43 protein-coding genes are annotated in these 57,671 nt (G+C 53.1%); 17 read left to right on the plus strand and 26 right to left on the minus strand.

Annotated features, from left to right (window positions below; all coding sequences use genetic code 11):
- The 8 genes from Dpoa2040_RS10790 to Dpoa2040_RS10825 form a co-directional block, all read right to left on the minus strand.
- Positions 1 to 626 (minus strand): filamentous hemagglutinin N-terminal domain-containing protein (locus tag Dpoa2040_RS10790; protein WP_168641240.1); only part of this gene is annotated, 626 nt, incomplete at its 3' end.
- Positions 627 to 723: 97 nt separating this feature from the next.
- Positions 724 to 2,400 carry a ShlB/FhaC/HecB family hemolysin secretion/activation protein gene (locus Dpoa2040_RS10795; RefSeq protein WP_168641277.1) on the minus strand — a complete coding sequence of 559 codons (1,677 nt, stop codon included), beginning with the start codon at positions 2,398 to 2,400 and terminating at the stop codon, positions 724 to 726.
- A 485-nt stretch (positions 2,401 to 2,885) separates the two neighbouring features.
- On the minus strand, positions 2,886 to 4,196 hold the full coding sequence (locus tag Dpoa2040_RS10800; protein ID WP_168641241.1) for a lytic murein transglycosylase: 1,311 nt from the start codon (positions 4,194 to 4,196) through the stop codon (positions 2,886 to 2,888).
- Between the two features lie 225 nt (positions 4,197 to 4,421).
- Positions 4,422 to 4,853, minus strand: coding sequence for an HrpE/YscL family type III secretion apparatus protein (locus Dpoa2040_RS10805; RefSeq protein ID WP_168641242.1), 432 nt, complete (start codon positions 4,851 to 4,853; stop codon positions 4,422 to 4,424).
- Positions 4,854 to 5,229: 376 nt separating this feature from the next.
- Complete coding sequence (locus Dpoa2040_RS10810) at positions 5,230 to 6,213, minus strand: sigma 54-interacting transcriptional regulator (RefSeq protein WP_168641243.1); 984 nt, start codon at positions 6,211 to 6,213, stop codon at positions 5,230 to 5,232.
- Positions 6,214 to 6,607: 394 nt separating this feature from the next.
- On the minus strand, positions 6,608 to 7,249 hold the full coding sequence (locus Dpoa2040_RS10815) for a response regulator transcription factor (RefSeq protein WP_042870775.1): 642 nt from the start codon (positions 7,247 to 7,249) through the stop codon (positions 6,608 to 6,610).
- Positions 7,250 to 7,281: 32 nt separating this feature from the next.
- A complete protein-coding gene (locus tag Dpoa2040_RS10820) occupies positions 7,282 to 8,745 on the minus strand; it encodes a PAS domain S-box protein (protein ID WP_168641244.1) in 1,464 nt (487 codons plus the stop codon).
- Positions 8,746 to 9,002: 257 nt separating this feature from the next.
- Positions 9,003 to 9,557, minus strand: coding sequence for an RNA polymerase sigma factor (locus tag Dpoa2040_RS10825; RefSeq protein WP_042870779.1), 555 nt, complete (start codon positions 9,555 to 9,557; stop codon positions 9,003 to 9,005).
- Positions 9,558 to 9,878: 321 nt separating this feature from the next.
- Here Dpoa2040_RS10825 and Dpoa2040_RS10830 point away from each other — a divergent pair, with 321 nt between their 5' ends.
- The 4 genes from Dpoa2040_RS10830 to Dpoa2040_RS10845 all read left to right on the plus strand — a co-directional run bounded on the left by Dpoa2040_RS10830 (position 9,879) and on the right by Dpoa2040_RS10845 (position 16,366).
- On the plus strand, positions 9,879 to 10,148 hold the full coding sequence (locus Dpoa2040_RS10830; protein ID WP_168641245.1) for a hypothetical protein: 270 nt from the start codon (positions 9,879 to 9,881) through the stop codon (positions 10,146 to 10,148).
- Positions 10,149 to 10,151: 3 nt separating this feature from the next.
- Positions 10,152 to 12,260, plus strand: coding sequence for an FHIPEP family type III secretion protein (locus Dpoa2040_RS10835; RefSeq protein ID WP_168641246.1), 2,109 nt, complete (start codon positions 10,152 to 10,154; stop codon positions 12,258 to 12,260).
- Positions 12,261 to 12,551: 291 nt separating this feature from the next.
- Positions 12,552 to 13,787, plus strand: a complete 1,236-nt coding sequence (gene sbmA, locus Dpoa2040_RS10840) for a peptide antibiotic transporter SbmA (protein WP_168641247.1) — start codon at positions 12,552 to 12,554, stop codon at positions 13,785 to 13,787.
- Between the two features lie 593 nt (positions 13,788 to 14,380).
- Positions 14,381 to 16,366 carry a methyl-accepting chemotaxis protein gene (locus tag Dpoa2040_RS10845; RefSeq protein ID WP_168641248.1) on the plus strand — a complete coding sequence of 662 codons (1,986 nt, stop codon included), beginning with the start codon at positions 14,381 to 14,383 and terminating at the stop codon, positions 16,364 to 16,366.
- A gap of 164 nt (positions 16,367 to 16,530) precedes the next feature.
- Here Dpoa2040_RS10845 and Dpoa2040_RS10850 read toward each other — a convergent pair whose 3' ends face one another.
- From Dpoa2040_RS10850 to Dpoa2040_RS10870, 5 genes are all read right to left on the minus strand, one after another.
- Complete coding sequence (locus tag Dpoa2040_RS10850) at positions 16,531 to 17,349, minus strand: ABC transporter permease (protein WP_168641278.1); 819 nt, start codon at positions 17,347 to 17,349, stop codon at positions 16,531 to 16,533.
- A 33-nt stretch (positions 17,350 to 17,382) separates the two neighbouring features.
- Positions 17,383 to 18,654: an ABC transporter permease gene (locus Dpoa2040_RS10855; RefSeq protein WP_168641249.1), complete on the minus strand. Its 1,272-nt coding sequence runs from the start codon at positions 18,652 to 18,654 to the stop codon at positions 17,383 to 17,385.
- Positions 18,655 to 18,690: 36 nt separating this feature from the next.
- On the minus strand, positions 18,691 to 19,722 hold the full coding sequence (locus tag Dpoa2040_RS10860; protein ID WP_168641250.1) for an ABC transporter substrate-binding protein: 1,032 nt from the start codon (positions 19,720 to 19,722) through the stop codon (positions 18,691 to 18,693).
- Positions 19,723 to 20,039: 317 nt separating this feature from the next.
- Positions 20,040 to 21,500 (minus strand): NAD-dependent succinate-semialdehyde dehydrogenase, encoded by a 1,461-nt coding sequence (locus Dpoa2040_RS10865; protein ID WP_168641251.1) that lies wholly within the window; start codon positions 21,498 to 21,500, stop codon positions 20,040 to 20,042.
- A 21-nt stretch (positions 21,501 to 21,521) separates the two neighbouring features.
- Positions 21,522 to 22,787 carry a 4-aminobutyrate--2-oxoglutarate transaminase gene (locus Dpoa2040_RS10870; RefSeq protein WP_168641252.1) on the minus strand — a complete coding sequence of 422 codons (1,266 nt, stop codon included), beginning with the start codon at positions 22,785 to 22,787 and terminating at the stop codon, positions 21,522 to 21,524.
- Positions 22,788 to 22,913: 126 nt separating this feature from the next.
- Here Dpoa2040_RS10870 and Dpoa2040_RS10875 point away from each other — a divergent pair, with 126 nt between their 5' ends.
- The 3 genes from Dpoa2040_RS10875 to pptA all read left to right on the plus strand — a co-directional run bounded on the left by Dpoa2040_RS10875 (position 22,914) and on the right by pptA (position 26,282).
- Complete coding sequence (locus Dpoa2040_RS10875; protein WP_168641253.1) at positions 22,914 to 24,401, plus strand: PLP-dependent aminotransferase family protein; 1,488 nt, start codon at positions 22,914 to 22,916, stop codon at positions 24,399 to 24,401.
- Between the two features lie 380 nt (positions 24,402 to 24,781).
- Positions 24,782 to 25,885, plus strand: a complete 1,104-nt coding sequence (locus tag Dpoa2040_RS10880) for an ABC transporter ATP-binding protein (RefSeq protein WP_168641254.1) — start codon at positions 24,782 to 24,784, stop codon at positions 25,883 to 25,885.
- Between the two features lie 166 nt (positions 25,886 to 26,051).
- Positions 26,052 to 26,282 carry a tautomerase PptA gene (gene pptA, locus Dpoa2040_RS10885; RefSeq protein WP_168641255.1) on the plus strand — a complete coding sequence of 77 codons (231 nt, stop codon included), beginning with the start codon at positions 26,052 to 26,054 and terminating at the stop codon, positions 26,280 to 26,282.
- A 291-nt stretch (positions 26,283 to 26,573) separates the two neighbouring features.
- On the opposite strand, the gene Dpoa2040_RS10890 is transcribed toward pptA, so the two are convergent.
- The 8 genes from Dpoa2040_RS10890 to Dpoa2040_RS10925 all read right to left on the minus strand — a co-directional run bounded on the left by Dpoa2040_RS10890 (position 26,574) and on the right by Dpoa2040_RS10925 (position 37,537).
- A complete protein-coding gene (locus Dpoa2040_RS10890) occupies positions 26,574 to 26,951 on the minus strand; it encodes a type II toxin-antitoxin system death-on-curing family toxin (protein ID WP_168641256.1) in 378 nt (125 codons plus the stop codon).
- Positions 26,948 to 27,169, minus strand: a complete 222-nt coding sequence (locus Dpoa2040_RS10895) for a type II toxin-antitoxin system Phd/YefM family antitoxin (protein ID WP_168641257.1) — start codon at positions 27,167 to 27,169, stop codon at positions 26,948 to 26,950. The genes Dpoa2040_RS10890 and Dpoa2040_RS10895 overlap by 4 nt, the downstream gene beginning before the upstream one ends.
- 142 nt (positions 27,170 to 27,311) lie before the next feature.
- Positions 27,312 to 28,460, minus strand: a complete 1,149-nt coding sequence (yiaY, locus tag Dpoa2040_RS10900) for an L-threonine dehydrogenase (protein ID WP_168641258.1) — start codon at positions 28,458 to 28,460, stop codon at positions 27,312 to 27,314.
- A gap of 368 nt (positions 28,461 to 28,828) precedes the next feature.
- On the minus strand, positions 28,829 to 29,506 hold the full coding sequence (narI, locus tag Dpoa2040_RS10905; protein ID WP_168641259.1) for a respiratory nitrate reductase subunit gamma: 678 nt from the start codon (positions 29,504 to 29,506) through the stop codon (positions 28,829 to 28,831).
- Positions 29,506 to 30,225 (minus strand): nitrate reductase molybdenum cofactor assembly chaperone, encoded by a 720-nt coding sequence (narJ, locus tag Dpoa2040_RS10910; RefSeq protein WP_042870837.1) that lies wholly within the window; start codon positions 30,223 to 30,225, stop codon positions 29,506 to 29,508. The genes narI and narJ overlap by 1 nt, the downstream gene beginning before the upstream one ends.
- Positions 30,222 to 31,781: a nitrate reductase subunit beta gene (narH, locus tag Dpoa2040_RS10915; RefSeq protein ID WP_168641260.1), complete on the minus strand. Its 1,560-nt coding sequence runs from the start codon at positions 31,779 to 31,781 to the stop codon at positions 30,222 to 30,224. The genes narJ and narH overlap by 4 nt, the downstream gene beginning before the upstream one ends.
- Complete coding sequence (locus tag Dpoa2040_RS10920; RefSeq protein WP_168641261.1) at positions 31,781 to 35,551, minus strand: nitrate reductase subunit alpha; 3,771 nt, start codon at positions 35,549 to 35,551, stop codon at positions 31,781 to 31,783. The genes narH and Dpoa2040_RS10920 overlap by 1 nt, the downstream gene beginning before the upstream one ends.
- Positions 35,552 to 36,145: 594 nt before the next feature.
- Positions 36,146 to 37,537, minus strand: a complete 1,392-nt coding sequence (locus tag Dpoa2040_RS10925; RefSeq protein WP_146411246.1) for a NarK family nitrate/nitrite MFS transporter — start codon at positions 37,535 to 37,537, stop codon at positions 36,146 to 36,148.
- A gap of 449 nt (positions 37,538 to 37,986) precedes the next feature.
- On the opposite strand from Dpoa2040_RS10925, the gene narX reads away from it, so the two are divergent.
- The 4 genes from narX (at position 37,987) to Dpoa2040_RS10945 (ending at position 43,281) form a co-directional block, all read left to right on the plus strand.
- Positions 37,987 to 39,798, plus strand: coding sequence for a nitrate/nitrite two-component system sensor histidine kinase NarX (gene narX, locus Dpoa2040_RS10930; protein ID WP_168641262.1), 1,812 nt, complete (start codon positions 37,987 to 37,989; stop codon positions 39,796 to 39,798).
- The gene (gene narL / locus Dpoa2040_RS10935; protein ID WP_042870845.1) at positions 39,791 to 40,438 is read left to right on the plus strand and encodes a two-component system response regulator NarL; all 648 of its coding nucleotides are present in this window, start codon (positions 39,791 to 39,793) and stop codon (positions 40,436 to 40,438) included. Before narX ends, narL begins: the two co-directional genes overlap by 8 nt.
- A gap of 266 nt (positions 40,439 to 40,704) precedes the next feature.
- A complete protein-coding gene (locus Dpoa2040_RS10940; protein ID WP_168641263.1) occupies positions 40,705 to 41,973 on the plus strand; it encodes an acyltransferase in 1,269 nt (422 codons plus the stop codon).
- Between the two features lie 252 nt (positions 41,974 to 42,225).
- On the plus strand, positions 42,226 to 43,281 hold the full coding sequence (locus Dpoa2040_RS10945; RefSeq protein WP_042870849.1) for a DUF481 domain-containing protein: 1,056 nt from the start codon (positions 42,226 to 42,228) through the stop codon (positions 43,279 to 43,281).
- A gap of 136 nt (positions 43,282 to 43,417) precedes the next feature.
- Here Dpoa2040_RS10945 and prc read toward each other — a convergent pair whose 3' ends face one another.
- The 3 genes from prc to Dpoa2040_RS10960 all read right to left on the minus strand — a co-directional run bounded on the left by prc (position 43,418) and on the right by Dpoa2040_RS10960 (position 46,781).
- Positions 43,418 to 45,439: a carboxy terminal-processing peptidase gene (gene prc, locus Dpoa2040_RS10950; protein WP_042870851.1), complete on the minus strand. Its 2,022-nt coding sequence runs from the start codon at positions 45,437 to 45,439 to the stop codon at positions 43,418 to 43,420.
- Positions 45,440 to 45,458: 19 nt separating this feature from the next.
- Positions 45,459 to 46,190: an RNA chaperone ProQ gene (gene proQ / locus Dpoa2040_RS10955; RefSeq protein ID WP_042870853.1), complete on the minus strand. Its 732-nt coding sequence runs from the start codon at positions 46,188 to 46,190 to the stop codon at positions 45,459 to 45,461.
- 84 nt (positions 46,191 to 46,274) lie between these two features.
- On the minus strand, positions 46,275 to 46,781 hold the full coding sequence (locus Dpoa2040_RS10960) for a GAF domain-containing protein (protein WP_042873931.1): 507 nt from the start codon (positions 46,779 to 46,781) through the stop codon (positions 46,275 to 46,277).
- Positions 46,782 to 47,091: 310 nt separating this feature from the next.
- Between Dpoa2040_RS10960 and yebS the strand changes: the two genes are divergently transcribed.
- The 4 genes from yebS (at position 47,092) to Dpoa2040_RS10980 (ending at position 52,826) form a co-directional block, all read left to right on the plus strand.
- Positions 47,092 to 48,327 carry a membrane integrity lipid transport subunit YebS gene (gene yebS, locus Dpoa2040_RS10965; RefSeq protein WP_168641264.1) on the plus strand — a complete coding sequence of 412 codons (1,236 nt, stop codon included), beginning with the start codon at positions 47,092 to 47,094 and terminating at the stop codon, positions 48,325 to 48,327.
- Positions 48,328 to 48,344: 17 nt separating this feature from the next.
- Entirely contained in the window at positions 48,345 to 50,975 is a 2,631-nt protein-coding gene (locus Dpoa2040_RS10970; RefSeq protein WP_168641265.1) for a PqiB family protein, read from the plus strand.
- A 111-nt stretch (positions 50,976 to 51,086) separates the two neighbouring features.
- Complete coding sequence (gene rsmF, locus Dpoa2040_RS10975) at positions 51,087 to 52,535, plus strand: 16S rRNA (cytosine(1407)-C(5))-methyltransferase RsmF (RefSeq protein WP_168641266.1); 1,449 nt, start codon at positions 51,087 to 51,089, stop codon at positions 52,533 to 52,535.
- A 99-nt stretch (positions 52,536 to 52,634) separates the two neighbouring features.
- On the plus strand, positions 52,635 to 52,826 hold the full coding sequence (locus tag Dpoa2040_RS10980) for a YebW family protein (RefSeq protein WP_042870862.1): 192 nt from the start codon (positions 52,635 to 52,637) through the stop codon (positions 52,824 to 52,826).
- A gap of 188 nt (positions 52,827 to 53,014) precedes the next feature.
- Here Dpoa2040_RS10980 and Dpoa2040_RS10985 read toward each other — a convergent pair whose 3' ends face one another.
- Together Dpoa2040_RS10985 and Dpoa2040_RS10990 are read right to left on the minus strand one after the other, a co-directional pair.
- The gene (locus Dpoa2040_RS10985; protein WP_168641267.1) at positions 53,015 to 55,009 is read right to left on the minus strand and encodes a methyl-accepting chemotaxis protein; all 1,995 of its coding nucleotides are present in this window, start codon (positions 55,007 to 55,009) and stop codon (positions 53,015 to 53,017) included.
- A gap of 630 nt (positions 55,010 to 55,639) precedes the next feature.
- On the minus strand, positions 55,640 to 56,452 hold the full coding sequence (locus Dpoa2040_RS10990; protein ID WP_168641268.1) for a helix-turn-helix domain-containing protein: 813 nt from the start codon (positions 56,450 to 56,452) through the stop codon (positions 55,640 to 55,642).
- Positions 56,453 to 56,606: 154 nt separating this feature from the next.
- Between Dpoa2040_RS10990 and Dpoa2040_RS10995 the strand changes: the two genes are divergently transcribed.
- Both Dpoa2040_RS10995 and Dpoa2040_RS11000 read left to right on the plus strand, forming a co-directional pair.
- Positions 56,607 to 57,071, plus strand: coding sequence for a hypothetical protein (locus Dpoa2040_RS10995; RefSeq protein WP_168641269.1), 465 nt, complete (start codon positions 56,607 to 56,609; stop codon positions 57,069 to 57,071).
- A gap of 2 nt (positions 57,072 to 57,073) precedes the next feature.
- Positions 57,074 to 57,586: a hypothetical protein gene (locus Dpoa2040_RS11000; protein WP_050569452.1), complete on the plus strand. Its 513-nt coding sequence runs from the start codon at positions 57,074 to 57,076 to the stop codon at positions 57,584 to 57,586.
- The last annotated feature ends 85 nt before the right edge of the window (positions 57,587 to 57,671 follow it).

Raw genomic sequence — 57,671 nt, forward strand, 5'->3', positions numbered from 1 at the left:
GCACTCAGCCCCGCCTGCAGGCTCGCCGTGCGCGCTATCAGCGCAATGTAGTCGCTCCCGCTCGCGTCCAGCCCCGCCCCGTCTATCAGTATGTCCCCGCCGCGCACGTCCAGACCGCTCAGCACCCCGGCTGCGTCATACTGCGGGGTGCCGGTGGTCAGCGTGATACGCGGCGTGTTGAGAAAGCCGCAGCCGCTACAGGTGATGCCGTATGGGTTCGCTACCATCACGCTCGCCGCCTGACCCGCCACCTCCAGGTAGCCCGCCAGCCGGCTGCGGTTCGGCGAGACCACCTCGTTGATAATCGCCGAGGCGGCACGTCCGTTCAGGTTGGGGTTGTTCTGGAGCAGACCGCCCAGCTGGCTCGGATTGAGCTGCGCCGTGCCGTTGTTGAGAATGAGTCCGCGGTTGTCCACGTTGAAGTCGTGATAGCGGTTGTGAGACAGGCCGGCGGCATCCGGCGTAGCGATGTTCACCACCGGCACGCCGTTGCCCGCTGCCTCCAGCGTCGTGTTCCCTGACGCCACCGTCACCCCTGCCGCCCATGCCGGCAGCAGCGGTTGCAGCCCCGTCAGCCACACCAGACACCACACCATGACTCGCTGCGACGACTTCACCGCTTTCATCCCTGAACTCCTGAAAATTTGCTGTATGAAAAACCCAATGCGTTTAATGCATTGAAACTAATCAATAAGTGAAAATAGTGGTTATACGTTGCGCATGTTAAAACGACAGTCCCACCCGATAACCCACCACCATGGTGTCGGGTTGCAACCATGACGGGTAGGAGATCGGCCATCCTACCGTCACCTGTTGGCTCAGCCAGCGGTTGGCAACGGTCGCGCCGACGGCGCCCCCCCATAATGAGGCCGCCGTCGCGTCATCCTGTTTATGGTTATAGAGGTGACCACCATCAACAGCCGCCATGAAGGTGACGTTGCCCAACACCGGTAACTGCCATACCTGCCAGTTCAGTTCGTTACGCCAATAGGCACCCCGATTGCCGGAGGTGTATTGTTCGCGGAATCCGCGCACGGAAGATTCCCCGCCCAGCGTCAGTTGTTCGCTGCCGTAAAGCGCACGGGCCGAGTATTGGCCGTATACACTGCCAAGATAAGTGACGTTGTCACTTATGGGGCGATAATAACTGGCCGACAGCGTCCATTTATTGAACTCTGCCAGCGGTTCATCCGCACTGTTGTCCGCATCCGTTTCCGCCCCAAACCAACGAACCCCTCTGCTATAGGCAGGGTTGAAGGTCATCAGTCCGCCCCACAATTTCTGGCTGTGATTGACGCCAAGCGACACGTTGCTCAGCTTGCGGCTGCTGGATGGTAAAAACGCGCCATTGAGGTAGTTATTGCCGGTGCGCTGGCTGAGCGTACCGGCAATAGCGGTTTTCATCGTACCGTTGCGGAACACCACGCGAGACAACGATAGCCGATGGGTATCGCTGTTACCGGTAGAACGCCAGGGAAAATCGCGGTTGATGAAGGTATTGCGATAACGACTTTGGGAATAACTGTAACCCAGATTCCAGTAACCATAGGGTATGGAGAAACCTGCTTGCAGGCTTTCAGCATCGTGGCTGGTGGCAAAACGGCTGCTGTGACCACCGCTGATAAACCACTGGTCGGCAAAGCCGAACAGGTTATCTAATGTCAGGCTGCCATTGAGTTGCTCTTCACCGGTGCTTTTTTGGCCGCTGTTATCAAAGGTAAGGCCGACGCTAAACGGCAGGTGAGCTTCGCGGGTCAGGTTAACCACCGAATATCCCGGCTTGCTGCCCGGCAGGATCTCAATCGTGACCTGTTGAGACGGCATACGGTTCATCTGCTCCATACCTTGTTCGATATCGCGCAGATTCAGGATCTCCCCTTCCCGTGCCGGAAACGCGGTACGGGTCATGCGTTCGGTGTGGTTATTGATGGTGATCGTTTCCAACCGACCTTCGAGGATCTCCAGTTGCAACACGCCGCCGGATAGATCCTGTTCGCTCAAAAATGCCCGACTGGTGATATAGCCACGCTGGATATACCAGTTGCTGACGTCATGCACCAGTTGGTTGATCTGTTCGAGATTATTACAACGATTAAGGTAACCCGCGGTCAGCGCCGCCTGGTCACGTGGGCGTAATAGCGTGCTGTGATTAAAGTGAATCTCGTGCAGGGTAAAGCAGGGACCGTGCGGCGCGTTATCCGCTTTTAATGGCGTCTGCACGATATCGTTTAATTGCTGCAACGCTTCTCGCTGCTGGCGAGATTGCTCAATCACTTCCGATTGGCGTTGCTGAATGTCATTTCGTTCCGCCGGACTCAACGACGCAGAAAACGCAGAGGTGGTATAACCGATGAGGGAAAAACAAGCGATCAGGCCAATTTTCCTGCTGCTGACAGGCATCATGCACATCCATGTAATAGAAACAAAAGGTAAAAAAATCGGCGGAATAATAATGTGAAATCATTTCAAAAACAATACAAAAACTTACAATTCAGCTGACATAACCTCCTAATAAAATAACGATTAATTCATTGATTTAAAAATAAAAAAGTTAATCACATAAAAATAAAACCTAAAAATAACTAATAACACAGAGTGATATAATGAAATAAAATGTAACCAAGGAGAAATCACATCCTCATCGAATTTAACGGTTGTTTACTTTTTAAATCCTCCCGTGTGAGATATCTGCGCCACGCTTCATTTTACATAGCTGACTTTTCGGGCAATCCCCCAGACGGAGAAAAATATGGAAACATGCAGAGCATGGGGAATTCAGGTGAATGCCGCCGCGAAAGCGGCATGGTAGAGCGCATCAGATATCGTGCGTCGAACTGCTGGTAAAAACGGCGCACGATATTGTGACCACAGGCTAAATGCCGGCGTTAACGACAACGCAGCCTGTCAAGCAAGGCATGATCGGGATACCCATCCGCCGGTAGCCCTTGCTGCTGCTGGTAAGCACGAATCGCCCGCGTCGTCTCTGGGCCAATGTTGCCGTCGATTGTTCCCTGATAAAGCTGCTTTTCCTGTAACAGGATTTGCAGCGCCTCGCGTTCTTTGCGTGTTAACGGCGTTTCCTGACGCGGCCAGGGCTTGAGCACCGGCGTATCGCGTTGATAGTTATCCGACAGCAAGCCAACGGTCAACGCATAAGACATATAGTTGTTATAACGCAGGATGGCGCGGTAATTGCCGGTTACCAGAAACGCCGGGCCATTCTTCCCGACCGGCAGCAGTATTGAGGCATTTTCAGCAGACAGCGATGCCAGATCTCTGGGCACTGCGGCTTTTACCCCCAGCGCCTGCCAGTCAGCGATGGTTTTCTGGTTATCCATACCGGAAAGCGAATAATCAAAATCAGTGGGCAGATTCACTTCAAATCCCCAGGGTACGCCCGCTTTCCATTTGGCCTTCTGCATATAGTTCGCCACCGACGCCAGCGTATCGGGGAACGACGTCCAGATATCGGGGTGGTGATCGCCATCAAAGTCCACGGCGTATTGCAGGTAAGACGTCGGCATGAACTGAGGCATTCCCATCGCGCCAGCCCAGGAACCTTTTATTTGCTGCGGTTGCGCATCGCCGTTTTGAATCATGCGTAACGCCGCAATCAAATTCTGCCGGTTAAACGCCCGACGGTAATTGTAGTAATCCAGCGTGGCAAGTGAGCGAATGGCCGCTTTGTCACCGGTATTAGCACCATAGTTACTTTCAATGGAGAGGAAAGCAAACAGCAATGGCGGCTCTACCTGATAGCGCTGATCGATACGCGCCGTCACCTTCGCGTATTGCTTGAGTAACGCTTTCCCTTGCGCAATGTTATCTGGCGTCACCCGTTGTTCAATATAGGTCCACACCGGCGTAACTAACTCTGGCTGTTTTTGCGTGGCCGCCACTACATCACTATCCGGAGTCAAGCCGGCAAACGCGTTATCAAAGGTGTCAGCCGTAATCCCCTGAGAAAGGGCATCCTGACGCACCTCGGCTTTCCATTGCTCAAAACTTTCATCCGGTGTGGGTAGCCCGGTTGGTGAATCAGTAATGCCGTGGGATTTCAGCAAGCTATCAATATTTTGGCATTCATGCGAATAACCATGGTGGGCGCATGAACTTAACACGCCTGTGCCGAGCAGCAACATTATCGCCTTCGCCATTGACCTCATCGATAAGGTGTATGTTCTGTTATTAACCATTTGACTATTCCATTAAAAGTATAGAGATATGCCAAAAGCAGGCCCGAAGCATCGTTGTCGGGCACAGCCATGGAATCGTGCAACACTCTTACAGTAATAGTGCAGTAACATGCGGGAAGATACAGACATCCTGTGACATAAGTGTCACTGACTGAGGTTATCGGTAGTATTAGTTATGCTTTAGTAACGACATATTACAGGCTTCTCACGCTATCATCAGTCAACTCAATTTAACGATAACGTTTCCGTCTTCGTCAGACGATGTGTTACCACCCGTTGCCAGCTCAGGGTCATCACGCCCTGTGCGGTGATCAGTTTCAGGGTATCCTGTGCCAGAGCATTGTCATTGTTTAATGTCCAGCCAAGGTGGCTGTGCTCGGCTAACCAGGCGGAGACATCAGCCTGACGCTCAGGGTGACAATACAGCGTGCCACGCCCTTCTCCACCCTGCGTACGCAGCAGTTCACGCAACAGTGCCGGGTAGCATTCGACCCTGGGGGCGATGTTGAGAGTCTGAGTCATCGCATCCACCTGTAGCCGGGATTTTTCGCCCACGGCAGCCTGGTCCTTATATTCCTGACATTGCCCAATCCGGATCAATTCTGCTTCCTGCACAGCCAAACCCGCCACCAGTTTTAAACACCGTCTGCCCAACATGCCCTCACTCCCTGATATTGATAATGTTCAGAATTGATAACTTACCGCTAAATAGTTTAGTTAGTAAACTATTTTGTGCCGATACTGGCTTACAATTCACGGCTATTCACGCCTTTCACTCCTTTTCAACGCATGAGCGCCACACAGGCTGGCAATATCGCCAACGGGCAATGTTTTAAGGCACTGTTTTAAGGCAACTGTTTCAGGCTGCACACGTTAAATCCCTGAAGCCAATTCGTGCAAATGGCTGCCATCATGCATCCGTTCTTCTTTGATAAATATCAGCCAGAAGCGGCGTAAGGCCATGACGGAAGATATTCACTTTTTCCCTGGTAATAACAAACAATTCGTCGGCAATAACACACCATTCGATAAATTACAGTCCGCGCGCCGCCACATTCAGCAACTTGATGCGATGATAAAGCGTACGTTTGGGAATCCCCAGTTCATTGACCACCGTATCGATACAATGATCGTTACGCTGCAACGCATCCTGAATCAGGAAGCGCTCAATGCGGCGCAACCGCATCTTCAGCGATGTCAGCGGCGCATCGCTTTCTGTTTCACCACCATCAACCGCCATTGGCACGGGCGACAATCCCAGCACCCAGCGTTCGGCAGCGGCTTTGAGTTCACGAATGTTGCCAGGCCAGCTATGCATCAATAGTTGTTCCTGAATGGTCGCGGATACCTTCGGCAATGGTCGTTTCAGGCGGGTGGCGGCTTCATGCAAAAAGCGCTGAAATAACGGCAGAATGATCTCCGTACGCGAACGTAATGTCGGCAACTGAATTTTTACCGTGTCCAGTCGGAAGTAGAGATCACGCCGAAAACGCCCCTCTTCCACCAATTTTCGCAACGGCGTTTGTGTAGCGACAATCACCCGCATATCCACCGGTTTAAATCGAGTACTGCCTAAACGTTCGATACCGCGACTTTCCAACACCCGCAGCAATTTGGCCTGTAGCGTCAGCGGCATACTGTCTATTTCATCCAAAAACAGAATGCCTTTATCAGCGGTTTCAAGATACCCGGCGCGGGAGCGGCTGGCGCCGGTATAAGCCCCGGATACCACGCCAAACAACTCACTTTCTGCCAGCGTTTCCGGTACAGCGGCACAGTTCACCGCCACCAGCGGGCCGGCGCAACCGGAAAGCTGATGAATGCGGCTCGCCAGCGTATCTTTGCCGGTGCCGGTTTCACCCTCCAGTACGATATCAACATTAAGGGGGGCGATAGTGTGGATGAGAGAAGATAGCGATCCGTGTATATCTTCCGCTTCCTGCGGAAGGGTTAACAAGGACTCATGGGAGACACAATGATGTGACTGCGAGGGTTCATTGTTATTCCTTATCGTCATGACAACTCCTGTACTTTTTTCTGTATTCCATTCTCAAACTGTCAGGGCATAACCTATACAGAACCGAGCAAAATGTTGGCAACGACCCTGATTTGACACCCATCACCGTCATTTTGACGATGTCGTAACGGTCAATTGCGATAAATTTGAGCGTTTTAACAACGCATTGATGGTGTGCGTAAGCATTACTGCCAACAGCCAAACAAACCATCAGCCAACCGCTGAAGTTATAGTAGGAATTTCAGAGCAAAAAGTAGGAATAATCCTACTCCCTGCACCAACAGGTACGATGATGTGGGTAATAATGCCGGTAATGAAAGGTGAGGGAGTCCCCCTCCGTCATGGCATGGTATTGACGCAAGGTCATGACAGAGGGCGGACAACAATCGATTAATCAGGCGATTAAACGCTGGCTTAGTGCATACTTCACAATGTCGGCATTCGTAGTGAACTGCATTTTCTCCATTAACCGCGATTTATGGGTGCTAACGGTTTTATTGCTGATGGCCAGCGTTTCAGCAATGGTGTTGACCCCTAATCCCTGAGCCAGCATCACCATGATTTGGTGTTCCCGTGAGGTCAGCAGTTCACGACGACCGCCGCCACGGGTCTGGCAATCTGCAAACACAATCTGCTCGGCAATATTGTGGTCAATGTAGCGCCCTCCCTGCGCCACCCGTCGAATAGCCGACAATAACGCTTCCGGGTCCTTATCTTTGGCAATATAGCCAAGCGCCCCACTTTTCAGCACCCGCAGGGCGATTTGCGGTTCGCTATACATGCTTAACACCAGAATGGGCAAACGCGGATACTGCGCCACAATACGCATAATCAGCTCTTCGCCGCAAATACCCGGCATACTCATGTCCAGCAGCAATAAATCGATCTGATGCTCCCTAAGTTGCGCCAGCACCTGCGAACCGGTACCCGCTTCAGCCACCACCTCCAGATTCTCGTCTAATGAAAAGATTTGCTTTAATCCTTCGCGCATAATCACATGATCGTCGGCGATCATCAGTTTTATCAGTCTGTCCATTCGTGTTTTTATACTCTCCAGAGAAAACTATTCTACGCAGCAGTCTCCTGCGGAAACGTCAGCCGAACCAGCGTACCGGCTCCCGGCTGGCTTTCTATTATTACTTCACCTCCCAGCATTCGGCCCCGCTCTTTCATGCTCATCAAGCCAAAGGTATGAGGTTTACCGTTTTGAGTGTCAAATCCTTTACCGTTGTCGCACACGCTCAGCACAATCACGCCTTCGCGCTTTTCCAGGGCAATCACGACCTGTGTCGCTTCGGCATAACGGGCAATATTAGTGAGCGACTCTTGTACTACCCGGAATGCCGCCGTAGCGCATTCGTCATTCAACACCACTTCCGACGCGGGTGTTCGCAGCAGGCACGGGCAGCCGTATTGCCGGATAAAGTCATCGCGCAACCATTCCAGCGCCGGCGTTAAACCCATATTCAGCACATTGGGGCGTAACCGGGTGGCCACCTGTCGCACCACCTGAATGGTCTTATCGGACAACGCCATCAGGTTCTGTAGTTGCGTTAGCATTGGCGGATTGTCACGGGTGAACTGCATACACATCAGCGACAGGCTCATACGCATTGATGTCAGGAGCTGTCCCAACTCGTCATGGATCTCTCTGGCGATGTGTTTACGTTCTTCTTCACGAGAGAGTTCACGCTGACGCGCCAGCAAACGCATTTGAGCGTCCTCACGCTTTTTTTCAGTATAGCGAATGACCGTGATATCGTGCCCAACAGCGAGGATCGACGTCAGGCTACCGTTCTGGTCAAATTCCGGTACACAGCGGAGATGATAACTCCCCCGGTGATGCATCGCTGCCGCGTCGCTCTCTTCCTCCAGCTCATCTTCAATGCTCTTTTTCGTGTCTGCCACCTGTTGTACCCGCTGAAGAATGTGCACAACACAGCGGGAGTGCGGCAGTAAATCCGTCAGTTGACGCCCATACACCTGCTCAGCGGTAAAACGCAGGTACGCCAATGTGGCAGGGTTGGCATACAGGCAATTGAGCTGTGGATCAAAGCGTATGATTAGAGCCGGTATATTTTCCGCCAGCGTCCTGAACTCCTGCTCGCGGGCATAGGCTAATTGTTCGATATGTTGGCGTTCCCGAATATCCCTGACTACGCACATACTGTATTTTCGTCTTTTATGCAGGAAATGATTCACACTGACTTCTACCGGTAACACGATGCCAAGACGGGTCTTATGCCGGGTTTCAACCGTCAGTTCACTTTTCCCGCAATGCGGATCATACCAGTGACGGTTCGTCTCTTCTTTTTTCCAGTCGGGCGTTATGTCCTGCACCCGCATACGACGAAATTCACGGCGACTGTAGCCCAACATGCGGCAAGCTTCGTCATTCACATAACAAAACTGTGCCACATCGTTGACAATATAAATGGCATCCTTGATCCGGCTAAAGGCGAAATCCACCAGCGCCAGCGGCGGTACATCATCCAGATGGTAGGGTTGTGGGGAAGTAGGGGTATATAACATGGCCATCTCCTTGCTATCGCTAAGCCTGTCAGCTCCCAAAAACCGGGAACCGACAGCGAAAGGAAAGCCGCAGGGAGCACCTTCGGGGAAAGTGACCTGCGGCCCGGTTAGGCTGCCCAGCCACGACGCACGGTGGCGGTTTGCAGCCTGATACTGACTGGCAGGTTCCTTCACCTCCATCAGCCCAGGGGAGAGGCCCTCACAAGGCATGGCAATAATAAGCGAACCCCATGCCCGTTACCGCACGGAAATTAATCTTATACATCAATGACTTGTCTTAGATACCCCCTGGCGCGGGAGAGACGCGAACGTACAGTGCCAATAGGAATGTTGAGCTGATCGGCGATATCCTGGTAACTGATATCCGCATCCAACAGCATCATTAATATTTTACGCGTTTCCTCTGGCAGGTGCGCACTGGCTGTCAGCGTACGGCTTAGCGCATGTTCACACTCCGTCATACGACAGAGATCGATGTCCATCGACAGGATTTCCGCCACTTCGGGCGTATCATCGCTGATTTCACGAAAACGATGACGGACCTGCCTGAAGTGGTTGCGCACCAAATTCAGAGCAATACCAAATACCCAGGTTTCCGGGCGTGAAGTGCCAGCGAACTTTTCACGGTTTTTCAGCACCTCCAGATAGGTCATCTGCTGTAAATCTTCCACATCCTCACGGTTCGATACGCGCTTGCGAATGAAATTTTGCAATCGCTTGCCATGCAGGCGAAAAACTTGCTCCCAGTTCACAGTATTGGCAGGCGTTTGAGGTTGAGACGTTTTTATTTGTTTCAGTGTAATCGTTTCCATTTCATTAACTTTCCATTGTTACGCACGCATTGACGCATCCGGGAGAGCAAAGGGCGTACCAGTCAATTAAAATCAATTAACTTAATGTTATTAAATGATTTATTTAGTAATGAAATGGGTTTTCGTGCCACTTGTTGCAGATAAAACTCAGCCTGAATTGCAAACTCTTGCATAAGAAATCAATCAAATGATTTCTTAAAAAATAATAACAACCATTTATCTATTACTGACTTACGTCATTTAATGGGAACTCGTTTCCAAGTCATGCCACATAACCGTACACGATTAAAGCAACGGGATGCTTCAGGCAGGACAAGTACCATGATTTCACACGATATTTTACTCAACAATGTTTCTTTTGCGCTCAACACCACGTTGAGCGCAATGAAACAATCCCTACGATTGATCCATCTTAGCGCCAACGATAACGCTGCATTGGATGAAGCTGCATTAATGGTTGAGGCTACATTGATGGATAAAACTGCATCAATGTATAAAACTACGTCAATGTATAAAACTACATCGATGGACGAAACCAGGTTGATGAATGAAACCAGGTCGATAAACAAACGAGCCAGGAATCAGAGGTAACCAATGGCTGTACTCATTACCTGGCTTAACCGCTTTATCATAAACGCCATGCAGCGCACCGAGGCGGCAGGTATCGTGATTGTCATAGCGATCATGCTCATGATGCTCTTTCCCCTGTCGGCCAGCCTGACCGACATGCTGATTGCACTTAACATGGTTATGTCGTTACTGCTGGCCGGACTGGCAATCTACCTCGCCAAACCGTTGGCTTTCGCCATATTCCCGGCACTGGTACTGCTGACCACCTTGTTTCGGCTGTCACTGTCCATCGCCATCACCCGCCATATCCTGCTGCAACAGGACGCGGGTCAGATGGTAAAAGCCGTGGGTCATATTGCAGTACGCGATAGCCTGACAGTCGGTCTGCTGCTCTTTCTGATTCTGACGGTAGTGAACTTTCTGGTCATTACCAAAAGGTCGGATCATGTAGCGGAAGTGGCGGCACGCTTGATGCTGGATGAAACGTCCAGCACGCCAATGTATATCGACAGCGACTTGCACTCCGGGCTGTTCGGCTCCCAACAAACGGGTCAGCGGCGGCAAAGCATCGGTAATGAGAGCCAACTGTTTGGTGCGATAAGAGGGGCGATGAAGCTCGTTAAAGGAGAAGCGATTGTCGGTCTGGCGATCGTATTCATCAACATCATAGGTGGTTTCACCCTCGATATACTGCAACACGGCATGGCTGCTGGTCATGCCCTACACATCTCTCTGGCGCTGACCATCGGCGAAGGTCTGGTCGTACAGATTCCGGCGCTGCTGACGTCACTAACCGCGGGGCTTATCATCATCTATGCCGCAGCCGACAGACAGAAAACAACGTTCAACATTGGCCGTGAACTCATCAGGCAACTGACCCACCAACCTAAAACGTGGATTATCTTATCGCTGGGTGCTCTGATGGCCGCACTGTTACCCGGCATACCCGCACTGATGCTACTGCTCATCAGCCTGGCTTTGTTCAGCAACGGCATGTTCCAGATGTGGTGGGAAAAATCGAATCAATTACAGAATTCACGACAGGCGAGCAATAACCAGCCCGCCGAACCACACGGCACTCAGGATCTACGTCGTTTTAACCCGGCGCGTGCCTACCTGTTGCAGTTCCATACCGTATGGCAGGGTTCGGAGGCGGTAGCGGTGCTGGTACAGGATATTCTCCACCTGCGCCACCAATTGATGTATCAATTTGGCTTTACGCTGCCATCGTTCGATATTGAGTTCAACGCCAACGTGCCGGAGGATGAGTTCCGCTTCTGCGTGTACGAAATTCCGCAGTTGCGAGCCAGCTTCGGCGTGCCGTTGCTGGCCGTGCCACGCAGACAATTGCCGGAAGATACGCAGGACGCCAGTATCATTGCCGGGCTGCCTGCCCGCGATGAACAAGGCCTGTTGTGGCTGACGCCAGAACACCCGTTGTTACAACAACCGGAACTGGATGCCTGGAGTCCAAACGCGCTAATCCTTAGTCGCATGGAGAATGCCATTCATCGTAGCGGCGCAAAGTTTATTGGCCTGCAGGAAACCACATCGATCCTCGTCTGGCTGGAAGATGAACACCCTACACTGGCGGATGAATTACAGCGCACCATGCCGCTATCGCGCTTCGCCAGCGTGCTGCAGCGATTGGCATCGGAGCGGGTGCCGCTGCGTTCGATACAGGTGATCGCACAAGCGCTGATCGACATCGGTCAGCATGAGCGCGACATCAACGCCCTCACCGACTACGTGCGGTTGCAACTAAAAACCCAGATTTGCCGCCAGTATAGTCAGGGGAATCAACTCACCGCCTGGCTGCTGACGTTGGAAACCGAAGAACTCCTACGTGACGAGTTACTCCAGACGCAAAGTAAAACCTTCCGTGCACTGCCTTCACGCTACAGCACCACGTTACACAACCAGTTGCGCCACATATTCCCGGCGATAATTCCGTCATCATCGCTCATTCTGGTGGCGCAAGACCTGCGCAGTCCGCTGCGTATTCTGCTGCAAGACGAATTTCATCACGTGCCGGTGTTGTCATTCACCGAACTGGAATCCTACCTGTCGATTAACGTCGCAGGCCACATCGACCTTCGCAACAAGGTTGACCCCGGTAATCGATTGGAATAGAGCAACATGTTTGCATGTGGTATCGACCCACTATGACGTTGATACCACAAAAGTGACATTGTCACGTAATTATCACGACTACACCGCTGATCAATGTCGCCCAGCCAGGTTATGCCATTCGGATGACGACAGCCGCTGTTGCTGTGATTGGCATGACATTCTCTGCTGCGTAAAGAAAACCACACCACAGTCAAAAATCGTTTCAATATAATCCTGCGGCTGGATTAACTATTTTGCTGTTAAAGCAGTTAACCTGCTTTATGGATAAATTTTACGGAAAAAAGTGCGTTTATGTTCAAGTCGTTCTTTCCTAACCCCAAATTGTTTTTTTCCTCGGCGCTGATCTGGTCGCTGGTGGCGGTCGTCATCTGGTATAGCTGGGGGCGCCCGCTGGGTGATAACCTGCTGCACATCAGTCAGCCGCTACCACAAGGCGCGATTCGGTTTCTGTCACCCGCTTTTCTGTGGTTCTATGGCTACTACCTGCTGTGTGTGGGGCTATTCGCTGGCGTCTGGGTATGGCTACATCCGCATCCCTGGCAGCGCTGGTCAATTCTTGGCACCTCGTTGATTATTTTCGTTACCTATTTCTCGGTAGAGGTCGGGGTCGCAATCAACGACTGGTACGTCCCTTTTTACGATCTGATCCAAAGAGCGCTGAGCACACCTAATGCGGTAACCATCCAGGCATTTTACCAGCAACTGCTGATCTTCCTTGGTATTGCGCTAACCGCGGTAACCGTGGGTGTGTTGAATCTCTTTTTCGTCAGCCACTACGTCTTTCGCTGGCGTACTGCCATGAATGACTATTACACCTCACACTGGCAGGCATTGCGCCACATTGAAGGGGCGGCGCAACGTATTCAGGAAGACACCATGCGTTTCGCATCTACAGTGGAAAGCCTGGGAGTGGATTTGGTGAAATCATTGATGACGCTGATTGCCTTTTTACCGGTGCTGATAAGCCTCTCATCTCATGTTAAATCACTGCCGTTAATCGGCGAAATTCCCTACGGTCTGGTGATTGCGGCTCTCGTCTGGTCGCTGGCGGGTACTGGTTTGCTGGCGCTGATCGGCATCAAACTTCCGGGCCTGGGGTTCAATAATCAGCGGGTGGAAGCCGCCTATCGTAAAGAGCTGGTGTATGGCGAGGACGATGCCAGCCGTGCCACACCACCTACGGTCAAGCAACTATTTAGCAACGTACGGAAAAATTATTTCCGCCTCTACTTCCACTACACCTACTTTAATATCGCACGGGTGCTTTATCTGCAAACCGACAACATCTTTGGCATCATCATGCTGTTGCCATCTATTGTCGCAGGCAGTCTGACCCTCGGCCTGATGACGCAAATCACTAATGTGTTCGATCAGGTACGCAGCTCATTCCAGTACCTGATTAACTCCTGGACCACCATCGTGGAGCTGATATCGATTTATAAACGCCTGCGCAGTTTCGAATCGGTCATTCATCTGCCAATCACGACCGACACGGCGAATGCGCTCTCCCCGGCGTCTGATGCATAACTCGCTTCTGCGCTGTTGAAAAGCAGCGCAGAATACCGGTTCGCTAACGTATTAACCCATACTGGCGTCCGACAAATGCACAACCGAAAACCACTTCCCCCTGTTCCCACCAAATAGCCAGCCTCAGAATGAGTCGCGTCATGAGTTCCTATCATGTGACGATATTTGACTACCGCAAACGTGATTTGTTGACGAATATTTTCTGACGAATAATAGAGAGCAGAACATTATTTTTCGCCTCGCTTATAGAATGAAAAAATATGACTTAGTCAGGCTGTCTTAGAATAATTTTTTGAAAAAAGGCCAGACAAGATGACCTAAATGCTTTTCATAACTAGTACACGAAATTATTGAACAAGTTATAAGCAGAATAAAAAAAACAAACAATAAAGAATATGGAATAAAAACGTAAACATCGCGTTATTCCATTATGTTACATGCTATTTATATTTTAAAAATATGTGATAGCATTCACATGCATTTCTCCATCGCTGAAAAAAATACTATTTTGAGAAACAACAAGGACGTTAACAGATGGTTTCCCTCTGTTGATCTTGCATCGCCAACACAATTAGCACCACAGGAATCCTATAATGAATAAAATCTTTACTGCTTATGATAATCTGAAAGTCGGCATCAAGCTGGCAATCGGTTTCGGACTCATTTTACTGATGTCCGCCTTTATTACACTATCGGGAGTGAATGGTTTCCGTGACATTGACAGTTACGTCCAGAAAGCCATCGTTAGCAACGATATTAATAATAACCTCAATGAAGCCAGACGTGCCCGACTCAATTTTCAGTATACGCATGACTACGCCTCTATTAATAAGGTCGGCGACCTGATGACAAAAGTGGGTCAGGCGCTGAATCAGGCCCAGCAACTGCACTGGCAGCCAGAATCACAGAAATTACTGAAACAGCTTAGCGATGCCTATAAAAACTACCTCCCTGCACGTGAAGCCTTGATCCAAGCCAGCCAGCAGCGGGACGCAGCATCACAAAAGCTAAACCGTAACAATAGCACCAATGAAATCAATGCATTACGTTCGCAGTTGAACAGCAAGACCCTGACGCCGGAATTAAGGACAGAGTTTACCCCCCTCTCAGAACAGCTTTCCGAGGTCCGTGATTTGGCACATGAATTATTGGTGAATCCATCCCAACAGTCTGAAACCACTCTTCGCACCGCGCTTGGCAACATGAAAAGTCTGTTCAGCCAGGCATTACCCAAATTCACCCCCGAACAGCAAGGTCCACTGGACCAGGCCTTACAGTTTTTCTCCGCTTACAACGGTTATATTGATGATTACATGAAAGCCGTTCAGGGTGAGAAAGCAGCCACCAAGACAATGTCAGAGGCTGCGGCTGTCATGAACGAGACATCCGAAAACTTGTATCAACGACAGCTGCCACTGATTCAAAGCATCACTCTCGGTTCTCAATGGCAATTACTGTTGACGGGGCTGGTGATTATCGTTATCGGGGTATTGATGTCATGGCGCATCACGCTGCAGATTACCCGCCCGTTACACCAGAGCCTGTCACTGGCTGAACGTATTGCGCAAGGTGACCTGACTGCCTCCATCAAAGCCGTTCGCCGCGATGAACTGGGTATGCTGATGTCAGCGATGGCAGCCATGAACCATAAACTGCGCGAAATGATCGCCGAGATTCGTGAAGGCGTCAGCAACGTGGCGTCAGCCGCTTCGGAAATCGCCGCCGGCAACACTGACCTGTCCTCCCGTACCGAACAACAGTCTGCCGCCGTGGTGGAAACCGCCGCCAGCATGGAACAGTTAACGTCAACGGTGAAGCAAAACGCCGACAATGCGCATCACGCCTCGCAGCTGGCTGCCGATGCCTCGACAAATGCGACCCGTGGCGGTGAAATCGTCACCGACGTAGTCAGTACCATGAATGAGATCGCCGTCAGTTCACGACGCATTTCTGAGATAACCACAGTCATCAACGGCATTGCTTTTCAGACCAACATTCTGGCGCTCAACGCCGCAGTAGAAGCCGCCCGCGCAGGTGAGCAAGGCCGTGGCTTTGCGGTCGTGGCCGGTGAAGTACGCAGTCTGGCTCAACGTAGCGCCCAGGCCGCCAAAGAGATCGAAACGCTGATCGGCGAATCCGTCACCAGGGTAAACACCGGTTCCGCTCTGGTGGAAAATGCGGGTAAAACCATGGACGACATTATCCGCTCAATCACCCATGTACATGATATTATGGGTGAGATTGCCTCTGCCTCCGACGAGCAAAGCCGCGGCATCAACCAAATCTCCACCGCAATCACTGAAATGGACGCCACCACCCAGCAAAACGCTGCGCTGGTGGAAGAATCTTCCGCTGCCGCTAACTCGCTGGAAGAACAGGCGCAAATCCTGGAACAGGCGGTATCCATGTTCCGTCTGAGCCATGACGGCTCTACGCCTCAGGTAAGCCAGCACGCCGCTATCAGCGCTAAACCATCGTTGATGCTGGGCAAATCCGCAATGAAAACCTCCACCAAAACCGCTGCGGTGAAGAAAACGCCTGTTGTCGCTGGCAGCAAAGATGACTGGGAGTCGTTCTAACTCATTAAATTAAGCTAATCATGGCGGGCAATGCCCGCCATATCCCGCCCGATTTATACGTTCAAACCAACCGCACATTTGGCATGATGCCGTAGTAAAACGCCAAAAAAACGCCCTTGCCGATTTCGACAAGGGCGCTTAGCAACCAGCAATGGGTATCGAGATCAATGTCCGCCGCGCAGTTTCTCCGTGCGACGGCGCAGGATCTCCATCACTACCAGCAACAATAACGCAGCGGCCACCATCATGGTCGCAGCAGCGGCGATGGTCGGGTCGAGGTTTTCACGAATTCCGGCAAACATCTGCAACGGCAGCGTGCGCTGGCGCGGGCTGGCGAGAAACAGCGTGACAATGACTTCATCAAACGACGTGGCAAACGCGAACAACGCGCCGGAAAATACACCGGGCGCGATCAACGGCAGCGTCACCCGCCAAAATGCCAGCAGCGGCGGCGCCCCTAAACTGGCCGCAGCGCGAGTCAGGTTTTGATCGTAATTCTTCAGCACCGCAGTCACGGTAATCACCACAAACGGCACGCCCAGCACGGCATGGGCCAGCACCAGTCCGATGTAGCTATTCAGTAATGACAGTCTGGCGAAAAAGAAGAACATCCCGACCGCCACAATCACCACCGGGGCAATCATTGGCGAAATCAGCACCGCCATCACCAACGATTTACCGCGGAACTCTCCGCGTACCAGCCCAACCGACGCCAGCACCCCCAGTACCGTCGCTAATACCGTCGCCAGCGGCGCAATCAGCAGGCTGTTGCCAAGCGAACTTAGCCATTCACTGGAGTGAAAAAATTCCCGATACCAGCGCAGGGAAAACCCGGCCAGCGGGTAGCTGAGGAACGACCCGGCATTGAACGATAACGGCACGATCACCAACACCGGCACCACCAGAAACAGCAGCATTGCCGCACCATAAAAATTGAAGAAGCCATTCCACACCCGCAGCAACTGCGACCCCTGCTGTCTCATTTCCTTCATCGGTTTCATCGCTTGCTCCTTCGGTTAACGCGCCGCTGCATCGGCGTCGGTGCGGGTGACGCGGATATACACCACATACAACAACACGACGATCACCAACAGCTGTGTCCCCAGCGCTGCCGCCATCCCCCAGTTCATGGTGGTATTGGTGAAAAACGCCACAAAATAACTGAGCATCTGGTCACCTGGCCCACCCAGCAGCGCCGGCGTAATGTAGTAGCCAATCGCCATCATGAACACCAGCAATGCGCCGGCAGTCACCCCGGCGTAGGTTTGCGGTACATATACCCGCCAGAATGCCAAAAACGGATGCGCACCCAGTGAAATCGCCGCACGCACATAGTTGGGTGAGATGCCTTTCATCACCGCATACAGCGGCAACACGAAGAACGGCAACAAAATATGAGTCATGGAGATGTAGACACCAACACGGTTGAACACCAGCTCCAGCGGCTCATCAATGATGCCAAGCCCTATCAACGAACGGTTAATCAACCCGCCGGATTGCAGCAGCACAATCCAACTGGCAGTACGCACAATCAGTGAGGTCCAGAATGGCAACAACACCAGAATCATCAGCAAGTTGGCGCGATTATCCGGCTGCTTCGCCAGCCAGTACGCCAGCGGGTAGCCCAGCGCCACGCACAACAACGTGACTATGCCCGCCATCAGCAACGTACGCAGCAATACATCCACATACAACGCCTGATCAGCGGGTTGCGTAACCACTTTGCCGGTCTGTGAATCCACCTTATGGTCAAATACCGCTAACAGGTAGTAGCTGGTAAATGGCCGGGATGCGCGGTCAATGGTTTTCCAGGTGGTCAGTTCACCCCACATCGGTTGATCGGCAATCAGTTGCTCACGCAGCCCTGATGCTTCATCTGACGGCAATTTCCGTAATGTGCGGGTGATTAACGTACGATACTGGTTGTCTTCATAACCCAGCCGTTTCGTGATGGTAGCAACCTGCCCGGTGTTCCGGGCATTGCGCAGATCACTCACCAGCGCCCGGAACACCGCTTCATCTGGAACATCGTTGCCGGACCATTGCCGCATCGCCTCGATAGTAGACGGCATACTGACGCGCAGGTCCGGGTTGGACACGCTTTTACCCAGAATCGACAGTATCGGGAACAGGAAACTGACCAGAATGAACAGGAACAGCGGTGCTATCAGCAGCAGCGAGCGTTTCTGGTAGCGTGCCTGTGCCTGGCGTAATTGCTGTTTCAGACTGGTTCGGTTACCGTCATCGCCGGTTGGCGGTGCTGCCTTCAACATTTCGCTCTGGGACATCAGCGTTCTCTCCTTGTGATCAATACCGATTCAGCATTACTTCTGGGCAGCCCAGGCGTTGAAGCGCTGTTCCAGCTCTTCGCCGTGATCAATCCAGAATTCGGTATCCACTTGCACCGATTGTGCCAGGTTATCCGGTGCGGTCGGCAGGTTATTGCTGACCGCCAGACTCAACAACGCGGTGGTTTTGCTGTTGGTCGGGCCATAGGCAATATTTTCGGCGAATACTTTCTGATTTTCTGGCTGGTTGGCAAACGCGATAAACTGTTCAGCTACGGCTTTGTGTTTAGAACCTTTCACAATCGCCCAGCTATCGAGATCGTACAGCCCGTCTTTCCAGACGATATTGATACCCGGTTTCTCTTTCTGCGCGACTGCCACACGGCCATTGTAGGCGGAAGTCATCACCACATCGCCCGCTACCAGCCACTGCAACGGCTGCGCGCCAGATTCCCACCACTGAATATTGGATTTGATCTGATCGAGTTTCTTGAACGCACGATCAACACCGACGGGTGTCGCCAGCACCTTATAGACGTCTTCACGTTTCACGCCATCCGCCAGCAAGGCGATTTCCAGCGTGAACTTGGCGCTCTTGCGTAACGCACGTTTGCCGGGGTAATTTTTGACGTCCCAGAAGTCAGCCCAGCTTTTTGGCGCTTGTTGCAGTTTGTTAGCGTTATAGGCCAGCACGGTGGACCAGACAAAGATCCCGGCGCCGCATTCAGAAACCGAACCTTTTACAAAATCAGCCTGATTACCCAGTTTTTTCCAATCCAGCGTTTCAAACAACCCTTCGTTGCAGCCACGCAGTAATTCCGGACCTTCCACTTCCACCACATCCCAGCCGACCTGACCGGTCTGCACCATGGCGCGGATTCGAGCCATTTCACCATTGTATTCGCCCGCTTCGATCACCCCCTTGCCCGACGCCTGAAACGGCTTGTAAAACGCTTTGTCCTGCGCGTCCTTATTGGTGCCGCCAAAAGAAATCACAGTCAGGTTTTCAGCCCAGCTCTGGGAGGCCATGGCAACGAGCAAAGCGGATAATGCAAATTTTTTCAACATGGTCTGGCTCCTGAAGAGAGTAGTCAACGTATGCCCGCGAGGGCAAAACCATTAATTTTTTTTGATGCATAGGCATCAATTTATAAAGCAGTTTTCATGCCAGTTTCTATTGTCCGGGTCGAAAACTACTGGATGGCGCCGCGGAGAAACCACACCGTGCAATATGCACAGTGCTTATACTATTTTTAACGTAATGACCTGTGAGTAGAGCGTAGCCGCTCGTGTCGAATTTGCTTTATTGTGGTGCAATCCAACAATAAGAATGCACCACGTTGAAGCATGAGGTTATCGGGATGAACATCCCGGCTCATTCGCCATCAGGCTGAAGGAGAGAGATCAACGCAGAGATATTTCATCTCCAGGTATTCCTCGATGCCAAAGCGAGAGCCTTCGCGCCCCAGACCTGACTGTTTCACCCCGCCAAAGGGAGCCACTTCGTTGGAAATTAGCCCGGTGTTGATCCCCACCATGCCGTACTCCAGCGCTTCCGGTACCCGCCACTGGCGAATGGCGTCGCGGGTATAGACATACGCAGCCAGGCCGAATTCGGTATCATTGGCCATCGCCACCGCCTGCGCCTCATCGTCGAACGGGAACAGCGGCGCCACCGGGCCAAACGTCTCCTCACGGGCGAAACGCATGTCAGGCGTCACACCGCCTATCACCGTTGGGGTGAAGAAGGTGCCGCCCAGCGCGTGACGTGCGCCGCCAGTCAGCAATTCCGCCCCTTTTGACAGCGCATCGTCAATATGCTGCTGCACCTTGCCAACCGCATCTTCGTCAATCAATGGGCCTTGCGTCACACCGGGCTGAGTCCCCTCGCCCACGCACAGCTTCTCCACCTCTTCCACCAGCCGTGCCGCCAGCGCCGGATAGATGCCGCGCTGAACATAAATGCGGTTGGCACAGACGCAAGTCTGACCGCTGTTGCGGAACTTGGACGCCAGAATGCCTTTTATCGCCTGCTCCAGATCTGCATCGTCAAACACAATGAACGGTGCGTTGCCGCCCAGTTCCAGCGACAGTTTTTTTACCGTCGGCGCGCTTTGCGCCATCAGAATGCGGCCAACCTCAGTAGAGCCGGTAAAACTCAGCTTACGCACTACCGGGCTGTCGCACAGCACTTTACCCACCGAGGCAGCTTCGCCGGTCACCATCTGCAACACACCGGCAGGAATACCGGCCTGTAGTGCCAGTTCCGCCAACGCCAGCGCGGTGAACGGCGTCTGCTCCGCCGGTTTGACGATCATGGTGCAGCCCGCCGCCAGCGCCGGTGCGGCTTTGCGGGTGATCATCGCCGCCGGGAAGTTCCAGGGCGTGATTGCCGCACATACACCAATGCCTTGCTTAATCACCAGCAAACGCTGATTTGCCTGCGGCGACTGCAACACACTGCCCTCAACCCGCTTGGCTTCTTCGGCAAACCAGTCAATAAACGAGGTGGCATAAGCGATTTCACCCTTGGCTTCCGCCAGCGGTTTCCCCTGCTCGGCGGTCAGAATCGCCGCGATATCATCCTGATGCGCACGAATCAGTTGCGCCCATGCCTGCATCAGTGCCGCACGCTCTTTACCGGTACGCTGCCGCCATGCGATCAGCGCCTGCTCTGCGTGGGCAATCGCCTGCTGGGTTTGCTGCGCCGTCACCAGCGGAATGCTGCCCAGCTCAACTCCCGTGGCCGGGTTGTTCACGCTCAGACAAGCGCCGTTATGGCTGTCTTGCCACTCGTCGCCAATCAGACATTGCTGACGAAATAACGCGTTATTTTTTAGTTGCATAGTTACCTTTTCGCTCACGTCTCACTTTGCCAGAACCTGGGACAGAATCGACAGTGCCTTGCTGAACTGGGCATCCGGAATGGTCAGCGGATACAGGAAACGAATCACGTTGCCGTGCGTACCACAGGTCAGCAACAGCAGCCCTTGCTCCAGTGCCGCCTGCTGGTATTTTTTGGTGATCTCCGCGCTCGGTTTGCCGGTTTGCGGGTCATTGAATTCCACCGCCACCATGGAGCCACGGGCACGAATATCCGCGATTGCTGGATTGCCAGTTTTCGCCTTTTCCAGCGCTTCTACCAGTGTAGCGCCCAGACGCTGGGCACGCTGGCACAGTTGTTCTTCTTCAATCACATCCAGCACCGCCAGTGCCGAAGCCACCGCCAGCGGGTTACCGGCATAGGTTCCGCCCAGCCCGCCAGGACCCGGTGCGTCCATCACCTCGGCTCGCCCTACCACGCCGGAAATGGGGAAACCGCCACCCAGACTTTTCGCCATGGTGATCAGGTCCGCTTTATCGTCGTAATACTCCATGGCAAAGACCTTGCCGGTACGGGCAAAACCGCTCTGCACTTCGTCTGCGATCAGCAACATGCCGTATTTGTCACACAACTGGCGCACACCGCTGATAAATTCCGGCGGCGCGACATTGAAGCCGCCTTCGCCCTGGACTGGTTCGAGCAAAATGGCCGCGACCTGATCGGCAGCGATATCGGTGTGCAGCAGGCGATCAATACTCTCCAGCGCCTGTTCTACCGTCACGCCGTGCTGGGCGTTCGGGTACAGCGCATGGAAAATGGACCCAGGGAACGGGCCGAATCCGGTGGAATACGGCGCCACTTTACCGGTCAACGTCAGAGTCAGCAGCGTGCGGCCATGGAACGCCGCACCAAAGGCAATCACACCAGGGCGCTTAGTATAGGCACGGGCAATTTTTACTGCATTTTCAACCGCTTCAGCACCTGTCGTGAAGAAAGCGGTTTTAGCCGGGCCGTCAATCGGTGCCAGTGCGTTCAGGCGTTCGGCCAGCGTCACATAGCTGCCGTACGGCACGATTTGATAAGCCGTATGGGTGAATTTCTCCAGCTGTTCGCGCACCGCCGCCACTAGTTTAGGGTGACGATGACCGGTGTTCAGCACCGCAATCCCAGCCGCAAAATCGATGTACTCGCGCCCTTCAACATCCCACAGGGTGGCGTTCTCAGCCTTGTCGGCAAAGAAATCACACATCACACCCACACCACGCGGCGTGGCGGCCAAACGACGTTGATTCAATTCGCTGTTACTCATTTTCCGCTCCGATTCGATGAACACACCACCCAAATAAGGGTTGACGATTAACGTTATGATGTTGTTATTTATCCCCTGAATGGCCCTATAATCCAGAGCCAGTTTTTAATATTTGAAGGATCCACTTTGCGTTCACTACTGACTGATTTGCTGCTGCAAGGGCTGGAGCGCCAGCAAGAAGGCACCCTCAACAAGCGGCTGTACGATACGATCCGACAGGCCATTCTGCGTGGAGACATTGCGCCGGGCCGACGGCTGCCCTCGTCCCGCGACCTGGCGCAACAGTTGTCGTTGTCGCGCAATACTGTGCTCGCCGCCTTCGAACAGTTACTGGCGGAAGGTTATATCGAAACCCGCAGCGGCAGCGGCAGTTACGTCATCGAACAGTTACCCGACGCTCACCCGCCAGATGTACGCGACGACACTCTGTCGCCATTGCGTCCGGCCATGCAGGAAATTTCCCGACGCGGTATGCATCTGCTGGGCTACGCGGGCGCGTCGGCACGTCAGTGGGGCGCGTTTATGCCAGGTATTCCGGATATCGCCAGCTTTCCGCACGATCTGTGGCGACGGCTGCAAACCCGCCTGTCTCGCCGCCTGAAACCGGAACAGCACTCCTACTCGCCCATCGGGGGTTGCCCGGAGCTACAACAGTCACTGGTGGACTACCTCCGGGTGGCGCGCTCGGTCACCTGTACGCCAGAGCAAATATTGATTACCGAAGGTACCCACCAGGCGATGGATTTGCTGGCCAAAATGTTGTGTAACCCCGGCGATCTGGCATGGATTGAAGACCCGTGCTATTGGGGAATGCGCAACGTACTGACCATCAATGGCCTGCGTATCTCTCCGATTGCGGTGGATGAACAAGGGATGGTGCCGCCGGACGATGTCTCGCCCCACTCGGTACCGCGGCTGATTTGCGTTACCCCATCGCACCAGTATCCGCTGGGTGCCGTCATGAGTCTGGCACGCCGCCAGCGCCTGCTGACGCTGGCGCAGGAACACGGCAGTTGGGTTATCGAAGACGATTACGACAGCGAGTTCCGCTTTTCCGGCAGCCCGATTCCGGCATTACAAGGGCTACAAACACAACCACCGGTGATTTACATCGGTACATTCAGCAAAACCCTCTATCCGGGACTGCGCGTCAGTTACATGGTGCTGCCGCCGCATCTGGCACGTGAACTGAAAACAGCGCACGCCGAGCTGTACCGAGGCGGTCACCTGCTGACGCAACTGACGCTAAGCCAGTTCATCCGCGAAGGCCACTACGCCGCCCACATCCGGCGTATGCGCCTGCTCTACGCCCGCCGTCGTGCGTTGTTGAGCGAATTGATTGTGCAGCATTTGGGGGATGACTATCTCGGCTACAACAGCAATGCCGGCCTGCACCTGATCTTGCGCTTGCCTGACCATATCGACGATGTGGTGCTGAGCGCCCGTATTCTGCAACACGGCGTGATGGTTAAACCGTTGTCCAGCTACTACCTGCGACCCGCGCCTCAACGCGGGCTGTTGCTCGGTTACGCCAGTGTGGATGAAAGCGAAATGGTACAGGCATTTAGCGTGATTCTTAGCTGCTTACGCACGCTGGATAAACAACGCATCTGACACCCTGCACCGAGCGCCACACACACTGTAAAAACGGGTTACTCCGCCAGCTCTTGCATTCTTTTTTCGCCCCACCATTTAGCACTAAAATAGTGCATACCCTCAACAAAAATCACCATTATGATGCAAGACAACCCAAGCCATGCATCGCACCGTCTCATGCAATTAGCCCACTACTCCAGCCTTATTGTTGTGCAATATGCACAGTCAGCTATCCAGTCAGCAGCAGAGTATTCGCGTTACTCCTGCTCACGACACGATCATGCACACCGTTTTTTCTGCGCCGAAATAATAAGAATAATTTTTCAATCATCTATCAGGCATGACTTATGCATATATCATTACCAGCACCACGCTACGACACCTGAGAGAAGGGAAGAATGAAAACCTACGTTAGCTTCAAAAATATTCAAAAAACCTACGATGGCGATCGTCTGGTAGTCAAGAATCTGAATCTGGATATTCAGGAAGGGGAATTTCTCACCATGTTGGGTCCATCCGGCTCAGGCAAAACCACCAGCCTGATGATGCTAGCCGGCTTTGAAACGCCGACCCAGGGTGAAATCCTGCTGCGCGACACCCCGTTACACAACCTGCCGCCCCATCAACGCGGCATCGGCATGGTATTTCAGAACTACGCATTGTTCCCGCACATGACCGTGGCGGAGAATCTGGCGTTTCCGCTTTCTATTCGCCGCATGAACCGTAGCGACATTAAAGAAAAAGTGGACCGCGTGTTGAACCGCGTCAAGCTGACCAATCTGGCCGACCGCTACCCGGCGCAGATGTCCGGTGGTCAACAACAACGCGTAGCACTGGCCAGAGCGCTGGTGTTTGAACCACGACTGGTGCTGATGGATGAACCGCTGGGCGCGCTGGACAAGCAACTGCGCGAACACATGCAACTGGAAATCAAAGAATTACATCGCGCATTGGAACTCACTGTGGTGTACGTCACCCACGACCAGAGTGAAGCCATGACCATGTCGGACCGGGTTGCCGTGTTTAACGACGGGATTATTCAGCAGATGGACAGCCCCAGCGATATCTATGAACGGCCACAAAATGCCTTCGTGGCGCAGTTTATCGGTGAAAATAATACGCTGATTGGCACCCAGTCCGGCAGCGACGGCGATTACTATCAGGCGCAGTTGGATGACGGCACCGTCCTGCGTGCACTGAAAGTTCGCCCCAGCTCGCCGGGCAGAAAAATTCATCTGTGTATTCGCCCGGAACGGGTAAAGGTCAATGCCAGCGTACTGCCGGAAGGCGCACAGCAGGCCCGTGCGCGTATCCAGCAGTTTATCTATCTTGGCGATCATGTCCGCATGATGACCGAAGTTGCAGGCCAATCACAATTTATGGTGAAACTGCCTGCCAGCGATGTTAATCCGGATTGGCAGGTCGGCAGTGAAATCCACTTATCCTGGCTTCCGGAACACCTGCGTGCGTTGGACGCACTGGATATCACGGCGACGCAATGAAGATGGCGGCAAACGCCGCCTCGGATTACGACGTCAATATTCAAGGGTGGGTGGCTCTCAGCCCGGAATCCTGTCAACATAGGCCTGTCACGGGCGGTCGCCAGTTGCAGGCGTTAATGGCCGCTCTCCCCCTCATAACGGGTTCAACACAGGGAGCGCTTTATCTATGCCACATGTTGCCATCAAGTATTTTCCCCGCAATCTGCCGGAAACTGTCAAACAGGATTTGGCAAACGATATCAGCGAATTACTCAAGAAGTACCTGAATGCGGAAGACAAGTCGATCTCGGTTGCCTTAACCGAAGTTACACCAGAGCGCTGGAAAGAGACGGTTTACGATATCGAAATTGGCCCGGAGCTGGATAACCTCACCAAAAAACCGGGGTATACGTTGTAACAGCAAAAGAAGACAGTGTTCTTCTTGAAAATGGCACGGGGACCTACGTAATACCTAAACCTAACCGGTTAGTTGTTTTAGGCGGTGGAATTGCTCACAAAATCAACCGGGTTAATTGCGGGGTTTCAAGTCAACCACGTGTTTCATGCTCCGGTTTTTTTATCAAAAAAAGCCCCCAACCATAAAATCAGGGGCTTTTTCGGGTTGGTCAGGAACTGGCATTCGTCAGTACATTTCTCGCTACCAAAAGGCTATTTATCTCCTTGCCTTATCTCCGCGCTATCTATCCTTTTACCTTGTCACCCTTAGCCTTAACTGCTCCGCGAGATATGACACCTGATATTCACCCGTTGCCGCTTTAACCGTCAGTTCTTCCAGCGAATTGTCGTTATCAGCAATCAATACGCCATTACGGTGCAAAAACACCATGGTGACAAAAAAGGCGGTGCGCTTATTACCGTCATTAAAGATGTGACCACGCGCAACAGTTACCCAATATGTCGCCGCCAGTTCAAAGAGATCCGTCACATCTTCATAATAAAGACGGTTCTGCACCCGATAAATCAAGGCTTCCGCCCGACCTGGGTCTGCCATACCGGCAACCCCAGGCAACATCTGCAGAATGCGATCATGAAAAGCAATGACGTCCTGTGCACTGACCCATTTCATCTGTCGGTAAGCGCTTTGACCGTGTGTTCATGGCGCTGCATGATGAAATCAAATTCAGCGTCTAATCTGGCTTTTTGATAAGCCTCGAATTCGGCCTTGGGGATGAGCACAGCCGACGTCCCATTGCGGCGCGTAATTTCCACCGGTTCACCGCTGGCTGCCGTATCAATGACCGTTGCAATATGTTGTCGAGCTTCAGTAATGGTGTACGTTTTCATGGTATCCCCCTCAAGATGTACATCTTAATGGTACATCTGATTCGTACAACAGACCACCACCCGCTCTGATCACGCCATAAAAAAGCCCCCAGTCTGCTGGCTGGGGGCTTCCCGAACTATTCAGCTACATATTCAACTACAATCAGAATGCAGCAGCAAAAATCTCGACGATTTCCGCGTGAGTGGCTTTTTTCGGGTTAGTCAGGCCACAAGCATCTTTCAGTGCGTTATCTGCCAGAATATTGAAGTCTTCTTCTTTCACACCCAGGTCTTTCAACCCTGCCGGAATGCCGACATCACGCGCCATCTGGCTGATGGCCTTAATAGCCGCTTCCGCCGCCTGCTGATCGCTCAGACCGGCGACATCCACACCCAGTGCGACGGCGACGTCTTTCAGACGAGGGGCGGCAACCGCTGCGTTATAACGCTCTACATGCGGCAACAGTACCGCGTTACATACCCCGTGCGGCAGGTTGTAGAAGCCGCCCAGTTGGTGCGCCATTGCATGAACATAACCCAGCGATGCATTATTGAACGCCATACCCGCCATGAACTGGGCATATGCCATCTGTTCACGCGCCACTATGTTTTTACCGTCTTTCACCGCGTCACGCAGATGGTCACGAATCAGCTCCATCGCCTTAATCGCAACCGCATCGGTAATCGGGTTAGCAGCGGTCGAGACATAGGCTTCAATGGCATGGGTCAGTGCATCCATCCCGGTTGCTGCGGTCAGCGACGCTGGCATACCGACCATCAAGACCGGATCGTTGACGGACATTACCGGTGTCACGTTCTTATCAACAATTGCCATTTTCACGTGGCGCACTTCATCGGTGATGATGCAGAAACGGGTCATTTCAGAGGCCGTCCCCGCCGTGGTGTTGATGCCGATCAGCGGCAACTGCGGTTTGGCAGACACATCCACGCCTTCATAATCGGCGATTTCGCCACCATTGGCCGCCAGCAAGGCGATCCCTTTAGCACAGTCATGGGAAGAACCGCCGCCCAGCGATATGACGCAGTCACTATGGTTCGCTTTAAGAATTTTCAGGCCTGCATCGACGTTGGCCACAGTCGGGTTCGGCTGGACACCATCATAAATGGCGCTCTCAATCTGATATTTTTTCAGTAACTGCTGTACGGAAGACGCGACGCCGATTTTGTTCAGCACGCCGTCGGTTACGATCAAGGCCTGTTTGAAACCCTGCAACTGAATCTGCCGTGCTGCTTCCTCTAATGCACCTTCACCCATCAGGTTTAAAGCTGGAATGTAAAATGTGCTGCTCATAGATCACCATCCATTTTATTACAGAGTTATAACCTGTCGTCATCCTAGCATTGACATTTTTCATCAAATTTGACCCAGAGCAAATTTCCAACATTCTCCAACACAGAAGCGTAAAATCAATTTTTTACCCGAAAAACAATAATAAATAACTGTTATTTGGGTGAAAAATGATTTTATATAGTGCGAATATATTACAGTGACATAAATGGTTACATGAAATAAGACCACGCATTCATCACAATCTATTTACACGCAATACACGCTGATAGCCGTTATCGCACAGAGTCGGTACCAACAACCACTAACCCAGCAGTGCATAATGCCACCGTAGCCAACCGATGGCGTTATGCTGCGGAACAATCTCTGGATTAGCGACGATTTCTGACCAACTGATAACGGCGGGTCAGATACTCGACCGGTGCGCTCCAGATATGCACCAGTCGGCAGAATGGGAACAGCAGGAACAGCGTCATCCCCAATACCAGGTGTACCCGGAAAATCAACGCGACATCCTCCAGATAGGCCGATGCGCCACCGCGGAAGGTGACGACGGCCTGCGCCCAGTTCACCAGCTTCATCATCTCGCTACCATCCATATGTTGGGCAGAGAATGGGATGGTCAATAACCCCAACGCCGCCTGAATCACCAGCAATGTCAGGATCAGAATGTCGCCGGTGGTGGAGGTAGCGCGCACTCGCGGATTGGTCAGCCGCCGTTTCAGCAACAGCACGCCACCTATCAGCGTCAACACGCCGCAGGTTCCACCGCCAAGCATCGCCATTTTCTGCTTTACTGCCAGCGGCAGGAATGACTCGTACATCCAGTGCGGCGTCATCATGCCTAAAAAATGACCACCCAGTACCCCCAATATCCCGATATGGAACAGGTTTGAGGCCAGCCGCATTCCCTTCTTGTCCAGCATCTGACTGGAACCCGCACGCCAGCTGTACTGACCATAGTCATAACGCAGCCAGCTGCCTGCCAGAAAAACCGCACCGGCGATGTAAGGGTAGATATCAAATAAAAACAGATTGAGGTAATGCATCAGCAATCTCCTTTGACCGGTGAGGCGTCAAGGTTCAGGTAGTGCGGTGCCACCGCGTCGGCGAACCGACGCTGATGGCGAGTCTGTTGCGCCGGAGCACAGCCCGCGTCAGCCAAAAAGCGGATCTGCTCCTCCTCCCACACGGCATCCAGCGCTTGCGGCGTGTCGTCGCGTGTTTCGTCCGCCACCTTCGCCGCTACGGCATCGCTTGACGGTTCGCACGCCGCCAGCGTCAGTAACAACTCCAGCAACAGGGCATAGTCACTGTCGCGCTGGCGCAACCGCTCCGCCAGCAGCGTCAGGATCGGTGCGATATCACGCAATCCATCACGCGCTGCCTGCGGCTCACGCAACGTCAAATACTCCAGATACAACGGCAGGAAATCCGGCAGTTCGCGGCAATCCAGTTCCAGACCGACTTCGCGGTATTGCGCTAGCAAGTCCACCATCGCCTGACCACGCTCACGCGATTCGCCATGTACGTGTTCAAACAACAACAATGACAGCGCACGACCACGATCAAACAGCTCGCTGTAGCGCGCCTGCCGGTCCAGCAGGTCGCCCTGATAAAAGTCGCCGATGAACTGCAACAACTGCGCGCTTTGGCGTAACGGCAGTTCGTCGGCCTGTTCCAGCGCGTCCAGAATCTCCTGGCGCTGTTGCCATAGCTCCGCATCCGGATATTCCAGCAACCGAGCGATAACGCGGAGGCTGATCATGACTTGTTCTCCTGCATCCGCCGGCTCATGTTCTGGGTTTTGCTGGTGATGTCGATGGCGTCAATGCGGCGGCTGTTAAACAGGTTGAATGATGAATCGCTACCGTGGCAGCCGTCGCCGAAACTAAAACCACAGCCATGCGCTTCCGGGAAGGCTTCACGCGCCAGCTCACGGTGACTGGACGGCACCACAAAGCGATCCTCATAGTTGGCGATCGCCAGATAGCGGTACATCTCTTCGGCCTGCGATGGCGTCAGCCCCACCTGTTCCAGTGCGCTGGTATCGGTGACCTGTTCGACGGTTTGCGCACGCTTGAAGTGACGCATCGCCAGCATACGTCGCAGGGCGCGCAGCACCGGACGGGTATCGCCTGCCGTCAGCAGGTTAGCCAGATACTGTACCGGGATACGCAGGCTTTCGACGTCCGGCAGAACACCGCTATGCGCCAGGTTACCCGCATCTGCCGCCGCCTGAATCGGTGACAACGGCGGCACGTACCAGACCATCGGCAGCGTACGGTATTCCGGGTGCAGCGGCAGCGCCAGTTGCCATTCCACTGCCAGCTTGTACACCGGCGACTGCTGCGCCGCTTCAATCACACCAAGTGGAATGCCGTCACGCTGTGCCTGAGCAATCACCTCAGGGTCGTTCGGGTCGAGGAAAATGTCTAACTGACGACCGTACAGATCGGTTTCATTCTCCGCGGAGGCCGCCTGTTCGATGCGGTCGGCATCGTAGAGCAGTACACCCAGATAGCGGATACGTCCCACGCAGGTTTCCGAGCACAGCGTCGGCATACCGGATTCGATACGCGGATAACAGAAAATACATTTTTCTGATTTGCCGCTCTTCCAGTTGAAATAGATTTTCTTGTACGGGCAGCCGGTCAGGCACATGCGCCAGCCACGGCATTTATCCTGATCGATCAGCACAATGCCGTCTTCCGAGCGCTTGTAAATCGCCCCGCTTGGGCAGGTGGCGACGCACGCTGGGTTGAGGCAGTGTTCGCACAACCGTGGCAGATACATCATGAAGGTATTTTCGAACTGCCCGTACATGGCTTTCTGCATGTCGTCGAAGTTTTTGTCCTGCGAGCGTTTGCTGAACTCGCCGCCCAGATCGTCTTCCCAGTTCGGGCCGTTTTCGATCTTCTCCATGCGCTGACCGGTTACCAATGAGCGTGGACGCGCCACCGGCTGATGCCGGCTTTCGCCGGCACGTTGCAGGTGCCCATAGTCGTAGTCGAACGGTTCGTAATAATCATCCAGCGCCGGAACATCCGGGTTGGCGAAAATCTTCGACAACACCCCAACACGGTTGCCCATGCGTGGTTCCAGCCGCCCGTTGATTTTACGAATCCAGCCGCCCTTCCATTTTTCCTGATCTTCCCAGGCATGGGGATAACCGGTGCCGGGTTTAGTTTCCACGTTGTTGAACCAGGCGTATTCCACCCCTTCACGGCTGGTCCAGACGTTTTTACAGGTCACCGAACAGGTGTGACAGCCAATGCATTTATCCAGATTCAGCACCATGCCGACTTGTGAACGAATTTTCATCAGGCTTTCTCCTGCAGATGAGGTTGCACATGGGAAGACAGGTCGTCATGGCTGTCCTCATCCAGCCAGTCGATACGGTTCATCTTACGCACCACCACGAACTCATCGCGGTTGGAACCGACGGTGCCGTAGTAGTTAAAGCCGTACGCCAATTGGGCATAACCGCCAATCATATGGGTCGGTTTCGGGCAAACGCGCGTCACCGAGTTATGAATGCCACCACGTTGGCCGGTGATTTCTGAACCCGGCAGGTTCACCAGTCGTTCCTGCGCGTGGTACATCATGGTCATCCCTGCCGGAACACGCTGGCTTACCACCGCGCGGGCGGTTAGTGCGCCGTTGGCGTTAAATACTTCTATCCAGTCGTTATCGGCGATGCTCAGTTCACGGGCATCATCCTCGCTCAGCCAGATAATCGGGCCGCCGCGCCCCAACGTTAGCATCAGCAGGTTTTCGCTGTAGGTGGAGTGGATACCCCACTTCTGATGCGGCGTCAGGAAGTTGAGCGCTTTCTCCGGGTTACCGTTAGGTTTTTTGTTCAGCAACGGCTGCGCAGCACGGGTATCCACCGGCGGACGGTAAACCAACAGGCTTTCGCCGAAGGCACGCATCCATTCATGATCCTGATACAGCTGCTGGCGACCAGAAATGGTGCGCCACGGAATCAGCTCATGTACGTTGGTGTAACAGGCGTTGTAAGACACATGCTCGTCTTCAAGGCCAGACCAGGTTGGGCTGGAGATGATCTTGCGTGGCTGCGCCTGAATATCCCGGAAGCGAATTTTCTCATCCTCTTTCGGGTGCGCCAGATGGGTGTGATCACGCCCGGTCACCTTGCCCAACGCATCCCAGGCTTTCACCGCCACCTGACCGTTGGTTTCTGGTGCCAGTGACAGAATCACTTCAGCCGCATCAATGGCACTGTCGATTCTCGGACGACCCGCCGCCGCGCCCTCTTCCTGCACCCGGTTCAGGCGCTTGAGGAAGTCCACTTCATGTTGAGTATTCCAGCTAATACCTTTACCGCCGTTACCAAGTTTATCCAGCAGCGGGCCGAGTGAGGTAAAACGGGCATACAGGTTCGGGTAGTCGCGTTCCACCGTCATGATGTGCGGTGCGGTTTTACCCGGAATCAGGTCACATTCGCCTTTTTTCCAGTCTTTCACACCCAGCGGCTGCGCCAGTTCGGCGGCGGAGTCGTGCTGAATCGGCAGCGTGACCACATCGGTTTCTACCCCAAGGTGACCCTGGCACACGCGAGAGAAGGTTTTCGCCAGCCCTTTATAGATTTCCCAGTCGGTTTTCGACTCCCAGGCCGGGTCAACCGCCGCCGACAACGGATGAATGAACGGATGCATATCCGAGGTGTTCATGTCGTCTTTTTCATACCAGGTGGCGGTCGGCAACACGATGTCGGAATAGAGGCAGGTACTGGACATACGAAAGTCCAGCGTCACCACCAGATCCAGCTTGCCTTCACCACCTTGTGCGCACCATTCCACTTCTTCCGGCGTGACCGCACCCTGCTCGCTCAAATCCTGCCCTTGAATACCGTGCTCGGTGCCCAGCAGGTACTTGAGCATGTACTCATGGCCTTTACCGGAGGAACCTAGCAAGTTGGAACGCCAGATAAACAGGTTACGCGGGAAGTTTTGCGGGCTGTCCGGCTGCTCAGCAGCAAAACGCAGACGACCGGCTTTCAATTCCGCTACAGTGTAATCCTGCGGCGACATGCCGACCGTTGCCGCCTGCTGCGCGATACGCAGTGGATTCGCGCCCAGTTGCGGCGCGGACGGCAACCATCCCATTCGCTCGGCACGCACGTTAAAGTCAATCAGGCTGCCGCTAAAGCGCGAACTGTCGGCCAACGGCGACAAAAACTCCTGCGGCGCGACAGTTTCATAACGCCACTGGCTGGAGTGGTTATAGAAGAACGAGGTACTGTTCATGTGACGCGGCGGACGCTGCCAGTCCAGCCCGAACGCCAGCGGCAACCAACCGGTTTGCGGACGCAGTTTCTCCTGGCCGACATAGTGCGCCCAGCCGCCACCGCTCTGCCCGACACAACCGCAGAAGATCAACATATTGATGATCCCGCGGTAGTTCATGTCGAGGTGATACCAGTGGTTCATACCGGCACCGACGATGATCATCGACCGCCCGTGGGTTTTGTCGGCGTTATCGGCAAATTCACGCGCAATGCGGATGATGTTCTGCCGCGATACACCGGTAATCTGTTCGGCCCACGCCGGGGTATAGGCTTTAACCTGATCGTAATCGCTGGCGCATTGTGCGTCATTGAGGCCGCGATCCACACCGTAGTTAGCCAGCGTCAGATCAAAGACGCTGGTAACCAGCCCTTCCTGACCATCGGCCAGCGTCAGGCGTTTCACCGGTAACTGATGCAACAGCACCTCATCCAGCGCGACGCTGGCGACGTGTTCTGTGGATGCGCCGCCAAAATACGGGAAACCAACGGAAACTACCTCGTCATGGTGACCCAGCAGGCTCAGTTGCAGGTTGACATCTCGCTGGGTTCCCCCTTCGCGCTGCTCCAGATTCCATTTGCCTTGCTCACCCCAGCGATAGCCGATAGAACCCTGTGGTGCCACCAGCTCGCCCGTGGTTTCATCAACGGCAATGGTTTTCCATTCCGGGTTGTTTTGCTGGCCCAGATTCCCCACCAGATCGGCGGCGCGCAGCAAGCGCCCGGCGGCATAGCTGCCGTCGGCACGCGGCTCCAGCAGCACCAGCATCGGCATGTCGGTATAGTGGCGTACGTAGTCGGTGAAATATTGACGCGGTTGCTTGAGATGGAACTCGTTGAGGATCACGTGGCCCATTGCCAGCGCCAGCGCGCTGTCCGTCCCCTGTTTCGGGTTCAGCCACTGATCGCACAGTTTGGCGATTTCGGCATAGTCCGGAGTAATAGCGACCGTTTTAGTGCCTTTGTAACGGACTTCAGCAAAAAAGTGCGCATCGGGGGTACGGGTCTGCGGTACGTTGGAACCCCAGGCAATAATGTATGATGAGTTATACCAGTCGGCTGACTCCGGCACATCGGTTTGTTCACCCCAGGTCTGCGGCGAGGCGGGCGGCAGGTCACAGTACCAGTCGTAGAAACTCAGGCACACCCCGCCCATCAGCGACAGGTAACGGGCACCTGCGGCGTAAGACACCATCGACATCGCCGGAATCGGCGAAAAGCCAATCACCCGGTCCGGGCCAAAGGTTTTCGCGGTGTAGACGTTGGCCGCCGCGATCAGCTCATTCACTTCCTGCCAGTCGGCACGGACAAAACCACCACGACCACGGACTTGCTTGTATTCTTTCGTTTTATTCGCATCACCAACAATCGACGCCCAGGCATCCACCGGGTCGGTATGGTGATGACGCGCTTCACGCCACAGCTTCATCAGGCGCTTACGCATCATCGGGTATTTCAGGCGGTTGGCGCTATAGAGATACCAGGAATAACTGGCACCGCGCGGACAACCGCGTGGTTCATGGTTCGGCAGATCAGGCCGGGTGCGAGGGTAATCGGTTTGCTGCGTCTCCCAGGTGACCAGCCCGTTTTTGACGTAAATCTTCCAGCTGCACGACCCGGTACAGTTGACGCCATGCGTCGAACGCACCACTTTGTCATGTTGCCAGCGGCTACGGTAGCCATCCTCCCAGTCACGGTTGGTATTCAGCGTCTGGCCGTGATCACCGGAAAACGGCTCGGCCACCTGTTTGAAATAGCGTAACCGGTCAAGAAATTTGCTCATCCGGACTCTCCTGCTGCGGAACCTGACGGTTCCTGTCGTTATAGAAGTACACGTGGGTATTGCTCACTGGAACCTAGGGTACGCAGCCGGATAAGTGCCAGAATTGACAGCGATCAAGCCCGTCAGAGTGAGCGGGTGGGGTAAAATGCAGAAATACCACCAAAGTACTAGAAATAAAATTACCTTTAATTTACTGATAAAAAAGGAAATATTAAGATTTCACGTGATCAGGTAAAACCATGTTTACCTCTGGTGACTATTTGGAGGTAGTAGACCGCTTCAGACAACGTAAACCGGCTTTTTTCCCTGTTAACTAAAGAGAATGTCTCTCAACCGCTATAAACAGATAAATCCTGTATGCCGCCACACTGGGTGTGACGCACCCATCGCTGTGATTTCTGAGATGATTATCAAATATGGAATGTCAGGTTCTACGACATCGGGGAAATCGGGGAAGCGTAACAATTTACGTGGTCATCAGGCGGGAGACGTATTGGCAAACGCCGCCAGTGCAGACAGCTCCACACTGACGGCATGAACGCGTATTGCATCAGGTTTCGCCGCCACGCAATACGCCATAAGATACTTCACAGATCAGGAACAGGCTTTACGTCCGTAACACAGCCAGGTAATCAGTACACAAGCAACGTAGAACACCACAAAGATCTTCATCGCGCCGGCGGGCGAGCCGGTCAGCTCCAGCGATGTGCCGAACGCTTTAGGGATGAAAAAGCCGCCGATAGCGCCGATGGCGGAAATAAATCCCAGCGCGGCAGCGGTATCGGTCACGGCGCTGCGCTGGGCTTCCTCTTCACTGCCGCCTGCGGCGTTCACCCTTTCGATTGTCAGGCCACGGAAAATCACCGCGATCATCTGGAAGGTTGACCCACTCCCCAACCCAGCCGTTAAAAACAGTAGCATGAAGATGCCGAAGAACAGCAGGAAGGAACCGGGTTGGTTTTCACCCGGCAGCGCTGTGAACAACAGCAACGACAGGATCGCCATCAGCACGAAATTGACAAGCGTCACCCGCACACCGCCGAAACGGTCTGACAACATACCGCCTACCGGACGCGCCAGCGCACCCAACAGCGGACCGCAAAAAGCGTAATGCAGGATAATCACGTCCGGAAACTGGGTTTTCGACAGCATGGCAAAACCGGCGGAGAAACCGATAAACGAGCCGAACGCCGACAGATACAACACGCTTAAGATCCACAGATGTGCACGCTTAAGCACCGGCAACTGCTGGCTCAGCGACGCCCTGGCGGTAGAAAGATCGTTCATACCGAACCAGGCCGCCGCCGAAGCGATAAGCAACAACGGTACCCATACCCAGGGCGCATTCTGCAGCCAGACCTGGCTGCCATCCGGCTGAACGATACCGTTACCCGTGAAACTCAACACCGGCAGAAAAATCACCACCGGCACCAGTAACTGCATCACGCTAACGCCCAGATTGCCAAACCCGCCATTTAACCCCAGCGCACCACCCTGCTGTGCTTTCGGGAAAAAGAAGCTGATATTCGCCATGCTGGAAGCAAAGTTAGCGCCAGCGAATCCACACAGCAGCGAAATAATGATAAATACGTTGTACGGTGTCTGTGGATCCTGCACGGCAAACCCAAGCCACACACACGGAATCACCAGAATCAGCGTACTGAAGGTGGTCCAGCGGCGTCCGCCTGCCAGCGGAATAATAAATGAATACGGTACCCGCAATAATGCCCCGGATACCGATGGTAATGCCGTCAGCATAAACAGTTCATCGGTACTGAAATGGAAACCGACTTTGTTCAAATTGACGGCCACTGTGCTGAACAACATCCAGACACAGAAAGCCAACAACAGACAAGGAATGGAAATCCACAGGTTACGTTGCGCGATACCACGCCCCTGTTTTTGCCAGAACTGTACATCCTCCGGGCGCCATTCCCGGATAACAGTCTGCCGTGAAGCGCCTGGCGTAATGGTTGACTGCGTCATAACAAGCCTCGGTCAGTAAAATACCTTTATCACTACGCGCCACATTAGAAGGTATGCCTGATACAAAGTTGATATACATCAACAGGTTGTTGGGTAAAAAAATACGCAGTCGTTACACCCGCCACTAAATAGGTAAGTGATAATGACAAGTTAATATTGCAGTTTCATACAGTTATGTTCATTTATTCTGACGCTGCAATTATTACTCCTACCAATGGAAAATGAGGGGTAACCCTTTATGGGTATAGGGTTACCCCTGAAAATAAGAAAAAATATCCTTGTGTTGCATGAATCCGTTTCTCATTTGGCAAGCACCAGTGCAAGGTTTTTGGCGCTCATCAAAGCGCCGTGCATACTCGCGCTATATTCTTTGGTACACAAAAGTCTTTAGTACACAAGCGTCTTGAGCACACAAGCGCGTTTCCACGTTCGTCACAGGCGGTTTCCTCATGTTAAGACGCTTTCGGCTTCCACTCTCGCTGGTCAATCAGGTAGCCCTGCTGATGTTGCTGCTGGGAATGCTGGGGATTGCAGGCATGGCGGTTTCCAGTTGGATGTCGCAAAGTATTCAGGGCAACGCACACGCCATTAATACCGCCGGTTCTCTGCGTATGCAAAGTTACCGACTGTTATCAATGGTGCCGCTCGACGCCCACAGCGAACGGTATTTGCAGGAACTGGAGCGCGATGAAAACGATGACGATCTGCGTCAGGCGGTGGTACGCGAAAAGCTAGGTGAACAACTCAACACGTTACAGCACTACTGGGCGGAGCAACTGAAGCCGCGCCTGCGTCAGGCTGAGCGACCGGCTGATGCCGCTGCTGCGGTAGCCGACTTTGTCCACCACCTGGATGCGCTGGTGCTGGCTATCGACCAGAAAACCGAAGCACATCTGCGCCTGGTCACGCTGGTGCAACGCATGTTTATCGGCATCATGCTGTCGCTGTTGCTGCTCACTTTTTTCTATCTGCGCCACCGGCTACTGACGCCCTGGCGTAAGCTGGTATCGATGGCGCAGGCCATCGGCCAGGGTGAATTTCATCAACGGGTGACCCCACGCGGTCAGGATGAAATGAGCACGCTGGCGCAGGCACTGAATAATATGTCCGATGAATTGTCGGCAATGTACCGCGACCTGGAACAGCGCGTGGTGGAAAAAACTGCCGATCTGCAACAGAAAAACGACACGCTGGCATTTCTTTATCGCTCCAGTCGCCGCTTGCATACCAATGCGCCGCTGTGTAGCCGCTTGCTGCCCGTGCTGGATGAACTCAGCGCACTGATGCCGCTGACCCATATTCAATTGCAACTCTATGAAGATAACCATCAGGCGCATGTCACACCTTCGAACCTGACGCTGATTCCAAACCCCGACACCTGCCCCGACAGTGACTGCAAGCGCTGTGCTCACCTTTCCACCGCGCATACGGCAACCGAAGGCAAGTCGGTAAGTTGGAATCTGCATGACAAACTCGGCCACTATGGCGTGGTACTGGCACGACTGCCCGATAACCAGCATCTGACGCCAGACCAGCACCAGTTGCTCAATACCTTGCTGGAACAACTCACCAGCACGCTGGCGCTGGAGCGGCAATCCAGCCATCAGCAACAACTGATGCTGATGGAGGAGCGCACCACCATTGCCCGCGAACTGCACGACTCCATTGCGCAATCCCTCTCCTGTCTGAAGATTCAGATCAGTTGCCTGCAAATGCAGCACACTGCACTCACACCGGAGATACAACAGCAACTGGACGCCATGCGCGATGAAACCAATACCGCCTATCGGCAGTTGCGTGAATTATTGACCACGTTCCGGCTTAAACTGTCAGAGTCCGGTCTGTTAGCCGCATTGCGGGCGACGGTGGACGAATTCAGCCAACGCCTTGGCTACCCCATTACTCTGGATTATCAGCTACCACTACAAGCGGTATCCGCTCATCAGGGCATCCATCTGCTGCAGATCGTGCGTGAGGCGTTGAGCAATACTTATAAACACGCGCAAGCCACCGCAGTCAGCATCACCCTGTGCCAGCAGCAGGGGTATATTGAGCTGCGTGTGCGTGATAACGGCATCGGTATCAGTGATGATCACCATCGCGCCAATCACTACGGTCTTATCATCATGCGTGATCGTGCCCGAAGCCTTCACGGCGACTGTACTATCCAACGCCTGGTTTCCGGCGGCACAGAAGTGTGTGTCCGCTTTCAGGCAGACTATCGCCAGCCTCACGTTTTATCAGGAGAAAACCATGACTAACGACGCTGCTACCGTACTGCTCATTGACGACCATCCGATGCTGCGCAACGGCGTTAAGCAGTTGCTGAGTATGGCGCCTGACCTGTGTGTTGTCGGTGAGGCCAGTGAGGGTGAACGGGGCGTGACCCTGGCAGAACAGCTCGACCCGGATCTGATTTTACTGGATTTGAACATGCCCGGAATGAACGGGCTGGAAACCCTGACCCGCCTGCGGGAAACCTCGTTATCCGGGCGTATCGTCGTGTTCACCGTTTCCAATCATGAAGAGGATGTGATCAGCGCATTTAAAAGCGGTGCCGACGGCTATCTGCTCAAAGACATGGAGCCGGAAGACCTGCTGGTAGCGCTCCATCAAGCCGCTGCGGGGAAAATGGTACTGAGTGACACCCTGACGCCGGTTCTGGCAGCCAGCCTGCGGGAAACACGCAGCAGTGACCCCAGAGATATCCAGCAGTTGACCCCACGCGAAAAAGATATTCTGAAACTGATAGCCCAGGGGCTGCCTAACAAGGTCATCGCCCGCAAACTGACGATTACCGAAAGCACGGTAAAAGTGCACGTCAAACATCTATTGAAAAAAATGAAGTTACGCTCACGGGTCGAAGCCGCCGTCTGGGTAGTTCAAGAGAAAATATTCTAACAGGCAACGCCAGCCAGAACATGGCTGGCGCTCTCTTCTTTCTTACGGCAAAGTCGCACACAAAATACGGCAAAATCACACACAAAAATACTGCAATACACTCCAACACAAACTATTTACAAAAGAACAGCCCAGTAACACAAATTCATAACTTTTAGTACTTTATCGCCATTTTCCTAGATATTTCCCCATATTTCTTTCTTAGACTTACTTTTTGTTCGGCGTTTCATTGCGCTTTCGTCAGGATTAACCAGAGGAAAAAGAGAATGAAAGTCAGAGAACGATTTATTGGGCTGGAATGGCTCCGATTTTTGCTTGGGTGTTATGTCATGGTCTACCACACCATACATGTCTACCCGCTGCGTGAAAAAATTCCTTTTCTAAGCGAACTGACCAGCATGGGATTCTTCGCCACCAGTACTTTCTTTGTGTTGTCTGGCTTTCTTCTGACGCATGTCTATCTACGCGAGGGTCAGTTGCGGGAACCCGCCCGGCATTTTCTGGCCAGACGGTTATTTAATTTATACCCAATCCATATCATCGGCCTGGTTTCCTCTATCGTAGCGGTCAGCCTGATGCATTGGCTGGCGATTCCGCCGGAAGGTCAGGTTGCCAGCGCCCGCTTCGTTATCTACGACAATAACGATCCCAGCGTCGCGCCGGAAACCTTGCGCCATTATATGGACAATGCTCAACTGGCCTTTAACGGCTTGCTGCAATTATTCATGCTACAGGCATGGAACCCCTATTTCCTGACTTTCAATGCACCGCTGTGGTCGATTTCAACGCTATTTTTCTTCTATCTGCTGTTCCCGATGTTGGCACCACGGCTGTCATCCAGCCGTTACCCGCACCTGTGGCTGGCAGCAGTCTGCTTACTGTATCTGCTACCGCCAATATGGGCAGTATGGCATCAATTGTATGGCGTGCCCTATACCGGCTTACTGCAACGCAACCCGTTGTTGCGGCTACCGGAATTTCTCGCCGGGATACTGGCCTACGCTATATTTCGTCAATATCGGGACGGTAACGTACCAACACTGAGCCATGTACAACGTAAAGCATGGTGCGCTTTTATCGGTCTGAGCTTTATTGTGGCGACCTGGCTGTTTACGCATGGCAATCATTACTGGTATTTCTTGCTACATAACGGCTTGTTGTTGCCTACGCAGGTGGCACTGGTGTGCCTGTGTGCTTACGCCCGCGAGCCGAACAGTGAAACGTTGAAAACCTGGGCAACGCGTTTAGGCGCAGCGTCACTGTCGATTTTTGCCCTGCATGTGCCCTTGTTTAATCTGTTCAGGACGCTGGAACAGTTGCTGCGCGGCAACCCGTTGCAATGCTTCACTAATTGGGCGGCCTGCATCGATGCGGCAGGAAAAGTGGAATTGTCTATGACCGGCTATGGCGTATTCCTGCTGACGACTATCGCACTGTGCGTGGTATTCCAGGAGCAGGTCGTGGTGCGCATGAAGCAGTCGCTGACCGAACGTTTCCTGGCCCGACGTTTTCAAACCTCCCACAGCACAGCCTGATCCTGATAACAACGGCTATTACGGTGATAGTGATATCACGGCGATGTGATCATCGTCACCGTTATAGCCGTAAATCATTAATCACACCGTTTATAACAATTTCCATTCTAATTGTAGGACACTTATACCTAGAGGCGCAGCGCGATTCCTGTTAATGTTTGCCTCGCCGGAATTAACCGGTATATCGATACATCGGCAGGCCGTCTGAACGGCGTCTTTCACTTTTAGTCACCCACTGTTTTATCTGACATCATGACATATTCCAAACACGCACTTTCGTCGCTGAGCTTGTTCATCACCCTCAGTGCCGCAGGCATTTCCACCAGCCATGCGGACACCATCTGGTTAACCAATGGTGATAAGATCAGCGGCCAGATTACGCTGCTGGATAGCGGCAAGTTGTTCATCAAAACCGATTATGCCGACACCATGTCGGTCACCTGGGACAAAGTCAAAACCTTCCAAACCGACCACGGGATGGTGATCCAGGGTCAACGCTACGAAAAAGGCGTACTTTATCCCTCGATCAAAGCCTCTGACAGTTCACGCGCCATCGTTGCCCAACCGGCAAGCGTAGATGGTCAGCAGGTCAGCGCCGGTCAGGAAACGCTGCCGCTGTCTGATATCAATTCGATGGTCGTACCACACCGCTGGGTGGAGGATTTCTCCTGGAAAGGCAATATCGACGTTAGCCTGGCCCACAAGAAAAGCTCCACTGAAACCGACAACCGCGATGCCACGCTGAGTACCCGCCTGCGTCACGGCACCTGGCGTCACAATCTGGATGCCAGCTACCACATGACCAAAGAAGACAATGTGGAAAGCACCAAAAACGCCGCCGGGGAATACGCGCTGGATAAATTCATTGACGAGCACTGGTTCTGGCAGGGTCGCTATGAATACAAACGCGACTGGGTGGAAAACATCAAGATTAACCGTTCTGTCGGTACGGGTCCGGGTTACCAGTTCTGGGATAACGATCTGGGCGCGTTCGCTATTACCACGCTGATAAACTCTCAGACCTTTATTTATCAGAATGACAACCAAGATAACTTCTATTCTGGTGGGCTGAAGTGGGACTACAACCGCTTCCTGTTTGGTAAACGCACCGAATTGTTCACCGATGGTGAAGTGGGCCGTTCGTTTGACAGCACTACGTCTCTCTACTTGAAAGCGGGTGCCGGTCTGCGCTTCAAAGTCACCGACTGGTCATCCGTCAGTATGAAAGTATCCCGCAACCGTACCGAAAGCGTTCAAGGTAACGTCAACGATACGCTGTACTCGCTGGGTCTTGGCGTCGGCTGGTAATTCTGCGGTCTTAGGTTCCTGTGGCGGTCACAGGAACCGTTTCCCGACCTTGTTTGTCGAGAAAGATGTCCATAAAAAAGCCCGGTTTTCCTGAACCGGGCTTTTTATTGATTACTCGTTGCTAATCAGCACACCTTCACTGCGGTTTCGCTTCCTGTTTAGACAAGTCTTCCGCAATCTGGACGGTTTCATTCAGGTACGCATCCGGGTCCTGATAATCCTTCGGCAAATCATCCAACGTCTTCAACAACGGTTTTCCCTGACGCTTCAAGCGATCATTGATGCGCTGCAGACGCGTGGCCTCATCTTCGTTATTTTCTTTCTGGCGCTGAACCAGATTCAGCGACACGTGGTTACGTTTCGCTTTCATTTCCTGATAACGGGCCACATCCTGCTGGATGAACTGGAATTCCGGGTCCCTGGCGATACGCGCGTTATGCTGATCAAGCAGTCCCGGCAACAGCGGTTTCATATCACCCATCACCGTATAACTGGCGGGTTTGATGCTGTCCCACGGCAAAGCGTTATCTTCAAACTTCTCGCCCGTATCCACTACCTCGTTGCCAGTTGGCATCACGATATCGGGTGTGACCCCTTTACGCTGGGTGCTGCCGCCGTTGATGCGGTAGAATTTTTGGATGGTGTATTGCACAGAACCCAATGCAGGCCATTCCGGTCGCAACATCTGATCGTAAATGCGGTTGAGAGAGCGGTACTGCTGCACAGTCCCCTTGCCGAAGGTCGGCTCACCAACAATCAGCGCACGGCCATAATCCTGCATCGCTGCCGCGAAAATTTCCGACGCCGAGGCGCTAAAGCGATCAACCAGCACCACCAGTGGACCTTTGTAATAAATGGTGTCGTCAGTATCGCTGTCTTCGCGCACTTTACCGTTGTTGTCGCGCACCTGTACTACCGGCCCGGTGGGAATGAACAATCCAGACAGACTGACCGCTTCCGTCAGCGCACCGCCGCCGTTGCCACGCAGGTCAATGATGATGCTGCTGACGTGCTCTTTTTCCAGTTTTTGCAACTGAACTTTCACGTCATCCGTCAGCCCAACATAGAAACCGGGAATATCCAGCACCCCGACTTTGTCTTTACCGGCATCCTTAATAGACATTTTCACCGCACGATCTTCCAGTCGGATGCGCTCGCGGGTCAGCGTGATGGTTTGCGTTTTAGTGCCCTTGCCTGCCGGCAGCACTTCCAGACGCACTTTGCTGCCTTTCGGTCCCTTGATCAACGCCACCACATCATCAAGACGCCAGCCAATCACATCGACCACCGGCTTACCGGCTTGACCTACGCCCACGATACGATCACCAACACTAATGCGTTTGCTTTTCGCCGCCGGGCCACCCGGCACCATGGAGTTGATGACGGTGTAATCTTCATCCATCTGCAACACCGCGCCGATGCCTTCCAGCGACAGGCTCATCTCGGTATTGAACTGTTCAGTATTGCGTGGCGACAGATAACTGGTGTGCGGATCGATTTCCCGCGCAAAGGCATTCATAATCAACTGAAACACGTCTTCGCTGTTGGCCTGTACCAGACGGCGAATGGCAAACTGATAACGTTTGGTCAGCGTTTCCTTGATTTCTGCATCGGCCTTGCCGGTCAGTTTCAGGCTCAGCCAGTCATATTTGACCTTGGCATCCCACAACGCGTTGAGTTCATCAACATTTTGCGGCCAGGGCGCTTTGGCGCGATCAAGATCAATAAAATCGTTGCCGTTCAGATTGATAGGCTTTTCCAGCAGCGTCAGCGCGTACTGATAGCGTTCGAAACGGCGCTTTTGGGCCAGATTGTACATGGCGTACGGCAGGGTAAGTTTGCCGTTTTTCAGGTTATCGCCCAATTCGCCTTTTTGACCGGAAAACTGCGCCACGTCGGAAGCCAACAACACGTTATGGCTGTAATCCAGCATGTTGAGGTAGCGATCAAAGATCTTGCCGGAAAACTGCGCATCCAGCATGAACTGACGATAGTGGGAACGCAGGAACCGCGACGCAACACGTTCACTGACGGTGGCATGTTGCATTTCCGGCTGCAATTGAGGGATTTGATCCGCACGAGTGATATTCTCACTGGCAAGCGTGCATCCAGACAGCAAAAGCCAGGTTAACGCGACTGCTTTAACAAATTTGTTCATGCCCTGGTCGGCCTCCGTATCAGAACTGCAAATGTTCTGCGCGTACGATCATCGCCATACCAGAAGCCAGCTGTACCCTGACTCCATCTTTGGCGATCTCAAGCACAGTGGCATCCATGGCATTTTTACCAGCCCTGACTTTGATTTCCTGGCCTATCTGCAGGCTGGAAATATCCGTCACCGCCTGCCGTTCCGGTTGTGCCGCACGGGCTGCTTTAGGCTGACGGGGCTGGGATTTATCGGATGACGGAGAAGCAGTCTGTGCGGAACGGGGAGAAGATGGACGCGGCTTGCGCGGTGCAGTGCCAGCGGCATCGCGCTCACGGCGCGGGGCATTTCTGCCAGCAGACGGGCGTGGGCGGGATGGCTCAGCCTCACCGGACTCACGCTTCTTCGCCTGCTGTTCTGCACGCTGTGCCTGAACGCGGGCCTTGGCTTCTTCCAGTTGCTTGCGCGCATGTTCTACATGCTGCTGCTCAAGCTCACCACAGGGATTACCGTCAAGATCGACACGTTGGGCACCTAGCTTGACGCCATACAGATAGCGCCAGCTCGACGTATACAGACGGAGCGCAGAGCGCAACTGCGTCTTGCTGACGTGTTCGGATTCGGACACGCGTTCGACCAGATCTTGAAAAATACCAATCTTTAACGGACGCGCTTCGCCTTCAAGCGTGAAACAGAGCGGAAAACGCTCTGCCAGATAGGCGATCACTTCTTTACTACTGTTCAACTTAGGTTGATTTTCCATGAAATTTCCTGATTACAACGGGTTTGCCAACCAGCGCAGGCATGAACAGGCGTCATTATAATGACGCCATCGGCAATTGCTACGTTATCCTTGTCGCAACGTAAGAGAATTGATGAAAGCCAGCACGTCGCTTTGTGACAATTGGCGGCATAGCACGGCCACGACAGCGTTTAGCCCGTCTTCATCCTCTGCATCAAAACGGTGATAAACGGTGCTGTCGATATCCAGTACGCCAATCAACTGTCCATCGACCGTCAGCGGCAGCACTATCTCGGCATTACTGGCGGCATCACAGGCGATATGACCGGGAAACTCATGCACATCGCCAACCCGTTGGATACGGTTTTCCGCGACCGCCCGACCACAGACCCCTTTCCCTGCTGGAATACGCACGCAAGCCGGGCGCCCTTGAAACGGCCCCAGAAACAGCGTATCGCCATCCAGCAAATAAAAGCCGGCCCAATTCACACCATCCAATCGTTCAAACAGTAATGCGCTGCTGTTTGATAAAATCGTGAGGAAGCGATCTTCACCGGCAATCAGCGCAGTCAGATCACGTACCAGTTCATCGTAGAATTGTTCTTTTTTCATCGCTTGCAATAGGCAGAAATTGTTTTTATGGAACGCCCAACGGCTGACGCCCACGTCACATTACATAAAGTTTCGCATCAGGATGCTACAGGATTTCTCTTGTCAGCCCAACTTTCACCACACAGCGTTGCCACCAGATGTGGTTTCTATTCCATCGTCTGGCATCTTGCCGTTGCCGCACCAGTTACCTTTTGATGTCACCCTCATAATTAGCTGACAATTAGCTGACAAGAGTAGCAGTGATTTTGTGTCATTCATCATTCAGTTACACTATGATAATACCTGTCCTGTTAACCTTCTTGCAGGAAATATGAAAATTTATAACGCCGCCCCGTCTGCCGGGCCGGCTGATTTGCCGCCAACCGCGCCGCGCCGCCTGCAACGTTGCCCACAATGCGACCAATTATTTATGTTGCCCCGGCTTAAACGCCATCAACATGGCCATTGTCCGCGCTGCGCGGCGCACATCGGCAGCGGTCGAGACTGGCCTATTTCCCGACTCGCGGCAATGGCATTTGCCATGCTGGTGCTGATGCCCTTCGCCTATACCGAGCCACTGCTTAATATCCGCTTGCTGGGCGTATCAATCAGTGCCAGTCTGCTGGAAGGCATCTGGCAAATCACGCGTCAGGGACACCCGGTCACCGCCAGCATCGTCGCATTTTGTACTATCGGCGCACCACTGACGCTGGTATTCGCCCTGCTGTATCTGTTTTTCGCCCCCCGTGTCGGCATGAACCTGCGCCCGGTGCTGCTGCTCTTCGAACGCCTGAAAGAGTGGGTCATGCTGGATGTGTATCTGGTCGGTCTGGCGGTCGCATCAATTAAAGTACGTGAATTTTCCGAGGTCCTGCCCGGCAACGGGTTGCTGGCATTTCTGGCTCTGATAGCGCTCAGTCTGTTGACATTGATTCATCTGAATAGCGAGCAACTCTGGCAGCGCTACTATCCACAGCGCGTCACGAACTCGCCGCAGGCGCTGGTCTGCCTGTCCTGCCATTTTACCGCCGAGCCAGATAATCTGGGGCGCTGTCAACGTTGCCATACCCCACTCACGCGGCGGCGTCCTTATAGCTTGCAAAAATCCTGGGCAGCGTTGATTTCCGCCGTCATCTTGCTGCTGCCCGCCAATCTGATGCCGATTTCGGTGATTTACGTCAACGGCGTTCGCCGGGAAGACACGATTTTTTCAGGCATTATGTCACTGGCCGCCGGGAATATTCCCGTGGCGTTGGTGGTTTTCATCGCCAGTATTCTGGTGCCGTTCAGCAAGGTAGTCATCACCTCTTTCCTGTTGCTCAGTATTCATTTTCGGGTGCAATACAGCCAGATGACGCGTATGCGGTTATTACGTCTGATGAACTGGATCGGTCGCTGGTCGATGCTCGACCTGTTCGTCATCGCCCTGACCATGTCGCTGGTTAACCGCGACCAATTGCTTGCCTTTACCATGGGACCCGCGGCGTTCTATTTTGGCGCCGCCGTTATTTTGACCATATTGTCCGTCGAGTGGCTGGATAGCCGACTGATATGGGATAACGATTAATAATTAGTAGGATAACCATGCAAAACCCAACGCCGATGACCCCCACTGAAGCCAATGTCAAAACCCGACGTCGCCTGTCGCCATTCTGGCTGCTGCCTTTTATCGCGCTGCTGATCGCCGGCTGGCTGCTTTACACCAACCAGCAGGAGCGTGGCGCAACGGTAACTATCGATTTCGTGTCGGCGGACGGCATCGTCCCTGGCCGTACGCCAGTGCGCTATCAGGGGGTTGAAGTCGGCACCGTGCGCAACATAAAACTCAGCGATGATTTGCGCACTATTCAGGTCATCGCCAGCATTCGTAGCGACATGAAAGACGCGCTGCGCAACGGCACACAGTTCTGGCTGGTGACGCCCAAAGCCTCGCTGGCCGGGGTGTCCGGGTTGGATGCGTTGGTCGGCGGCAATTACATCGGCATGTTGCCCGGTCACGGCGATCCCGCCAGCCATTTCACCGCACAAGACAACCAACCCAAATACCGTGTTAACAGCGGAGAATTGTTGGTGCACCTGCACGCCGACGATCTCGGCTCGTTGAATGCGGGGTCACTGGTCTATTTTCGCAAAATTCCCGTCGGGAAAGTGTACGATTACAGCGTTAATGCCGATCATCGCGGCGTGATAATCGATGTGTTGATTGATCGCCGTTTTACCGCTCTGGTGAAAAAGAACAGCCGATTCTGGAACGTCTCCGGTTTGAAAGCAGACGTCAGTCTCAGCGGTGCCACCGTCGAGATGCAAAATCTGTCTGCGCTGGTTAACGGCGCGGTCGCCTTTGACTCCCCTAAACAGGGCGAGCCTGCAGCAGCGGATCAGAACTACGAACTGTACCCGGATCTGGCGCGCAGCCAGCGTGGTGTACAGATTACGCTGGACTTGCCTTCCGGCGACAAGCTACAGGCCGGACATACGCCACTGCTGTATCAGGGATTAGAAGTCGGCACGCTGCAACGACTCACCCTTGAGGCGAACCAGCGCGTTACCGGAGAATTGATTGTTGACCCATCGGTAGTGCCGCTGATGCGGGAAAACACCCGGATCGAACTGGCCACGCCGCGTCTGTCGCTAAGCGACCTCAACCTGCCAGGTCTGCTGGTCGGTACCACGCTGACGCTGGTTCCCGGCGATGGCAAGCCGCAACAGCACTTCACCGTCACTGACGCCACCCAGCAGCAGCTACAGCAACCGGGGGCTCTCATTGTTGAATTAACCGCCAGCCAGAGTTACGGCATCGACAGCGGCCAGCCGGTTATGCTGCATGGCGTACAAATTGGCCGCATTGTTCAACGCACGCTAACCGATAACGGCGTCAATTTTAGCGCGGTCATTGATCGTCAATACCGTCACCTGCTGCACAAAGACAGTCAGTTCATCGCCAGCAGCCGAGTCAACGTCAAGCTGGGACTTGACGGTGTGCAGATGCAAGGCGCCAGCGCCCAGGAGTGGCTGAACGGCGGCGTCACCGTGCTGCCGGGTTCAACCGGCGATGCCCAGTCGCGTTACCCGCTCTATAGTGATCGGGAAAAAGCCGGCGCCGGGATTCAGGGCACTACCCTGCCGACGACACTGACACTCTTGACCGACAGCCTGCCGGATATTCAGGAAGGCTCGGTCGTGCTGTATCGTAAATTTCAGGTCGGTGAAATCACCCACATTCGTCCCAAAGCGGAAGCCTTCGAAATTGATGTGTATATCCGGCCTGAATACCGCAAATTGCTCACCGATAATAGCGTTTTCTGGGCCGAAGGCGGTGCACGCGTGCAACTCAACGGCGCGGGGTTGACGGTACAAGCGTCTCCGCTCAGCCGGGCGCTGAAAGGCGCCATTAGTTTCGATAACGTGGACGGCGCTGCCGACGTACAAGGCGGCAAACGTCCGTTATATAACAACGAAACCGCCGCCAGAGCGATTGGCAGCCGGATCACGCTGCGTACCTACGACGCCAGCAAACTCTCCGCGGGAATGCCGATCCGTTATCTCGGTATCGATATCGGCCAACTGGAATCGCTGAAACTGGCGGAACAGCGCGATGAAGTGCGGGTGCAGGCGGTGCTGTACCCGGAATATGTACGCCATTTCGCCCGCGCCGGCACCCGTTTCTCGGTGGTGACGCCGGAAATTTCCGCCGCCGGAGTGAACCATCTGGAAACGCTGATCCAGCCTTACATCAACGTCGAACCGGGTAACGGCGCCGTTACCCGTAGCTTTGAGCTGCAGAAAGCCACCATTTCCGACTCCCGTTATCAGGATGGCCTGAACATCAGTGTTGACACCGCTGAAGCCGGATCGCTACAGATAGGCACCCCGGTGCTGTTCCGTGGGATTGAGGTCGGCACGGTAACCGGTCTGTCGCTCGGCGCATTGTCTGATCGGGTATCGGTCGCGCTGCGCATCAGTAAACGCCACGCTCATCTGGTGCGTGATAACTCCGTATTCTGGCTGGCCTCTGGTTATAACCTGCAATTTGGCCTGACCGGCGGCGTCATCAAGAGCGGCACGTTCCAGCAATTTATTCGTGGCGGCATCGCCTTTGCTACGCCGCCGGCTACTCCGCTGGCCCCTGCCGCACAAGCTGGCAAACACTTCCTGTTGCACGGCGAAGAACCGGCTGGCTGGCGCGACTGGGGAACAGCGCTACCGGAACGATAAGCCCGATACCTGCGACTCACCCGCACCTGTAGCGGTGAGTCGCTATCCCTCCCGGTGGCCGGGATATGGTAAGATTGGCGTTTTGATTGTTGTTGTAACGGAACCGTTGTTGTGGCCAAACCTATTCCCGCCTCCCTCACTCCCGATTTTCTGACCGCCATGCAAGCCATCATGCCTGCACATCTGAGCATGGATGCCTTTATCGATGCCTGCCAGCGACCGCTGCGCCGCAGTATTCGTGTTAATACGTTAAAAATCAGCGTGCCCGATTTTCTTGCGCTGGTCGCGCCCTACAGTTGGGAACTGGAAGCCGTACCCTGGTGCGATGAAGGATTCTGGTTACTGAACGCTGATGAAGAAGCCATGCGGCTCGGCAACACGCTGGAGCATCTGGCTGGCCTGTTCTACATTCAGGAAGCCAGCTCTATGCTGCCGGTCAGCGCACTGTTCATGGTAAATGATACCCCGGAACAGGTGCTGGACATGGCCGCCGCTCCCGGCTCCAAAACCACGCAGATCGCCGCCCGACTCAACAATCAGGGCGTTATCGTCGCCAATGAATACTCTGCCAGCAGGGTTAAGGTGTTGCACGCCAACCTGCACCGCTGCGGAGTCAGCAATACAGCGCTGACGCACTTTGATGGCCGGGTATTCGGCAGTGCTTTGCCAGAAACGTTTGACGCTATCCTGCTGGATGCGCCCTGCTCTGGTGAAGGTGTGGTCAGGAAAGATCCTGCCGCCATGAGCCACTGGTCGCTGGAAAGCATCGCCGATATCGCGGCGACCCAGCGCGAGCTGATCCTAAGCGCCTTCCATGCTCTGAAACCAGGCGGCGTACTGATTTACTCCACCTGCACGCTGAATCATCAGGAAAACCAACATGTTTGCCGCTGGCTGATGCAACAGTTCCCCGATGCCTGCGAGAGCGAATCGTTAAAGGATCTCTTCCCGCAAGCGCATCGTGCGCTCACCGATGAGGGGTTCTTACACGTCTTCCCGCAAGTTTACGACAGCGAAGGTTTTTTTGTGGCGCGTTTACGTAAAACCGCCAGCGTACCGCCGCTGGCAGCGCCGGATTACAAACTTGGCAGGTTGCCGTTTACCCCTCTCAGCCACAAAGATGAACAGCTGATTCGCCAACATGCCCGACAGGCGGGTCTGCAATGGTCAGAACAGCAATTACAGTTGTGGCAGCGGGACGATGAAATCTGGTTGTTTCCGACAGCAGTACAACCCATGCTGGGCAGAATACGGTTCTCCCGTATCGGCATCAAACTGGCAGAGCGCTTTGCCAAAGGCTATCGCTGGCAACATGAAGCTATCGTGGCGTTGGGCAACCCTGACAGCGCGAATGCCTGTGCGCTCAGCGCAGAGCAGGCTGTGGACTGGTATCGAGGCAAAGACATTTACCCCCCCTCCTTCATCAACCATGATGAGATGCTGTTGACCTGGCAACAGACCACGTTGGGGCTGACCAAACGCGTCGGTCAGCGGCTGAAAAATACCCTGCCTCGTGATCTGGTGCGCGATGGCGCCAATGTGGTGCTTTCCATCGATTAATCTTTGACCGGGTCGCGGTAAACGGCGCTCCCGGTCGGTTTTTTTCATCTACACTCACAATCAACGCGTAACATCAACACCCAACTTGTTGAGGAATCTATGTTCGCACTGGTGATCTTTGTCTGTTACCTGGGCGGTAACTGCGAGAGTCTGGTCGCGGGAACCTATATCAATGAACCACAATGTCTGGGGGCCATGGAGGAACAGCAAATTCGTAACGGCGGCTGTTTTCCGGTTGATGATTTTCACAGCGGGTACTGGAAACCGGCGAATACGTATCGGGATCATTAGTCACACCGTGCGACTTTCACTGCAACAACAAGACATGACCTGCATCCAATAAATATGACCAACATCCAATAAAAAAGGGCAACGCCGCAGTTGTAACGACATTGCCCAAACCGAGGTAATGAGAACTGACTGTTATGATTAAGATTTAACACGGTTAGCGCCCGATGATGCTAACCCTGTCATGCCACTCAAAACTTCACCCATTCATCTTTATCAGCATGGTGTGTTGTGCCGCCAGCCGGCTGCGACTCAGCCTTCTTATGCGCCGTTTTCCGGCCTGACTGGCCCGGTTTGCTCAGCAATAATGCCTGATGATTAGCCGTTGCACCGCCATGATGCGAATGATGATCATCGCCCAGATGAAACGCGGATACCGTCTGCATCAGTAACTGCGCCTGTTCTTCCAACAAACTGGCTGCCGAAGATGACTCTTCCACCAATGCCGCATTTTGCTGTGTGGTGCTATCCAGTTCGGTAACAGCCTGAGCAATTTGGCTAATACCGCGGCTCTGCTCATCCGATGCAGAGGCAATTTCGCCCATAATGTCAAATACATGCGTGACAGATCGCACGATATCCTGCATGGTTTTACCCGCATCATCCACCAGTTCGGAACCGGTATTGACCCGTGAAACCGACTCCTGAATCAGCCCTTCGATTTCCTTAGCCGCCTGCGAGCTACGCTGTGCCAGATTGCGGACTTCACTGGCGACGACCGCAAAACCGCGCCCTTGCTCACCCGCCCTCGCCGCTTCAACCGCCGCATTCAACGCCAGAATGTTAGTCTGAAACGCGATGCTATTAATCACCGACGTGATTTCAGAAATACGTTTGGAACTGCTGGAGATATCGTTCATGGTTTTCACCACGTTACTGACGATTTCACCGCCCTTGATGGCATTTTGCGACGCTTCCGATGCCAGTTGCGAGGCATGATGCGCATTTTCCGAGTTCTGTTTTACCGTCGAGGTCAACTGTTCCATACTGGCGGCGGTTTCCACCACCGCTGCCGACTGCTGTTCGGTGCGTGATGAAAGGTCAACATTGCCTGCGGCGATTTCCGCCGACGCAGACGCCACATTTCCCACCCCTTCCCGAATATCCAGAATCATGGTTCGCAATTTGTCGTTCATATTTGCCATGGCGGAAATCAACATACCCAGCTCATCACGACGCGAAGAACTGATCGACGACGAGAGATCACCGCTGGAAATACGCTCCGCCACTGACAACCCTTGCTGAATTGGGGCCACAATCTGCACCGCAATGCGCCATGTCATGACGATGCCAAGCAAAATGACCGCAGCCCCGGTCACCGTCATTTTTAATTCCGATGACTGGATGGTCTGGCTGGAATTAGCCAGTTGCTGGTTAAACAAGGTGGATACATCCGTATTCACTGCCTCCGCCGCAGCCGTCATGGCCTGACTGGCACGGGTTTCATCCTGAAATGCCACCAGATAAGCCCTGGCAGACTGGCGATACGCCAGAAAATAATCCCATGCTGTTTTCAACCCCGTTTGCACTTCCGGCGGCACGTGCCCGGCTTTTTCCTTAATAGCCTTTTCCGCGATATCAATACGTTTCAGGGTCACCGCCAACGTGCTGTCAGACGGCGCCAGCAGCAAATCATGCGCCACATCGCGAATGGCAGACATATGCTCACTGAGTTGATACAGCACTACCTGGATATCAGCGGGGATGCCACTTGCCTGTTGCCACGTACTCTGGAACGTTTCAAGCACCTTTTCGCTTTCATCCTGGCCGATTTTCAACCCGGCTGCATCTCGCGTTTTACTGGCGGTAATAAAGGCATCTCGCGCGGTGCGATAAGTTTTCAAATCCTGATCAATACGTTCGATATCATCAATGGTGCTCTTATCCCAACTCAGACTTTTAGCCTGAACGATAATGTCACCCATTTTATTGACCAGTACCCCATTTTTCTCCATAACATTGTAGTCATGCGTAAACTGAAATTGCGTACGCAAGACGCGAGCCTGAGCCAATGCGGCATTAAGCTGATTGGTCAACAGCACCTTATTATTATTATCATCCACGGCACGAAACCCAAAGATGCCGGAAACCAATACCACCAGCGACAATAACAGCACCGAGCCAAACCCTAGTGACAACCGGGTTCCAACTTTAAGACTATCGTATTTTTCACCCAGAATACTCATAGAATCACCTGTTTATGATTATCGTTATCCGATTGCCATAATATTTGCAGCATGGCAATCATGACGGATAAATGCATCGCCACGTAATAATTCAGTAAATGACTACCATCCAGGTTTTCAGACTGCGCATCCCAGCCTCGAAAATTTATCGGCCTGTATATATCGTAGTTTAATAAAAGCGTGGGCAATCACTAAACAATTAGACAGTCATCACAGTTCATATCGTCTTAAATTAAAGGCAGAAAAACCAAATCATTAGAAGGGAATAGATATTTATCTGAAAGGTGATAACGAACAACAATATGAAAAATAAAATAACAGCATGATAGCCATCAGCTATAATTTCGGCTTTATTCTGTTACCCCAAAAATAGAAACCAATGTAATAGCAATGTTAATTGTATGATGCATTTTTACATGCATGACATTATTTTTTGCCGTATATAAATTATACAATCTGGATAACTCAGCAAAAGTAAAATCATTCCCGACCACGCATCACATTTTCAACGTTATTTTTCTGACCAGATAATAAATATTGTCACGACCATCACATGTCAGGGCTGATGACAAAGGTCAAATAAAAACACACCCGGTGCTATGCATGATGAACGCACCGGGTGTGTTGATCTCATAAACTGGGTATGAATGTCAGCACCACCACACCACGTGGCGTAACCTCATCCACCCCACACTGGAATTGCAAACCGCCACCTTCGACCTGCATTTTGCGCCCCGGCAGCAGTGCGACGTCATAGATATCGTTCTTACCATCAATATCCAGCAACCAACGGCCATTGCTGATGCTGGTAATACCGGTATCCACCAGCCAGGAAGACGAACTGCCCTCAACCAACAAAGGCGTATGCAATCCGGCTGGAATAAACTGTGGGTCAGCCTTCCATTCCCCTGCTTCCTGTAATTTACCGGTTTTCAACACATTGCGTGGAATCAGGCATACGTTGCCGTCATCGTGGCGACCGGCAGGGGTGTCATGCTGCTGTGGCGACCCCTTACCCGTCGCCAGCCACGCCAGAGACACACCGGTATCGAGCGCGCAGGTAACCACCACATCCCCAGGAAAGAAATCACGGCGAATCCAGGTGCTAATCGTACCGGGCGCAATACCCAACAAATCCCCCAGTTCTTTTTGCGTACTGAACCCATAGGCATCCAGCATACGACGCAGCACCGCCTTACCGCCTGATGACAAAATCTGCTCATAAAGCGCTTTGCCCTTCAGTGGTGATTTATGGGCAAAGACATTTGCATTTGCAAATTCACCTGTTACCAGCCATCCGGCATCCGCTCCAGTATCAAGCGCACATTTCAGAATAATATTACCCGGCACGTTCCCTCGCTGAACCCAGTTACTGATTGTATTGGTCGGTATTTCAGTCACCTCGCTCAGTTCCTTCTGAGTCTTTACTCCATAGCTCGACATAATGCGCTCAAGCACGGAGGCCGCAGACGCGGCATCACCATTTGTATTCAAAAACACCTCACGAGTATTTACATATACACGTTACGTGTTTTATAGTGTCTGCATAGCACATGTAACACCATAGAACACCCTAGCCTGGGGGAGATATTGCTTTATGTCGGACGAGATTTCAATTCTATCGCTCATTTCTGAGGATAATCCTACTTCATCGAGTGGATTCATTAGCACGGAAACGAACTTTTCCATCGATAACCGCATACCTCATAGTATACCTGTTCAGGCAAGGGCGACTTTCACCTGCTTGCACAATGCAATGCGAGCGGTAGCGCCAGTACCTGTAATGTGGCGTATCCCGCATCATACGGGGCAACAACATCCGTCAATCAGCAGTACCATCGCGCCACCTTATTTTGCAAATGCAAAAACGGCATTCACTCCTTTCTGGACGGCAACCCTGTTTTTAGTTGCCTTAGCTATCCATACGTTATCGGATTGGGACTGCCGTTTAATTCCTGTGAATGGCAGCAATGACTTTAAAATTAAATTCGAAAAATCGAATGAAGTTAATCGTAAAATCCTGACGCCAAATACTAACCGCCATGATGGCGAGCGAGCGTAATCATGAAACCACATTATGCTTTTACCGCCGAGCATCTACAGACTCTGCCGCCAAATTTGCGAGCGCTTCTCGGAAAACACTTTGCGGATTCACGCTGGGAACAGACATGCCTATTTTACCGGCGATTATCTGAACGCTATCGGCGCACGCTGTGTTTTCATGCCGCATTGCACCAACGCTGGTGCGTCTACTACCTGGACGAGATGGATGAGATGGCCAGAGAAAGGATTGTCAGTGCACTAAGCGAACTGCGCAGCGCGTTCGGGGAACCGGAAAAACAGGAACAAACCCATTTATTACCATCGATTAGATCCCTCACCCTCAGTGAGCGTCGTACGTTATTTTTTCATGCCGGGCTTACCAACCAGGAGTTTAATCAGCCTTTACGGCGCATTGACGATCCCGATTGCCAATGGGCTAAAGCGCTAATTCGCGCGGTGGGTGAATTACACAGCATGTTTATCGATGCGCCAGACATCCTGACCAGCATCAAACCCGAACATTATTCAGGCTAGCAGCCGTTTTTTCACTGACAACGAATTTCACCCAAAAAACAACCGTCATTACCCCAACCACCAGCGCAAAGGCCGCCGTTCGGCA

Origin of the sequence: Dickeya sp. CFBP 2040 (genome assembly GCF_012273755.1) — a bacterium.
GTDB lineage: Bacteria > Pseudomonadota > Gammaproteobacteria > Enterobacterales > Enterobacteriaceae > Dickeya > Dickeya poaceiphila.

Excerpts from the sequence above, each read along its gene's own strand:
- yebS (WP_168641264.1), top strand. The coding sequence starts at position 47,092 with ATGAAAATTTATAACGCCGCCCCGTCTGCCGGGCCGGCTGATTTGCCG.
- Dpoa2040_RS10945 (WP_042870849.1), top strand. The coding sequence starts at position 42,226 with ATGACATATTCCAAACACGCACTTTCGTCGCTGAGCTTGTTCATCACC.
- sbmA (WP_168641247.1), top strand. The coding sequence starts at position 12,552 with ATGTTCAAGTCGTTCTTTCCTAACCCCAAATTGTTTTTTTCCTCGGCG.
- Dpoa2040_RS10815 (WP_042870775.1), bottom strand. The coding sequence starts at position 7,249 with ATGGACAGACTGATAAAACTGATGATCGCCGACGATCATGTGATTATG.
- Dpoa2040_RS10820 (WP_168641244.1), bottom strand. The coding sequence starts at position 8,745 with ATGTTATATACCCCTACTTCCCCACAACCCTACCATCTGGATGATGTA.
- Dpoa2040_RS11000 (WP_050569452.1), top strand. The coding sequence starts at position 57,074 with ATGAAACCACATTATGCTTTTACCGCCGAGCATCTACAGACTCTGCCG.
- Dpoa2040_RS10925 (WP_146411246.1), bottom strand. The coding sequence starts at position 37,537 with ATGACGCAGTCAACCATTACGCCAGGCGCTTCACGGCAGACTGTTATC.
- Dpoa2040_RS10805 (WP_168641242.1), bottom strand. The coding sequence starts at position 4,853 with ATGTTGGGCAGACGGTGTTTAAAACTGGTGGCGGGTTTGGCTGTGCAG.
- yiaY (WP_168641258.1), bottom strand. The coding sequence starts at position 28,460 with ATGAGCAGCACATTTTACATTCCAGCTTTAAACCTGATGGGTGAAGGT.
- pptA (WP_168641255.1), top strand. The coding sequence starts at position 26,052 with ATGCCACATGTTGCCATCAAGTATTTTCCCCGCAATCTGCCGGAAACT.
- Dpoa2040_RS10855 (WP_168641249.1), bottom strand. The coding sequence starts at position 18,654 with ATGTCCCAGAGCGAAATGTTGAAGGCAGCACCGCCAACCGGCGATGAC.
- Dpoa2040_RS10895 (WP_168641257.1), bottom strand. The coding sequence starts at position 27,169 with ATGAAAACGTACACCATTACTGAAGCTCGACAACATATTGCAACGGTC.
- Dpoa2040_RS10825 (WP_042870779.1), bottom strand. The coding sequence starts at position 9,557 with ATGGAAACGATTACACTGAAACAAATAAAAACGTCTCAACCTCAAACG.
- Dpoa2040_RS10960 (WP_042873931.1), bottom strand. The coding sequence starts at position 46,781 with ATGAAAAAAGAACAATTCTACGATGAACTGGTACGTGATCTGACTGCG.
- Dpoa2040_RS10985 (WP_168641267.1), bottom strand. The coding sequence starts at position 55,009 with ATGAGTATTCTGGGTGAAAAATACGATAGTCTTAAAGTTGGAACCCGG.
- Dpoa2040_RS10845 (WP_168641248.1), top strand. The coding sequence starts at position 14,381 with ATGAATAAAATCTTTACTGCTTATGATAATCTGAAAGTCGGCATCAAG.
- Dpoa2040_RS10870 (WP_168641252.1), bottom strand. The coding sequence starts at position 22,787 with ATGAGTAACAGCGAATTGAATCAACGTCGTTTGGCCGCCACGCCGCGT.
- narH (WP_168641260.1), bottom strand. The coding sequence starts at position 31,781 with ATGAAAATTCGTTCACAAGTCGGCATGGTGCTGAATCTGGATAAATGC.
- narJ (WP_042870837.1), bottom strand. The coding sequence starts at position 30,225 with ATGATCAGCCTCCGCGTTATCGCTCGGTTGCTGGAATATCCGGATGCG.
- Dpoa2040_RS10795 (WP_168641277.1), bottom strand. The coding sequence starts at position 2,400 with ATGCCTGTCAGCAGCAGGAAAATTGGCCTGATCGCTTGTTTTTCCCTC.
- prc (WP_042870851.1), bottom strand. The coding sequence starts at position 45,439 with ATGAACAAATTTGTTAAAGCAGTCGCGTTAACCTGGCTTTTGCTGTCT.
- Dpoa2040_RS10850 (WP_168641278.1), bottom strand. The coding sequence starts at position 17,349 with ATGAGACAGCAGGGGTCGCAGTTGCTGCGGGTGTGGAATGGCTTCTTC.
- Dpoa2040_RS10830 (WP_168641245.1), top strand. The coding sequence starts at position 9,879 with ATGATTTCACACGATATTTTACTCAACAATGTTTCTTTTGCGCTCAAC.
- narI (WP_168641259.1), bottom strand. The coding sequence starts at position 29,506 with ATGCATTACCTCAATCTGTTTTTATTTGATATCTACCCTTACATCGCC.
- Dpoa2040_RS10800 (WP_168641241.1), bottom strand. The coding sequence starts at position 4,196 with ATGGTTAATAACAGAACATACACCTTATCGATGAGGTCAATGGCGAAG.
- Dpoa2040_RS10860 (WP_168641250.1), bottom strand. The coding sequence starts at position 19,722 with ATGTTGAAAAAATTTGCATTATCCGCTTTGCTCGTTGCCATGGCCTCC.
- Dpoa2040_RS10865 (WP_168641251.1), bottom strand. The coding sequence starts at position 21,500 with ATGCAACTAAAAAATAACGCGTTATTTCGTCAGCAATGTCTGATTGGC.
- narL (WP_042870845.1), top strand. The coding sequence starts at position 39,791 with ATGACTAACGACGCTGCTACCGTACTGCTCATTGACGACCATCCGATG.
- Dpoa2040_RS10980 (WP_042870862.1), top strand. The coding sequence starts at position 52,635 with ATGTTCGCACTGGTGATCTTTGTCTGTTACCTGGGCGGTAACTGCGAG.
- narX (WP_168641262.1), top strand. The coding sequence starts at position 37,987 with ATGTTAAGACGCTTTCGGCTTCCACTCTCGCTGGTCAATCAGGTAGCC.
- Dpoa2040_RS10835 (WP_168641246.1), top strand. The coding sequence starts at position 10,152 with ATGGCTGTACTCATTACCTGGCTTAACCGCTTTATCATAAACGCCATG.
- Dpoa2040_RS10940 (WP_168641263.1), top strand. The coding sequence starts at position 40,705 with ATGAAAGTCAGAGAACGATTTATTGGGCTGGAATGGCTCCGATTTTTG.
- proQ (WP_042870853.1), bottom strand. The coding sequence starts at position 46,190 with ATGGAAAATCAACCTAAGTTGAACAGTAGTAAAGAAGTGATCGCCTAT.
- Dpoa2040_RS10990 (WP_168641268.1), bottom strand. The coding sequence starts at position 56,452 with ATGTCGAGCTATGGAGTAAAGACTCAGAAGGAACTGAGCGAGGTGACT.
- Dpoa2040_RS10810 (WP_168641243.1), bottom strand. The coding sequence starts at position 6,213 with ATGACGATAAGGAATAACAATGAACCCTCGCAGTCACATCATTGTGTC.
- Dpoa2040_RS10890 (WP_168641256.1), bottom strand. The coding sequence starts at position 26,951 with ATGAAATGGGTCAGTGCACAGGACGTCATTGCTTTTCATGATCGCATT.
- Dpoa2040_RS10880 (WP_168641254.1), top strand. The coding sequence starts at position 24,782 with ATGAAAACCTACGTTAGCTTCAAAAATATTCAAAAAACCTACGATGGC.
- Dpoa2040_RS10970 (WP_168641265.1), top strand. The coding sequence starts at position 48,345 with ATGCAAAACCCAACGCCGATGACCCCCACTGAAGCCAATGTCAAAACC.
- Dpoa2040_RS10995 (WP_168641269.1), top strand. The coding sequence starts at position 56,607 with ATGTCGGACGAGATTTCAATTCTATCGCTCATTTCTGAGGATAATCCT.
- Dpoa2040_RS10920 (WP_168641261.1), bottom strand. The coding sequence starts at position 35,551 with ATGAGCAAATTTCTTGACCGGTTACGCTATTTCAAACAGGTGGCCGAG.